The following is a 55,621-nucleotide window of genomic DNA, read 5'->3' as shown; positions in this document are numbered from 1 at the left end:
CAGCTCACGCGCCTTGACGGTCTTGCCCTCGACCACGACCTTCGTCCCGGCCGTGACGTAGAGCCCGGCCTCGACCACCGAGTCGTCGCCGAGTGAGATGCCGACCCCGCCGTTCGCTCCGATCAGGCAGCGCTCGCCCAGCGAGATGACCTCCTTGCCGCCGCCGGACAGCGTGCCCATGATCGACGCGCCGCCGCCGACGTCGGTGCCGTCGCCCACGACCACACCGGCCGAGATGCGGCCCTCGACCATCGACGCGCCGAGCGTGCCCGCGTTGAAGTTGACGAAGCCCTCGTGCATGACGGTGGTGCCGTTGGCCAGGTGCGCGCCGAGGCGCACGCGGTCGGCGTCGCCGATCCGGACGCCGGCGGGCATCACGTAGTCGACCATGCGCGGGAACTTGTCGACGCTGTACACGGTGACCGGGCCGCGCGCCCGCAGCCGCAGCCGGGTCTGCTCGAAGCCCTCGACCGGGCACGGGCCGTGGTTGGTCCACACGACGTTGGCCAGCAGGCCGAAGATGCCGTCCAGGTTCTGCCCGTGCGGCTGCACCAGGCGGTGCGACAGCAGGTGCAGGCGCAGGTAGATGTCGTGCGCGTCGGCCGGGGCCTGCGCGAGCGTGCCGATGGTGGTGCGGACGGCGACCACCTCGACGCCGCGGGCCTCGTCCGGGCCGAGCAGCGCGGCGGCGGCCTCGCCGAGCACCTCGGCGGCCTGCTCGCGGGTCAGCCGCTCGGTTCCGCTGGTGCCGGGCTCGCCCAGCTTGGGCTGCGGGAACCAGGTGTCCAGCACGGTCCCGTCGGTGGTGACGGTGGCCAGGCCGACGCCGTGCGCACCGGTGGTCTCGGGGTTGGGGCTCTGCTCGCTCACGGCCCCAACCGTAACTCAGCCGGTCACGAGCTGGGTGTCCACCAGTTGCTTGACCGACCGGAGGTTGTCGGCGATCGCGGTGAGCGCCGTGGTGCACGCCCCGCCCGGGTCGGCGACGGCGTCGCAGTGGCCGCCGCGGTAGTCGCCGATGGCCTTTTCCAGGCCGTTCGCCGCCGCGACCAGGTCCGGGTGCTTGGGGCCGGCCTGCTCGCGCACCAGCCCCGGCGTGCTGCCCAGTTCGGTGACGTACTTGCCGCAGCCGCGCGGGGTCTGCCCGGCCGGGTCGCGGAAGCAGGTGTCCGCGGTGAGGGCGTTGAGCTTGACCGACAGGGCGTAGGGCGTCTCCGCCTGGCCCGCGCCGCCCTTCGGGGTCGGGCCGGCCTCGTTCGAACAGCCGGCCAGCACGAGTGCCAGCGCACCGAGCGTGATCAGGGCCTTCCACGTGCGCATCCGCCCACCGTACGACACCCCCTAGAGTCGGGACATGACGACTCTCGACCTGCACGCCGACCCCGTCGACCTGACCGCCGCGCTGGTGGACGTCCAGAGCGTGTCCGGGCAGGAGGCGGCGCTGGCCGACGCGGTGCAGGCCGCGTTGCTCGCGCAGGCCGGGCACCTCGAAGTGGTGCGCAACGGCGACGCCGTGCTGGCCAGGACGAACCTCGGCAGGCCGTCCCGCGTGGTGCTGGCCGGGCACCTGGACACGGTGCCGGTCAACGAGAACCTGCCGGTGCGCCGCGAGGGCTCCGGCGACGACGAGGTGCTGCACGGGCTCGGCACGGTCGACATGAAGGGCGGCGACGCGGTGTTCCTGCACCTCGCCGCCACGGTCACCGAGCCACGTCACGACGTCACGTTCGTCTTCTACGACAACGAGGAGGTCGAGGCCGTGCGCAACGGTCTCGGCCGGATCGAGCGGGAGATGCCGGAGTGGCTGGCCGGTGACCTGGCGATCGTCGGGGAGCCGTCGAACGCGGTCATCGAGGCCGGCTGCCAGGGCACCATGCGGGTCGAGTTGCGCCAGACCGGCAAGCGCGCGCACACTGCCCGGGCCTGGATGGGTGTCAACGCGATCCACGCGCTCGGCGAGCCGCTGCGGCGGCTGGAGGCCTACGAGGCGCGGGTGGTCGACATCGACGGCCTGACCTACCGCGAGGGTCTGCAGGCCGTGCGGATCTCCGGCGGGGTGGCCGGCAACGTCGTGCCGGACGAGGCCGTGCTCGCGGTGAACTTCCGGTTCGCCCCGGACCGCAGTCCGGAACAGGCCGAAAAGCACCTGCGCGAGGTGTTCGACGGCTACGAACTGTCCGTTGTGGACCTGTCCCCGGGCGCGCTGCCCGGGCTGACCGCCCCCGCGACGGCCGAGCTGGTCCAAGCCGCCGGCGGCGCGGTGGCGGCGAAGCTGGGGTGGACGGACGTCGCCCGGTTCGCCGCGCTCGGCATGGCCGCGGTGAACTTCGGTCCCGGGAACCCGACCCTCGCGCACACCCGCGAGGAGCACGTCGCGGCGCGGGAGATCCGGCAGGTCACGCGCGTGCTGCGGGACTTCCTGGGCCAGTAAGCTCGGCGGCGTGACAGGGCCAGAAGTGGACGGAACGTCCGAGTATCCCGAGCACCCGCGGGAGAAGCAGCGGGGGCCGGTCGTGCTGCGCCGCGAGCGTCGCATCGAGCCGACCACGACCGATCAGCGCCTCCTCGACTCGCGCGGGCCCAGCGACTGGGTGCACACCGATCCGTGGCGGGTCATGCGCATCCAGGCCGAGTTCGTCGAGGGCTTCGGCGCGCTGGCCGAGGTGCCGCGCGCGGTCACCGTGTTCGGTTCGGCCCGCACGCCCCGCGACCACCCCGAGTACGAGCTGGGCCGCAAGATCGGCGCGGGCCTGGCGAACGCCGGGTTCGCGGTGATCACCGGTGGCGGGCCGGGCGCGATGGAGGCGGTCAACCGCGGCGCGTCCGAGGCGGGCGGGCTGTCCATCGGGCTCGGCATCGAGCTGCCGTTCGAGCAGGGCCTGAACCCGTGGGTCGATCTCGGGGTGAACTTCCGGTATTTCTTCACCCGCAAGACGATGTTCATCAAGTACGCGCAGGCGTTCATCTGCCTGCCCGGTGGGTTCGGCACACTGGACGAGCTGTTCGAGGCGCTCACCCTGGTCCAGACCAAGAAGGTGACGAAGTTCCCGGTGGTCCTGTTCGGACGGTCCTACTGGGGCGGGCTCTACGACTGGGTCCGGGACTCGGTGCACGCCCAGGGCAAGATCAGTGACAAGGACCTGGCGCTGCTGCACCTCACCGACGACGTCGACGAGGCGGTGGCGATGGTCGAGGAGGCCTACAAGGCCTGGGAGGACACCCACTAAGTGAAGCGAATCTGTGTGTTCTGCGGTTCTTCCGGCGGCGGCGACCCGGTGTACGTGGACACCGCCACGGCGCTCGGCAAGCTGCTCGCCGAGCGCGGCATCGGCTTGGTCTACGGCGGCGCGAGCGTCGGCCTGATGGGCGCGGTGGCCGACGGCGCGCTCGCGGCGGGCGGCGAGGTGATCGGCGTGATCCCGGAGCACCTCAAGCGGGTGGAGATCGCCCACGCGGGCCTGACGGAGCTCGTGGTGACCGCCGACATGCACGAACGCAAGGCGAAGATGGCCGAGTACGCCGACGCGTTCCTGGCCCTGCCCGGCGGCGCCGGGACGCTGGAGGAGCTGGCCGAGGTCTGGACCTGGGCCCAGCTGGGCCTGCACGGGAAGCCGATCGGCCTGCTCGACGTGCGCGGGTACTACCGCCCGTTCCAGGAGTTCATCGACCACATGGTCACCGAGAAGTTCCTGCGCCCGGAACACCGGGACCTGGTCTTCGTCGACGAGGACCCCGCCACACTCCTGGACGCCTTCGCGAAATACGAGGCCCCCACCACCGCCAAGTGGCAGTAACACCACCACGAAACCGCCACCCGGCAACGAAACGCACCAACCCCCGAACCAGCCCCCTCCCGCACCCGATCCCCAGCCTTCTTTGGCGGCCGATCAGGCGTGTCAAGGTACTCTTTCCAGCCTTGACACGCCTGCTCGGCCGCTAAAACACTGAAAGATCGGGTTCGGGAGGGCACTTCTCATCCGGGCGTAGCGAAGCGAAGCCGGCGCCCTAACCACCCGCGTAGCGGCTACGCGGCCACACCGCCTAAGCCGCTTCTCCAGGCCGCTTGTGGTACTTGTCCACATACTCCTGTCCCGACAACTCGGCGATCGCGTACATCACCTCATCGGTGACCGCCCGCCGGATCGCCGGCGACGCGTCCAGTCCGTCGTAGCGGGAGAAGTCCAAGGGCTCCCCGAACTCGACGGTGACCTTCGCGAACCGCGGGAACAGCTTGCCGTTGGGCAGCAGCTTCTCCGTCCCGGTCAGCGCCACCGGCACGACCTTCGCCCCGGTCGCCAGCGCCAGCGAGCCGACCCCGGTGTGCCCGCGGTGCAGGCGGCCGTCGAGCGAGCGCGTGCCCTCCGGGTAGATGCCGAACACGCCGCCGTCGTCGAGCACCTTGCGGCCGGACTCCAGCGCCGCCAGCCCGGCCTTCGCGTTGCCGCGCTCGACCGGCACGAACCCCACCGCGTCCAGGAACGCGGCCATCAACCGGCCCTTGAGGCCCTTGCCGGTGAAGTACTCCGCCTTGCCGAGGAACCGCACCCGCCGCGGGCTGACCAGCGCCAGCAGCGTCGTGTCCACGGCCGCCCGGTGGTTGGGCGCGAGGATCACCGGGCCGTACGCGGGAACCCTCTCGACGCCGCGCACCTCCGGCCGGTAGATCAGCTTGACCACCGGTACGGCCAGGAGACGGATCAGCTGGTAAAGCACGGGTTCCTCCAGTTCGTCGTCATTTCCAGCATGGCACGATCGGCGGTCATGGACACCGGCTGGTTCGCCCTGCGCACGTGGCAGGAGCCCGATTTCGACCCCGCTGACCTGGTACGGGCGAAAGCGGGCCGCACCGTGTCGGTCGTGCTGCCCGCCCTCGACGAGGAGAAGACGGTCGGTGACGTGGTCGCGTCGGTGCGGCCGCTGGTCGGCACCCTCGTCGACGAGCTGGTGGTCGTCGACTCCGGCTCCACCGACGCGACGATCGAGGTCGCGGCGGCGGCAGGCGCGCGGGTGGTGCGCCGCGAGGACGTGCTGCCGGACCTCGAACCGCTGCCCGGCAAGGGCGAGGTGCTGTGGCGGTCACTGGCGGCGACGACCGGTGACCTCGTCGTGTTCCTCGACTCCGACCTCGTCGACCCCGACCCCGGGTTCGTGCCCGCGCTGCTCGGCCCGCTGCTGCTGACCGAGGGCGTGCACCTGGTCAAGGGGTTCTACCGGCGGCCGCTGCGGGTCGAGTCCGCCGAGGCCGGGCACGGCGGCGGGCGGGTGACCGAGCTGCTCGCGCGCCCGGTGCTGTCCGCGCTGCGGCCCGCGTTGTCGGCGGTGGTCCAGCCGCTCGGCGGCGAGTACGCGGCCACGCGCGAGTTCCTCGAGTCGGTACCGTTCGCGGCCGGGTACGGGGTGGAGATCGGGCTGCTGCTCGACGCCGAGGCCCGCTACGGCATGGCCGGGCTCGCGCAGGTCAACCTGGGTGTGCGCAAGCACCGGAACCGGTCGCTGCTGCAGCTGGGCGTCATGGCTCGGCAGATCCTCGGCACGGCGCTGGCCCGGTGCGGGGTCGGCGCGGGCGGCTCCGGGACGCTGACTCAGTTCGTGGCCGAGGCCGGGGCGTGGGTCCCGCTGGAGTCGGACGTCCTGGTCGCCGACCGGCCGCCGATGCGCGAGGTGCGCTCGGGGGACGAACCGCGCCCGGGTGTGTCACGATTCTGACGTGACGACCGCCCTGATCTACCTCGTGATCATGCTGCTCGTGGCGGCTGTGGTGTTCCTGCTGGCCGCCGTCGTGTTCGGCCGCGGCGAGGAGCTCGCCCCGCTGCCGCCGGGCAGCTCGCCGACGCGCCTGCCGGTGCGGGACATCACCGGCGAGGACGTGCAGAAGGTGCGCTTCCAGCTCGTGCTGCGCGGGTACAAGATGTCCGAAGTGGACTGGGTGGTGCGGCGGCTGGGCGCCGAGATCGACGAGCTCCGCGCCAGGGTGGCCGAGCTCGAGGCGGAACGGCAGACGTCGGGATGATCGACCTGGTCCTGTCCGTGGACGTGCACGCGAGCGCGGGCACGACGTGGCTCGCGCTGACCGACTGGGAGCGGCAGCACGAGTGGATGCTCGGCACGCACGTCGAGGTCGTCGAGGGCGACGGGCGCAGCGTCGGGTCGAAGCTGAGCGCGTTCACCGGGGTGCGCGGGGTCGGCGTCACCGACCCGATGGTGATCACCAGCTGGGAGCCGCCGGTGCGGTGCACGGTCCGGCACCTGGGCGGCGTCGTCAAGGGCACCGGCGCCTTCCACGTGCACGCGAAGGGCGCGCACCGCTCGACGTTCGTGTGGTCGGAGAGCCTGGTGCCGCCGCTGGGGCCCGCGGGGCAACTGGGCTGGCCGGTCGTGAAGCCCGCGTTCGTGATCGGGCTGCGGTACTCGTTGAAACGGTTCGCGAAGTTCGCGGAGAGCTATTCGGTGGGGCAGGTATGACGGAGTCGATCGGCACCGACGGGGTGTCGCGGTGCCCGTGGGGGAACTCGGCCCCGGACTACGCCGAGTACCACGACACGGAGTGGGGCGTGCCGCTGCGCGGGCAGGACGCGCTGTACGAGCGGCTGTGCCTGGAGGCGTTCCAGTCCGGGCTGTCGTGGATCACGATCCTGCGCAAGCGGGAGGGCTTCCGGAACGCGTTCGCCGGTTTCGTGCCGGAGAAGGTGGCCGAGTTCGGTGACGACGACGTCGAGCGCCTGATGGCGGACACGTCGATCGTGCGGAACCGGGCGAAGATCCTGGCCGCGATCACGAACGCCCGCGCGATCACCACGCTGGACCAGCCGCTGGACGACCTGCTGTGGTCGTTCGCGCCGACGGGGGAGCGGCCCCGCCCGCGCACGATGGCCGATGTTCCGGCGATCACGCCCGAGTCGACAGCGATGGCGAAGGCGCTGAAGAAGCGCGGGTTCGTGTTCGTCGGCCCCACGACGTGCTACGCGCTGATGCAGGCCACGGGCATGGTCGACGACCACCTCGTGACCTGCTTCCGCGCAAATTCATAGTTGGGCACCCTGCGTGGCGGTGCGGGTGGCGGAACCTCATGAATCCCCGCCCGCCGGCCCGACCACCACCCTGGTGGACGCGCTCCGTGCGGCAGTGCCGACCACCACGTCGGCGCTGTCCTCGCGAGGGGCCCCTCCCGCCAGCCCACCACCACCCTCAACCGACGCGCTCCACGCGGCTGAGCCGACTCCGAAACCGCGGCGGCGCCAGCTGCGTGTGTGGTGACAGCGGCTCCGCCGCGGAATGGCCCTACTTCCCCTGGAAGTCGGGCTTGCGCTTGGCGACGAAGGCCTCCACCGCCTCGCGGTGGTCGGCCGTCGAGCCGAGCACCGTCTGCGCCGCGTCCTCGGCGGCCAGCGCGTCCTCCAGCGAGCCCTCCGCGGCCACGGTCAGCACCTGCTTGATCTTCGCGTAGCTGACCGTCGGCCCGGCGGCGAGCTTCGCCGCGAGCGCCTGCGCCCGGCCTGCCAGCTCCTCGTCCGGCACGACCTCGGTGACCAGGCCCAGCGACAGCGCTTCCTCGGCGCCGACCGTGCGCGCGAGCAGCATCAGCTCGGCCGCCCGGCCGTAGCCGACCAGCCGCTGCAGCGTCCACGACGCGCCCGAGTCCGGGCCGAGCCCGACGTTGGCGAAGGCCATCAGGAAGTTCGCCGACGACGCGGCCACCCGCAGGTCGGCGGCGTAGGCGAAAGCCGCCCCGGCGCCGGCCGCGGGCCCGTTCACCGCGGCGATCACCGGCTTCGGCATCTCCACGATGGCCCGGACGATCGGGTTGTAGTGGTCCTGCACGGTCCGCAGCGGCGCCGGGTCGCCCGCCTGCAGCAGCCCGACGTGCTCCTTGAGGTCTTGGCCGGCGCAGAACGCCTTGCCCGCGCCGGTCAGCACGACCGCGCGCACCGCCGGGTCCGCCGAAGCCTCGCGCAACGCGGCCAGCAGGCGCTCCTTCAGCTCGACGGTGAGCGAGTTGTAGGCCTTGGGGCGGTTCAACGTCACGGTGCGCACGCCGTCGGCGTCGGCGGTGAGCAGCACGTCCTCGGTGGTCACCGGAGGGCCTCCTGAAATCTCGGGTGAGGGGCGATACCAGCACCTAAGCAAACACGAAAAGATCGGTCCGCGTTCGCGCGCCCATCCTGATGAGGGAGAATGGGCCTGACCCGGTTGGCTTGAAGAGCGCGACCCGGGCGCGCCGGTTGATACGGAGGGAGCACGCTATGGCGGCCATGAAGCCCCGGACCGGAGATGGTCCCCTCGAGGTGACTAAGGAGGGGCGGGGCCTCGTGATGCGCGTTCCGCTCGAGGGCGGTGGGCGACTTGTCGTCGAGCTGTCGGCCGAAGAGGCCAAGGACCTGGGGGTTGCCCTGCAGGAGGCCACCAGCTGACCCGCTCCCGTTCCGTCGTCACCGGCTGACGTCACGCGCGGCCGCAGTCCCTTGAGTTCCAGGAGGTCGCCAGATGGCGCGGTTCCCCCTGCCGTCCGTTCCCACCCGGCTGATCGACGTCGAGGTCGCCGACGGCCGCCGTCGAGGCGCCGACCTGGCCGTCCTGGTCCCCGCTGGTGCGGACGCGCCGGTCGCCGGTGTCGAGCACGCCGGCAAGGCCGGTGAGGTCCGCCGGCTCCCCGGCGGGGACGTGCGCTGGCTGGTGGGGATCGGCGAGGGCGGGCCCGCGCACTGGCGCGCCGCGGGCGCGGCCCTCGCCAGGGAGGCCGCGGACGTCAAGGCGGTGCAGGTCGAACTGGGTGCCGACGTCACCGGCGAGCAGGTCGCGGAGCTGACCATGGGGGCGCTGCTCGGCGGGTACCGGTTCAAGGTCAGCGGAGACGCGGACCAGCCCGCGCTGCGCACCCTGCGCCTGGTCACGGCCGACGCCGGTCACCAGCGGGTCGTCGAGCGCGCGCGGGTGCTGGCAGGCGCGTCGGCGCTGGCCAGGGACCTGGCGAACACACCGTCCAACATCAAGAATCCGTCGTGGCTGGCCGACACCGCGGCGCGCCTCGCCGACGAGGTGCCCGGTCTGAGCGCCACCGTCCGGGACGAGCAGTGGCTGGCGGCGCAGGGCTTCGGCGGGGTGCTCGCGGTCGGCGGTGGCTCGGCGAGCCCGCCGCGGCTGATCGAGCTGACCTACCGGCCGCGTGGCGCGGCCCGTCACCTGCTGCTGGTCGGCAAGGGCATCACGTTCGACACCGGCGGCCTGTCGATCAAACCGGCCGACGGCATGCACCTGATGCGCACCGACATGGCCGGCGGTGGCGCGGTCATCGCGGCCGCGCTGGCGATCGCCGCGCTGCGGCTGCCGGTGCGGGTCACGGCGCTCGTGCCGGCGGCGGAGAACCACGTGTCCGGCTCGTCGTACCGGCCGGGCGACGTGGTGCGGCACTACGGCGGGCGGACCACCGAGGTGTCCAACACCGACGCGGAGGGCCGCATGGTCCTGGCCGACGCGCTGGCCTACGGGATCCGCCGGTTCAGCCCGGACGCGGTGGTGGACGTGGCGACCCTGACCGGCGCGATGAAGGTCGCGCTCGGCCTGCGGACCGGTGGGCTGTTCGCCACGGACGACAAGCTGGCCGACGAGATCCGCGAGGCGGGCGCGAGCGTCGGGGAGGCGTGGTGGCGGATGCCGCTGCTGGACGCCCACGTCGACGCGGTGCGCGGCGAGCTCGCCGACGTGAAGCAGGCGCCGGGCGGGCCGGGTGGCATCACGGCGGCGCTGTTCCTGCGCGAGTTCACCGAGGGCCTGCCGTGGGCGCACCTGGACATCGCGGGCCCCGCCCGGGCCGAGAAGCCGTACGCGGAGGTCGTCCCGGGGGCGACGGGCTTCGCCGCGCGGACGCTGGTGGCGTTCGCGGAGTCGTTCGGCTCGGACCAGGCGTAGGTAAGGGCGCCCCGGCTGTGGGGGCGCGAGGCGTGTCCGTCGTCAGGTGTAGCGCGTGCCGTTGGTGCGCACGTAGTCGCGGAAGGCGGACACCGCCGGGGTCGGCTCCTCGCCTGCTCGCCACGTCAGCCCGATCGTGCGGCTGACCCGCGGCGACAGCGGCACCTCCACCACCCCGGCCGGCGGCGCGGGCCCGAACCGCGGCAGCAGCGCCACCCCCAGCCCCGCGGCGACCAGGCCCCGCGCGGTGTCCGACTCCTGGCTCTCGAACGCGATCTTCGGCTCGAACCCGGCCGCCGCGCACAGGTCGTCGATGATCTGCCGCAGGCCGTAGCCGTGTTCGAGCGTCACGAACGGCTCGTCGGCCAGCTCCTCGACCCGGATGCGGCGCCGCCGGGCCAGCGGGTGCGCCTCGGGCACCGACAGCAGCAGGTCCTGCTCCGACAACGCGTAGCTGTCCAGCGCCGAGGTGTCCGGCAGCGGAGCCACCAGCGCCAGGTCCAGCTCGCCGTCCGCCAGTCGGTCCAGCACGTGCTGCCGCGAGCCCTGGACCAGCGAAAACCGCACCCCGGGGTGGTCGGCGCGGAAGTCGCGCAGCAGCGAGGGGACCAGCCACCGGCCCAGCAGGTGCAGGAACCCGAGCACGACGTGGCCGCTGTCCGGCGAGATCTCCTCCCGCGTCTGCCGCACGCCCGTCTCGACGGCGGCGAGTGCGCGGGCGGCCGTCGCCGCGAGGATCTCGCCCGCCCGCGTGAGCCGGACGCCGCGTCCGTCCGGCCGGGTCAGCGGCGCGCCGACGACCTCGGACAACCCGGCCAGGCGGCGGCTCACCGTCGGCTGCGGGATGCCGAGCCGCTCCGCCGCGCGGGTGATGTTGCGTGTTTCACGCAGGGCCGCCAGCAGGGCCAGGCTGGGCGCCAGCTCCGCGGCCAGCCGCTGGTCAGAAGCTTCCGCCGGGCTTTCATACGTCACGGTATGAATTGTGCCAGTGCCGCGCATTGGAAGTATTTTTTAGCGCGGCTTACTTTCGAGGCGTGTCAGTCGATGTGCTCGCCCCAGCCCGCCCGGCCACGCGGCGGGTGAAGCTCGCGGTCGCCGCCGCCGGGATTTCGTCGTTCGCCCTGCTCTACGCGCCGCAGCCGGTCCTGCCGCAGCTCGCCGCGCAGTACCAGCTCGACCCCGGTTCGGCGTCGCTGGCGGTGTCGGTGGCGACCGGGGCGCTGGCGATCGCGGTGCTGCCGATCGCGGCGCTGTCGGAGATCGTCGGGCGGCGGCCGATCATCGTCGCGTCGGTGACGTTGTCGGTCGTGCTCGGCCTGCTGATGCCGTTCGCGCCCTCGTACCCGGTGCTGCTCGCGTTGCGGGCGCTGCAGGGGATCGCGATCGCCGGGTTCCCCGGGGTGGCGTCGGCGTACCTGGTGGAGCAGCTCGGCAAGACCGGGGTGGCCGCGGCGGTCGGGGCGATGATCGCGGGCAACACGGTCGGCGGGATGGTCGGCAGGCTGTCCACCGGGTTCAGCGCGGAGGCGCTCGGCTGGCACGGCGCGCTCGCGGTGGTGGCCGGGGTGGCGCTGGTTTGCAGCGCGATCACGGTGTTGTCGTTGCCGGCGGGCGTGCGGCCGAGCGGTTCGGGGTTGCGGTTGCGGGACGTGCTGACCGGAGTCGGGACCGCGTTGCGGCGGCCGGTGCTGCTGGTCCAGTACGGGGTGGCGTTGCTCGCGATGGGCGCATTCGTGGCGATGTACAACGCGGCGGGGTTCCGGCTGACCGGGGAGCTCGGGTTGTCGCCGGCGGTCGCTTCGCTGGTGTTCCTGGCGTACGCGGTGGGCTCGGTGTCGTCGTCGAACGCGGGCAGGATGGTCGCCCGGTTCGGCCGTCCGCGCGCGGTGCTCGGCGGGCTGGCCGTGATGGCGGCCGGGATCCTGCTCACCCTGCCCGATTCGCTGCCGCTGGTGGTGCTCGGTTTCGTGGTGCTCACCGGTGGTTTCTTCGCCGCGCACGCGGTGGCCAACGGCTGGGCCGCGGCGGAGGCCCCGGAGGGGGCGCGGGGCCAGGCGTCCGGGATGTACACGCTGGCCTACTACCTGGGCAGCAGCGTCGGCGGCACGGTCGGGAGCGTGGTCTTCGGGCGGTTCGGCTGGAGCTGGCTGGTCGGGGCCGCCGTGGTGTGGCTGGCACTGGCAGGCGCCGCGGTGGCCGGCCTGCGGGCGCGCACCGCACAGGTGGCTGCGGCCTAGAAGCCGGACGCTGCCGTGGCCAGGCTGCGGCGCACCGCTCGGCGGTTGGTGGCTTCGACTGAGGGCGACCAGCGCGACGCGGGCGGCAGTCCCGTTGGCCGTGGTCGGGCCGCGGGTACGTACCGCGCGGCGGGTGACCTCGGCCTAAGAGCCGGGCGCCGCCGTGATCAGCCTCCGTGCGGCCAGCGCCCGCCGGGCGGCGATCCCGGCCTGACGCACCGCCGGCCCTCAGCCCTCCAGCAGGAAGTACTCGTTGCCGAACGGGTCGGTGAACCACGTCGCCTTCGTGCCCCACGGCATGATCTGCGGTTGCCCCGCGAAGCGCACCCCGCGGGCGGACATCTCGGCGTGCGCGGCGGCCACGTCCGGCGTCATCATCGTGATCCCGGTGCCGCCCGGCACCATCTCCCGCGCGTGGACCTCCGGCTGCCCCAGCACGATCGACGTCACCGCGCCCGGCGGCGCCACGCTCAGGAACCGGTGCACCGCCCCGAACCGCAGGTCCTCCCGCTTCTCCCACCCCAGCGTGCCCACGTAGAAGCGCAGCGCCTCCTCCTGGTCGCCGACCAGGATCGTGGCCGAGTGCAGGTGCGTGATCACCCTCCGGACGCTACGGCGGCGCTCTCACCGGTGTCTTCTCCGTTCTTGCGCATCGGCCGAGGCGAGCGCCGGCAGGGCGATCAGCACCGGCGGCGACCAGTCCTGCCCCAGGTCCAGGTACACGTCCCGGTGGTGCACCGGCGCCTCCGCCGACACCCGCACCGCGCGCGGGCACGCCCCGGCCACGGTGCGGCCCGGGATGAGCTGCGCCGCCGCGCCGCCGCGGCTGGGCAGCGCCGACGACATCACCCAGTACGTGCCCGCGGGGACACCGGTGAGCAGGAAATCACCCGGTTCGGCCAGCAGGGTGCCGCTGACCGGGAACCCGCGCGCGGCGCGCTTGGGGAACAGCCCGACGTACACGGCCGGGTCCGGCCCCAGCGCCACCTTCGCGGCCGGGCTCAGCCGGACCGTGCCCATCACCGTGCCGGCGCCCGCGCCCGGGGACGACGTCGGCCGCGGCGGCGAGTCGGTGAGCACGTCCGGCAGTCGCCGGAACTCGACGGGCGTGGTGCCGACCGCGGCGGTGAACCGGGAGGTGAACGTGCCGACCGCGGAGAAGCCCACCGCGTTGCAGATGTCGATGATCCGCTCGTCGGTCTGCAGGAGCAGCTGTTTGGTCCGCTCGAACCGGCGCGCGGTCAAATACTGGCACGGCGGCATGCCCAGCTCCCGCGTGAACGTGCGGGCCAGGTGGAACGGGCTGTAGCCGACGTGGTCGGCGACGTCCCCCAGCCCCAACGGCTCCTCCGCGTGCGTGGTGATGAACCGCGCGGCGCTCAGGACTGCCTCGCGCATGACAACCCCCTCGTCGATCCGGACGGTTCCCGCGTGAGGAGATCCTGCACCAGGGGTACGACGATTTCGAGGGGCGTCACACCGCGCCAGCGCCCGGCGACACAGCGCTGACCAGCGATGATCACTGCACCGCGGCGACCAGCAACCCTCCGCCGACCGGCAGCAGCGCAGGCACCAGCCGCTCGTCCTCGCGGATCGCCCGCGCCAGTTCGCGCGCCGCGAGCACCCCGGGCTCCCGCCGCTCGCCGCGCGCCGCGTCGGTCACGCCGTGGAACGCGATCACCCCGCCGGGCCGCAGCAGCTGGACGCCGTGCTCGTAGTAGCGCGGGTACTCGGCGCGCGCCGCGTCCACGAAGACCAGGTCGTAGCCGCCGCTGGTGAGGCGCGGCAGCACGTCCAGCGCCCGGCCCATGATCAGCCGGGTGCGGCCGGGCGGGTACCCGGCCTCGCGGAAGGTGCGGCGCGCGGCCTGGTGGTGCTCCGGCTCGATGTCGATCGAGGTGAGGACCCCGTCCGGGGCCATCCCGCGCAGCAGGTAGAGCCCGCTGACCCCGATGCCGGTGCCGATCTCGACCACCGCGCGGGCCCGCAGGCTCGTCGCCAGGAAGCACAGCGCCGCGCCGGTCGCGGGTCCGAGTGCCGCGCAGCCCAGCTCCGCCGAGCGCGCCCGTGCGGTGAGCAGCGCGGCGTCCGCCGGGTGGTCGGGCAGGTAGCCCTCGGCGTGGTCGCCGCCACTCGCCGCGAGCGTCTCGGAGGTCACGCGGCAAAGGTTAGCGCTGGTCGTCGCCAAACCCGTGGAAGACGTGCACACTTCTCTCAGGCGGCTCTCAGTCTCGTCTCACTACCCACATAAGGAGAGGGGCCAAGCTGGGTCTCAACGGGTGCCAGGGGTTCCCGGGAACACAGTGCGGATGGCCCGCGTTGGACAGATCAGTTGGGAGAACAGCCTGATGGAGGTGCCGTCCCCCACGATGCAGAACAGCCTGGAGAACGAGCAGGTCGAGGGCCGCCCGGTCACCGTCGACGAGTCCGCGTGGACTCCGCCGTCGTGGGACGAGGTCGTCCGCGAGCACGGCGACCGCGTCTACCGGCTGGCGTACCGGTTGACCGGCAACACCCACGACGCCGAGGACCTCACCCAGGAGACGTTCATCCGGGTGTTCCGCTCGCTGGCCTCCTACAAGCCGGGCACCTTCGAGGGCTGGCTGCACCGCATCACCACGAACCTGTTCCTGGACATGGCGCGCCGCCGCTCGCGGGTGCGCATGGAGGGGCTGCCCGAGGACACCGACAGAATCGTCGGTGACGACCCGAGCCCCGAGCAGGTCTACAGCGACACGCACCTGGACCCGGACCTGCAGGCCGCGCTCGACGAGCTGCCGCCGGAGTTCCGCGCCGCCGTGGTGCTGTGCGACGTCGAAGGACTTTCCTACGAGGAGATCGGTGCGACGCTCGGCGTGAAGCTGGGCACCGTGCGCAGCCGGATCCACCGCGGCCGGCAGGCGTTGCGTGCCTCGCTCGAACGGCGCCGGGCGGCCAAGGAGGAATCCGTGGGGGTTTCCGCATGAGCGAACTGCGAGGCTGGGGCCTGCCCGAGTCTCACCTGCTTCCCGACGCCGTCGTCGCCTTCGTGGACGGCGAGATGAGCCTGGGCGCCCACGAGCGTGCCGCGTCGCACGTCGCCCGGTGCCCGATCTGCGCGGCCGAGGTGACGTCGCAGCGCCAGGTGCGCGCGGCGGTCCGGCGCGCGGAAGCCCCGTCGATGCCCGCCAGCCTGCTGGCGAGCCTGCGCAACATCCCGCAGGACACCGACCTGCCGACCAGTCCCGACAACCTCGCCGTCACCGAGGACGGCCAGCTGGTCGCCATCCAGCGGCCCGACCGCGTCGCCGGTCTCCGGTCGTCCCCTTTTGGTTCGTCGGCGCCGCTCGGGTCGAGCGCGCCCCTCGGTAGTGGTTCCGCCGTACTGGGCGGGCAGCGTCATCCCTCGGTGCGGCGCCGTGTCGCGCAGGGCGCCGGGGTGGCCGTGTCCGGTCTGGTCCTGAGCGCGCTCGCGCTCGTCGTGACCTCGGCGACCGGCGGCGACCCGACGCAGGCCAACCCGGAGCCGGGCCAGGCGCCCGCGCCCGGCGTGCTGCGTGCCCAGCTCGGTGGCGAGCCGAGCGCGCCCGCCACCACCACGACCACCACGACTCCCGCTCCCGCAGCCGGTCGCTGACGCGCCCTTCACCGTCCGCGGGGGAGAATCGGTGGCGTAGGGTCGCGCCGACAGCACGACGAGCCATCCACCCGGGGAACGATGAGTCAGCCGAACCCACCACAGGACAGCGCAGGCGCGGAACCGCGGCTGGCGCCCCGCCCGCTGGACCGGCCGCCGGTGGATCCCACGGAAGCCGGCGCGTTCGGCCGCCCGCACGGCGTGGACGGCGCCTTCGACAAGCTCTACACCCCCGGCACGCGCAACGGCGACAAGATCGTCGCCGCGCCGCCCGCGCCGGAGTCGCTGGCCGAGGCGTTCGGCCGTCCGCCCGGCGCGGAGGACGTGCAGCTCCAGCGTCCCGCCGGCGACAACGGCAGGCAGCCGGGCGGTGATCCGGAGCCGCCGCTGTGGTCCCGAATGACCGACCCCTGGCGTGACCCGGGTTCGGCCGCGGTGCTGTCCCGCCCGGCGCTCGATCCCGACGACGAAGACGACGAGGACGCGGACCGTCCGCGCAGCGCTCAGCTGTCGTTGCCCGAGCTGCTGTTCGGCCGCCGCGTGAAGCCGGTCGCGCTGGGGCTGCTCGGGGTGGTGTGCCTGCTCATCGGCGCCGTCGGCGGCCTGATCGGCTGGTGGCTCGGCGGCGCGGGCGACTCGCTGACCGGGTCGGCGACCATCTCCGAGGCCGAGGCTGGCAAGGAACGCGCGCCCGGTTCGATCGCCGACATCGCGCAGCGCGTGGCGCCCGCGGTCATCTCGATCGAGGTCAAGTCCGGTCAGTCCGGCAGCGTGGGCTCCGGGGTGATGATCGACCCGCAGGGCTACGCGATCACCAACAACCACGTCATCTCGCTGGCCACCAGCGATCCGCAGGCGAAGATCACCGCGGTGTTCACGGACGGCACCCGCACCGAGGCGCGGGTCGTCGGGACGGATCCGAAGACCGACCTGGCCGTGATCAAGGTGGCGGTGTCGAACCCGACGGTGCTGCAGATCGGCGACCCGGCCGGCCTCGAACCGGGCGATTCGGTGATCGCCGTGGGCTCGCCACTGGGCCTGGAGAACACGGTGACCTCCGGCATCGTGAGCGCGCTGCACCGGCCGGTCACCGCGGCCGGGGAGAACGGCGAGCCGCCGGTCACGTACGACGCGATCCAGACCGACGCGCCCATCAACCGCGGCAACTCGGGTGGCGCGCTGGTCGACTCGACGGGCGCCCTGGTCGGCATCAACTCGTCGATCCGCACGGACGGCGGCGCGGACGGTTCGGGCGGCAGCATCGGCATCGGGTTCGCCATCCCGGCCGACGACGCGATCAAGATCGCCCGCACGCTCATCAGCAGCGGCCAGGTCAAGCACGCCGACATCGGGGTGAACGCGGCGTCGGTCGCGGCGGAGACCTCGGAGGGCGCGCAGGTGCTGAACGTCGCCGACGGCGGTCCGGCAGCGCGGGCGGGCATCGCGGAGGGCGACGTCATCACGAAGCTCGGCGACCGCCTGGTCCGCAATGCGGCGGAGCTGACGGTGGCGGTGCGGCAGCACGAGATCGGCGAGACGGTGCCGGTCCAGCTGGTCCGGCAGGGGCGGACGTTGATGGTCGACGTGACGCTGGGCTCGGACTGACCGCCGGATGGACGAGACGTGAACTCCGCGCGCGGGATCCGAACCGGCCGGTTGGCGGGGTAATCTGAGGTAGCTGGAGCCGTGTGAGGCGGAGGTTCGCGAATGTTCGAAAGCGTTGGCTGGGGCGAGATCCTCGTCCTGATCGTCGCGGGCCTGTTCATCCTCGGCCCGGAGCGCCTTCCCGAGGCGGCGGCCTGGCTGGGCCGGAGCGTGCGGAAGGTGCGCGACTTCGCGACCGGCGCCAGGCAGCAGCTCAAGGAGGAGATGGGCTCGGACTTCGAGCAGTTCCAGAAGCCGCTGGAGGACCTGCGGCAGCTGCGGAACTTCGACCCGCGTCGGGCGGTCACCCAGCACCTCTTCGACGGCGACCCGGACCCGCTCGGGATCAACGGCCTGTCCGGTGGCAGCGTGAAGCCGAACGGCTACCCCGCCACGACGACCACCCCGGCCGCGAAACCGGACCCGGAACCACTCAAACCAGGCGAAAAGCCCCCCACAGACCCAGACGCCACCTGAGAAGAAGGGCCACCCCAGCAGGGGTGGCCCTCTTCTTTTGTCCCTGGCACAACCGCCGCCCGGCAACGAAAAGCAAGCGACTACCCCAACCAGACCTCCCCCGCCCCCGATCCACAGCCGATCTTTAGTCGCCGACCAGGCGTGTCAAGGCACGCTTTCCCGCCTTGACACGCCTGCTCGGCGACTGAAACACACTCAGGGAGAGGGGGCGGGGGTGGTCGGAAGGTGACCATTCGAGCGCCGTGAGGCGCTCCTGCGCGAAGCGCAGGAAAAAGATCAAAAGATAGTCCTCGCCGGACGGGCAGGCTCCGGGATGACCAGGGGTTGGGTGCCTCGGCCCACCTCGGGTGGGTGGTCGCCGGGTGGTCATCCCGTCGCCTTCCGGTTTGTGCATATCACCTTGACCCAGGGCCGCAAGCTTGGCATGTCAACTCACGCGGGCGCGGAGGTTGCGGCCCTGGCTCAAGGTGATCGTCCAGTGTCAGGCGACGGGATGACCACCCAGCTCACCTGTGCATGTGGGCTAGCGGCCGCTGGGGCTTAGGTTCAGCATCTTCCCGGCCAGCCCCCGGGCCCGCACCGACAGCTTCTTCGCCACGTCCCGCAGCACCTCCGACGCGGGCGCGTCGGGTTCGGCGAGGACCAGCGGCGTTCCGGCGTCACCCTGCTCCCGCAGGCGCGGGTCGAGCGGCACCTGGCCCAGCAGCGGCACCTCGGAGCCCACCGACTTCGACAGCGAATCGGCCACGGTCTTGCCGCCGCCGGAGCCGAAGATCTCCATCCGCTCGCCGGAGGGCGTCTCCAGCCACGACATGTTCTCGATGACCCCGGCGACCCGCTGCCGCGTCTGCATCGCGATCGCGCCGGCCCGTTCGGCGACCTCCGCGGCGGCCTGCTGCGGCGTGGTCACCACCAGGATCTCCGCGTTCGGGATCAGCTGGGCGACCGAGATCGCGATGTCACCGGTGCCCGGCGGCAGGTCCAGCAGCAGGATGTCCAGGTCGCCCCAGAACACGTCGGCCAGGAACTGCTGCAGCGCGCGGTGCAGCATCGGGCCGCGCCACACCACCGGCGTGTTGCCCGGGGTGAACATGCCGATGGAAATGACCTTCACGCCGTGCGCCTGCGGCGGCATGATCATCTGCTCGACCTTCGTCGGCTTCTCGCGCGCACCCAGCATGCGCGGCACCGAGTGGCCGTAGATGTCCGCGTCGACCACGCCGACCGACAGCCCGCGCTGGGCCATCGCCACCGCGAGGTTGACCGTGACGCTCGACTTGCCGACCCCGCCCTTGCCGGACGCGACGCAGTACACCCGCGTCATCGAGCCCGGCTGGGCGAACGGGATGACCGGCTCCGCGGCGTCGCCGCGCAGCTGTTTCCGCAGCTCGGTGCGTTGCTCGTCGCTCATCACGTCGAGCTCGACCCGGACTTCGCGCACGCCGGGGAGCTTGCCGACCGCGGCCTTGGTGTCCTTGGTGATGGTGTCCTTGAGCGGACAGCCGGCCACCGTCAGGTACACCGCGACCGAGACGACACCGTCCTCACCGACCGCGACGTCCTTGACCATGCCGAGCTCGGTGATGGGCTTGCGGATCTCGGGGTCGTGAACGTCCTTCAGCGCCGCGCGGACGTCCTCGACACTGGGGATCTGCTGCGTACTGGTCACCCCACCATGCTACGGACCGGTAATGGCCTCTGCCTGGGCCCTATTGCTTTTGCCACGTCGCGGCTTCGTATTGAGGTCCTCACGCAGCTTGTCCAGCTCCCCGCGCAGGTAGTCGCGGGTGGCGACCTCACCGACCGCCAGGCGCAGCGCGGCCAGCTCGCGCGCCAGGTACTCGGTGTCGGCCTTGGTCTGCGCCGCCCGGTGCCGGTCCTCCTCCAGCGACACCCGGTCCCGGTCGTCCTGCCGGTTCTGCGCGAGCAGGATCAGCGGCGCCGCGTACGCCGCCTGCGTGGAGAAGGCCAGGTTGAGCAGGATGAACGGGTACGGGTCCCAGCGCAGCGCGGCCGCGCTCAGGTTGACGATGATCCACACGATGACGATGAGGGTCTGCCAGAACAGGTACTTCCCGGTGCCGAGGAACCGGGCCAGCCGCTCGGACAGGCGTCCGAAGCTGTCCGGGTCGATGCTGACCAGTGGACCCCGTCCGGATCGGGGCTGGTCGAGGCGGCGCCGCGCGGTCAACTCAGGCACTGTCGATCTCCTGTCCCTCGGTGATGTCGTGCAGCCCGGTCTCGCGCCAGCGGTCGGGCAGCAGGTGGTCGAGCAGGTCGTCGACCGTGACGGCGCCCAGCAGGTGGTCCTGGTCGTCCACGACCGGACCGCACGCCAGGTTGTAGGCCGCGAAGTAGCGCGTGATCTCCGGTAGGTCGGCGTCCGGGCCGAGAGCGGGCAGGTCGGTGTCCACGGCGCTGGCGACCAGTTCCGCGGGTGGTTCCCGGAGCAGGCGCTGGAAGTGCACGCACCCCACGTAGCGGCCGGTCGGGGTCTCGGTCGGCGGACGGCACACGAACACGAGGCTGGCCAGCGCGGCCGGCAGGTCGGGGTTGCGGATGTGCGCCAGCGCCTCGGCGATCGTGGCGTCCGGGGCGAGGATGACCGGCTCCGGCGTCATCAGGCCGCCCGCGGTGTCGGACGAGTAGGTGAGCAGGCGCTTCAGCGGCTCGGACTCGTCCGGGTGCATCAGGTCGAGCAGACGGCTCTGCTCGGCCGGGGCCAGCTCGGCGAGCAGGTCGGCCGCGTCGTCCGGGTTCATCGCCTCCAGGATGTCGGCCGCTCGCTCCTCAGCCAGGTGCGCGAGCAGTTCCTTCTGGTCCTCCTCGGGCAGCTCCTCCAGCACGTCGGCGAGCCGCTCGTCGTCCATCGAGTCGACCACCTCGTGCCGCCGCTTGGTCGGCAGGTCGCGCATGGTCGCGGCGATGTCGACGGCCCGCATGGTGTCGAACAGCATCAGCAGCTGCCCGGCGCCCTGCGGCTGCCCGGTGAGGTCGGTCAGGCCCAGCCCGCGCACCTCCGACCAGGGCAGGACCTGCAGCGACGACCGCCGCCTTCCGATACCGAGCCGTCCGGAGCGCTCGCGGACGGCGAGCTTGGCCAGCACCCAGTCGCGGGTGCGGACCGGTTCCATCGCCGCGTCGGCGACCGTGACGCGGGCGTCGGTGGAGGCCAGCCGGGCCTGCGCGTCGATCAGCTGCCCGAGCACGAGGACCTCGTTGGGCCTGCGGTGGAAGCGGCGCATGTTGACCGAGCCGGTCGCGAGCGTGACGGCGTTCGGCTCGATCGCGGTGACCCGGAGCATCGGCACGAACACCCGGCGCCGGGTGGCCAGCTCGACCACGAGCCCCAGCACCCGCGGCGGCTGCTGGTCGAGCCGCAGGCCGGCGACCAGGTCGCGCACCTTGCCGATGGACTCGCCGTCCGGTCCGAAGACCGGAAGGCCGGCCAGCTGGGCGGCGAAGACCCTGTTCACCATACCGCCAACCCTATTCGAGCGCCGCCTGCTCGGCGATCGCACTGAGGATCGCCACGCTGGGGAAACCGCCGTGCTCGGCGGCCCACAACCAGTTGTCCACGGCCCGCACGAGCGTCCAGGCGCGGGCGCGGTCCGGGTCCAGCCCGGCGGCCAGCACCCGCATCCGTTCGTCTATTGTGGACTCTCCGAATCGGTTCCACAGCAGGGGGATCAGGCCGAACTCCGGGTCCCCGGTGATCGGCTGCGGGTCGATCACCAGCCATGGTTCCCGTGTGCCGGCAAGGATGTTCTCGTAGTGCAGGTCCTGATTGACCAGTGACGTCCCGGCCGCCGGCCCGAGGTCCCGGCACACGGCGACCGCGGCGTCGAGCAACCGCTTCGGCACGGGCCCGCCCAGCCGCGCCCAATCGGCGGGCATCTCCTCGGCGAGCCGGGCCGCCTCATCGCGCAGCGTGCGGCCGAGCGGGGGAGCGGGGACGGTCAGCCGGTGCAGGAGGCCGCGCGTGATCTCCAGCGCCTTGTCCAGCGGCTCGGTGAGCAGCGGGCGGGACGCGTCGAGCCGCTCCAGCAGCAGCGCGCCGCGGGCGCTTTCCAGCAGCCGCACGGCTCCCCGGCCATCCCAGGCGGCCAACGCCACCGGCTCGTCGCGGGTGCCGTCGTCCTGCCAGGCGAGCTTCAGCACGAGCGGTTCGCCGTCGCGGCGCACCGGGAACACCAGCGCGGTATACCCGTGCCACGGCGGGCCTTCGATCACCAGACCCCACTGGCGGCAGCACCAGTCCGCCAGTTCCGGCAGCGCGGCCAGCCACGGCCGCACCACGTCGCCCTCGTTGTCGATCAGGCGTTGTGAAAACTCCCCCGGTACCCGCACCTCACCCAGAGTGCCAGTGATCGGGCACTTCCCAACCGGTGTGACGGGGGTAACATCGCGTCAAGGGACACGCACCCCCGGGAGCCGCCATGCTGGCCGAAATCCTCTCCATAGTCGCGGCCGTGGGAGTCACCGGGCTCGCCATGAGCGTTCGCGTCGTGAAGCAGTACGAGCGCGGGCTGATCTACCGCTTCGGCCGGGTCTCCTCGGCCATCCGGGAGCCCGGCCTGACCATGCTGATGCCGATCGCGGACCGGCTGCAGAAGGTGAACATGCAGATCGTCACCCTGCCGGTGCCCGCGCAGGAGGGCATCACGCGGGACAACGTGACGGTCCGGGTCGACGCGGTCGTGTACTTCAAGGTCATCGACCCCGTGGTTGCCGCCGTCAACGTGCAGGACTACCGGTTCGCCGTCGGGCAGGTGGCCCAGACCTCGCTGCGCTCCATCATCGGCAAGAGCGACCTGGACGACCTGCTGTCCAACCGTGAGCGGCTCAACCAGGGGCTCGAGCTGATGATCGACAGCCCGGCCCTGGACTGGGGCGTGCACATCGACCGCGTGGAGATCAAGGACGTCGCGCTGCCCGAGTCGATGAAGCGGTCGATGTCGCGCCAGGCCGAGGCCGAACGCGAGCGCCGGGCGCGGGTCATTTCCGCCGACGGCGAGCTGCAGGCGTCCCACAAGCTGTCCGAGGCGGCGGGCGTCATGGCCGACACCCCGGCGGCGCTGCAGTTGCGCCTGCTGGAGACGGTGGTGCAGGTGGCGGCGGAGAAGAACTCCACCCTGGTGCTGCCGTTCCCCGTGGAGCTGCTCCGTTTTCTCGAACGGAGCACCGCCCAGCCGGGGAACGTGAGCGAGCAGCCCGCGAACGGGCAGGCGCCGATCCCGAGGCAGTCGGAGGAGTCCGCCTCCGGGTGAGGCGCGCCATATGCGGGAAGGCGGGACGGGGACCATACTCGCCGGTAATTCCGCCCGCTGACACAGGAGTCGCCCCATGGCCCGTCTGGCCCAGACCGCCGGTCTCACCGACGTGCAGTCGGAGATCCTGTCCACGGTTCGCTCGTTCGTGGACAAGGAGATCATCCCGCACGCCCAGGAGCTGGAGCACGCGGACGCCTACCCGGCGGACATCGTCGAGGGCATGAAGGAGATGGGCCTGTTCGGGATCACGATCCCGGAGGAGTACGGCGGGCTCGGCGAGTCGCTGCTGACCTACGCGCTCGTGGTCGAGGAGATCGCGCGCGGCTGGATGAGCGTCTCGGGTGTCATCAACACGCACTTCATCGTGGCGCACATGATCTCCCGGCACGGCACGCCGGAGCAGAAGCAGAAGTACCTGCCGAAGATGGCGGCGGGCGAGGTCCGCGGTTCGTTCTCGATGTCCGAGCCCGACCTCGGCTCGGACGTGGCGGCCATCAAGACCCGCGCGCGGCGGGACGGCAATGGGGGTACCCCCGCCAGTGGGGGCGTAGCCGGCGGGGGAGACTACGTCATCGACGGGTCGAAGATGTGGCTGACCAACGGCGGCTCGTCGAACCTGATCGCGTTGCTGGTGCGCACCGACGAAGGCGCGGAGAAGGCCCACCAGAACCTGACGACGTTCCTGGTGGAGAAGCCGGAGGGCTTCGGCGAGGTGGCGCCTGGGCTCACCATCCCGGGCAAGATCGACAAGATGGGCTACAAGGGCGTCGACACCACCGAGGCGGTGTTCGACGGCTTCCGCATCCCCGCCACGCAGGTCCTCGGCGAGGCGCCGGGCAGGGGTTTTGCGTTCATGATGGACGGCATCGAGGTCGGCCGGGTCAACGTGGCGGCGCGGGCGTGCGGCATCGCGATCCGGGCGTTCGAGCTGGCGGTGGAGTACGCGCAGCAGCGCAGGACGTTCGGCAAGCCGATCGCCCAGCACCAGGCCATCGCGTTCAAGCTCGCGGAGATGGCCACCAAGGTCGAGGCGGCGCACCTGATGATGGTCAACGCGGCGCGGCTGAAGGACACCGGCGAGCGCAACGACGTGGCGGCGGGCATGGCCAAGCTCATCGCGTCCGAGTACTGCGCCGAGGTCACCCAGGAGGCCTTCCGCATCCACGGCGGTTACGGCTACAGCAAGGAGTACGAGATCGAGCGCCTGATGCGGGAGGCGCCGTTCCTGCTCATCGGCGAGGGCACCAGCGAGATCCAGAAGACGATCATCAGCCGCGGCTTGCTGCGCGAGTACCAGTCCCGCTCCTGAGGGCACGGCCCGCCCATCGTCGGTGGGCGGGCCGTTATGCCTTCGCGACCATCGACAGCCCGCCCGTCGCGAGGGCGAACACCCGGACGAGCGCCCCGCCGACCGCGGAGTCGAGGTCGAGCCGTTCGAGCGAGGCGAACCGCTCGGGAGTGAGGTCGATCGTGACGATCCCACCGGTCCCAGCGCGATCCGTGGCCGCGAACAGCGCCAGGCACCGGTAGGCCCGCACGCTCCCGCCGCGCTCCTCGCGCATCAGCGACTGCAGGAGCACGGCTCCCGGCCGGACCTGGTCGCGGAGCGCCTCCACCGAGCTCCACCGTGTCGCGAAACCGCGGGACTCCGCCTCCGCCTGTATTTCGAGCAGTGTTCCGAAGCTGATCTCGCACACGCGGAAGTCGGCGTCGGCCGAGTCGATCAAGGGCACCGGTGCATCATCCTCGCCGAAGGCGGTTGGAGTGTCGGGTTCGCGTGGTTTCATAGGGGTTGGCAGGATGAAGTCACTCGATCACTACGACAGCACAGGTGATGACCGTGACCAGCCCGTTCTCCTCCGGCGGCCGTCAAGCACAGGGCCTGCCGCGCTTGCCGACGCCGCCCACGGGATGGCCGATCGGCTCCTACGCCACCTACCAGGAGGCGCAGCGGGCGGTCGACTACCTCGCTGACAACCAGTTCGCGGTCGAGGACGTGACCATCGTCGGCGTGGACCTGATGCTCGTCGAACGGGTGCTGGGCCGCCTGTCGTGGGGCCGCGTCCTCATGACGGGCGCGATCTCCGGCGCCTGGTTCGGCCTGTTCGTGGGTTTCCTGCTGGCCATGTTCGCCTCCGGCGCGGAGGTCACCTACCAGCCGATCCTGGTCGGCCTGGTGTCCGGTGTGCTGTTCGGCCTGGTGTTCGCGGCCATCAGCTACGCCTCCTCGCGCGGCCGTCGCGACTTCGCCTCGGCCAGCCAGCTCGTCGCCGGCCGCTACGACGTCCTGTGCCAGCCGCGCAACGCGGAGCAGGGCCGTGACCTGCTGGCGAAGCTCGCGATGCGGCCATCCGGGTCATCGAGCTGAATCGTGACCTCCACCGCTTGCGGGCGGTGATCGCCGGGCATAGTTTGACTTCCCACCGATCGTGCGACCCGGGTTGACACCCTCGGGTTGCTTGATTGCATGCACGACGGCGTGCGGGGTGGGTCTCCCGCCGGCCGCGTGCCGAGGAGGAGGCCTGATGGGGAACGGTACGAGCCGGGGCAGGCCGCCCGGCCGGATCGCAGCGGCGGTCGGCGCGAGCGTCCTGACCGCCGGTCTGGTGACCGCGTGCGGATCCGAAGAGGGGATCACGCTCAACCTGTACTACGCGCCGGAGGACACGTTCCAGACGGTCGTCGACAACTGCAACGCCAAGGCGGCGGGGCGCTACAACATCGTCTACAACAAACTGCAGCGCGGCGCCGACGACCAGCGGGTGCAGATGGCGCGCCGGCTCGCCGCCGGTGACGACGGCCTGGACATCCTGGGCCTCGACGTCACCTGGGTGCCGGAGTTCGCCGAGGCGGGCTGGGCCGAGGAGTGGACCGGCACCAACCGCGAGCAGGCCGAGGCGGGTGTGCTGCCGGGGCCGCTGGCCACCGCGACCTGGAACGGCAAGCTGTACGCCGCGACGAAGAACACCAACGTCCAGCTGCTCTGGTACGACGACCGCATCACGCCGCAGCCGCCCGCGACCTGGGACGAGATGATCGCCGAGGCCGAGCAGCTCAAGGCGGCGGGCAAGCCGCACAACATCCTGTTCACCGGCGCCCAGTACGAGGGCCTCGTGGTCATCTACAACACGCTCGTCGCGTCCGCGGGCGGGCACATCCTCTCCGACGACGGCAAGTCCGTGGTCATGGACGAGGGCGCGGTGCAGGCCCTGGAGATCCTCAAGCGGGTCACCTCCAGCGGCATCACCGACCCGTCGCTGACGAACATGAAGGAGGACGAGACCCGTCAGGCCTTCCAGCGCGGCAACGGCGCCTTCGAACTGAACTGGCCGTTCGTGTACGCGTCCTACGCGGAGGAGCAGCCGCAGGACCTGCCGCACTTCAAGTGGTCGACCTACCCGGCCGTCGATCCCGGCGTCCCGGCCCGGACCACGATCGGTGGCTACGACCTCGCCGTCAGCTCGACCTCGAAGCACAAGCCCGAGGCGTTCGAGGCGGCGCTGTGCCTGCGCAGCCAGGAGAGCCAGAAGTTCTCCGCGCTCAACGACGGCGTGCCGCCGAGCATCGAGGCGCTCTACACCGACGAGACCCCGCTCGACCCGACCAAGCCGGTCAACGCGGACGACAACCCGAGCATGGCCACCGCGTACCCGATGCGGGACGCGATCTTCGCCGCGCTCAAGGACCCCGCGGTGCGCCCGCTGACCCCGGCGTACCAGAGCCTGTCGACCGTGATCTCCAAGGTGCTGTCGCCGCCGTCGGAGATCGACCCGCAGAAGACCGCCGAAGAGCTGCGCACGAAGCTGACCGACGCGCTGAACTCGAAAGGGGTGATCCCGTGAGCACGGTCGAGGACGTTTCCACGACGCCACAGACCACGGCGAAACCGGGGAAACCGGCCCTGAGCGAAGGGAAGCGGGCGGAGCGGCGGCTGGGCTGGCTGCTGTGCGCTCCCGCGGCCTTCGTGATGGTCGCGGTCACCGGTTATCCGATCGCGTACTCGATCTGGCTGTCCCTGCAGCGGTACGACCTGCGGTTCCCGAACGACACCGAGTTCGTCGGCCTCGCGAACTACGCGGCCGTGCTGTCGGACTCCTACTGGTGGACGGCGTTCGCCACGACCGTGGTGCTCACCGTGGTCTCGGTGGCCATCGAGCTGGTGCTCGGCATGCTGCTGGCGCTGATCATGCACCGCACGCTCGTCGGGCGCGGTCTGGTGCGCACGGTGGCGCTGATCCCGTACGGGATCGTGACCGTGGTCGCCGCGTTCTCCTGGTACTACGCGTGGACCCCGGACACCGGGTACCTGGCGAACATCCTGGCCGGGGATTCGGCGCCGCTGACGCAGTACCTGCCGTCGATGGCGATCATCATCCTGGCCGAGGTGTGGAAGACGACGCCGTTCATGGCGTTGCTGCTGATGGCCGGGCTCGCGCTGGTGCCGGACGACCTGCTCAAGGCCGCCGCGATGGACGGTGCCAACGGGTGGCAGCGGTTCATCAAGGTGATGGTGCCGGTGATGAAGCCGGCGATCCTGGTGGCGCTGCTGTTCCGCACGCTCGACGCGTTCCGCATCTTCGACAACATCTACGTGCTCACCGGCGGCCAGAACGACACGTCGTCGGTGTCCATGCAGACCTACAACAACCTGATCAAGGGGCTGAACCTGGGCATCGGGTCGACGATGTCGGTGCTCATCTTCATCACGGTCGCGATCATCGCGTTCATCTTCATCAAGCTGTTCGGCACCGCGGCGCCGGGCAGTGACCAAGGGGGGAAGCGCTGATGGTGATGGGCGGAGCGGTCACCACCGGCCGCAGGACGAGATGGACCCTCATCGACATCCTGGTGGTGGTCTACGCGCTGGTGCCGGTGCTGTGGATCCTGTCGCTGTCGTTGAAGACCAAGGACACCATCGACGACGGGAAGTTCATCCCGCGGTCGTGGACCCTGCAGAACTACGCGGACATCTTCCAGACCCTGGACTTCGTGCGGGCGCTGATCAACTCGATCGGCATCTCGCTCATCGCGACGCTGATCGCGGTGGTCCTGGGGACGATGGCGGCGTACGCGATCGCGCGGCTGGACTTCCCCGGCAAGCGGCTGCTGGTCGGGATCTCGCTGCTGATCGCGATGTTCCCCCAGGTGTCGCTGGTGAGCCCGCTGTTCAACATCGAACGGACGCTGGGTCTGTTCGACACGTGGGCGGGCCTGATCCTGCCGTACATCACGTTCGCGCTGCCGCTGGCGATCTACACGCTGTCCGCGTTCTTCCGGGAGATCCCGTGGGAGCTGGAGAAGGCGGCCAAGATGGACGGCGCCACGCCGGGGCAGGCGTTCCGCCGGGTCATCGCGCCGCTGGCGGCGCCCGGCGTGTTCACCACCGCGATCCTGGTGTTCATCTTCTGCTGGAACGACTTCCTGTTCGCCATCTCGCTGACCTCGACCAACGCGTCGCGGACGGTGCCGGCGGCGTTGTCGTTCTTCACCGGGGCCTCGCAGTTCGAGGACCCGACCGGGACGATCTGCGCCGCCGCGGTCGTGATCACCATCCCGATCATCCTGTTCGTGTTGTTCTTCCAGCGCCGCATCGTCGCGGGGCTGACCTCCGGTGCGGTGAAGGGGTAGCGCCAATGGCTGAGATCGTGCTGGACAAGGTGAGCAAGCGCTATCCGGACGGTGCGCTCGCCGTGTCCGAAGTGGACCTGCAGGTCGCCGACGGCGAGTTCATCATCCTGGTCGGTCCGTCCGGGTGCGGAAAGTCGACCACGCTGAACATGGTGGCCGGGCTGGAGGACATCTCCTCCGGCGAGCTGCGCATCGACGGCGAGCGGATGAACGAGAAGGCGCCGAAGGACCGGGACATCGCGATGGTGTTCCAGTCCTACGCGCTGTACCCGCACATGAGCGTGCGGGAGAACATGGCCTTCCCGCTGCGGCTGGCCAAGGTGGACGACGCGACGGTCAAGGCGAAGGTCGAGGAGGCCGCCGAGATCCTGGACCTGACGCAGCACCTGGACCGCAAACCGTCCAACCTGTCCGGTGGTCAGCGGCAGCGGGTGGCGATGGGACGCGCGATCGTGCGCAGCCCCAAGGCGTTCCTGATGGACGAGCCGCTGTCCAACCTGGACGCCAAGCTACGCGGGCAGATGCGGACGTCGGTGTCGAAGCTGCAGCGCCAGCTCGGCACCACCACGCTGTACGTCACGCACGACCAGACGGAGGCCATGACGCTGGGCGACCGGGTCGTGGTGCTGCGGGCGGGGTACGTGCAGCAGATCGGTTCGCCGCAGTTCCTCTACGACCACCCGACCAACCTGTTCGTGGCCGGGTTCATCGGTTCGCCGTCGATGAACTTCGTGCCTGCCACGCTGGAGGAGGGGAGTCTGAAGAGCGCGCTGGGCACGGTCCAGCTGCCGGACCGGTTGCGGCGGCTGGCCGAGGAGGCCGGTGCGCCGCGTGAGGTGATCGCCGGCATCCGGCCGGAGCACTTCGAGGACGCCGGGCTCCTGGAGGAGTCCGCCCGCGCCGGCGGTTGCGTGTTCAGCGCCCACGTCGACGTGCTGGAGTCGATGGGCTCCGAGAAGTACGCGTACTTCACGGTCGAGGGCGAGCTGGCCACGACGTCGGAGCTGGCCGAGCTGGCGGCGGACGCCGGAGCGGACGACGTGCCGGGCGGCGGAGCCTCCATGACGGCCCGGTTGTCCCCCGCGTCGGCCGCCCGGGAGGGCGGCACGCTCGACGTGTGGTTCGACGTGCAGAAGGTCCAGCTGTTCGACCCGGCGTCGGGGAAGAACCTGACCTACGAGGGCTGAGGAGTCCGTTCGGGCCGGAGCCCCACTGTCACCCGCGGGTGGTGCTCCGGCCCGTTCTCGGCTTGGCCTGACAGCATCCTTGCTCGCCTCCGCCGGGCCGGCCTGCTGTGGGAACCCGAAACGCCGACCACGCGCCCCGACCCGGCCGCGGTGACCGCCGCGGCCCGCGGCGCGGCCCCGACCGGCCGTTTGGCCGCCGACCTGATCAGCGAAGAGCGCGGCCCGCGGTGAGGGGTTTCGCCGGTGGCCGGGGACGTCTGGCGACTTGGGGGTCCGCCGACGGCGGGGCGGCCCGTGTGGATGATGTCTGCGTCCAGCGGTGTTCGTCCGGCTGCGCGGGCAGGCCGGGTGGCTGGGCGCGCGTGCGCGCGGAGTGGGCATTCGGCGCCGGGGCCGTCGGTCGGGATGTCGGCCGGGGTGGCTGTGCTGCCGGCGGGCTCGGGGCCGCACGGAGCGGGGCTGCCGTGATCGGCGCGCCCGGGCATGGTCGGCCGGCGGGTCGTGCCGCCCGGGCGGACGGAGCACCGGCCGGGCGGACGCACGTCACCCGCGCGAGCGGGCTCCCCTGGAAACGCGGCGCACGATGAGCGTTTTCGTCGGCTCCTCCGCGCTCGTCGAACTCTACGGGGCTGGCCGGGCAGCGAGCAGGTCCGGGATGGTCGTCTCCCAGATCGCGCGCGTCGAGATCCCGGCCGCGCTCTGACGCAAGCACCGCATGGGCGCCATCTTCACGGGGGACGCTCGCCCGCTGGTGTCCGCGTTCGCGGCCGACTACCACGGCACGCCGGACGAGCCACCCCGGTTCGCCGTCGTTCCGTTGACCCCGATCGTCCTCGACGTTGCCGCCAGAGGTCGAGTGCCCTGAAGACTCTCTCAGCCGCGGGCGGGCATTCTCACCTCAACAACGGGAGGTGGCCGATGACCCGCTCGGTGGTGCCGCGATGATCTTCCTCGGGGTGGTCTGCGCGGTCCTCGGGGCGGTCGCCGCCGCGTTCGGGGCCTGGTTGCAGCACCGCGGTGTCACCACGACCGGCCGCACGAACCCGGCCGCCCTCCTGCGCAACCCGGCCTGGCGGCTGGGTGTCCTCGTGCTCACCACCTGCACCGTCCTGCAGGCGCTCGCCCTCGCGTTCGCCCCCGTCACCGTCGTGACCCCGGTCGTCGTGCTGGCGCTGCCGATCCTGACCGTCCTCAACGGACCCCGCGACCACGTCACGCGCGCCGCCGTCGCCGCCGTCACCCTCGCCGTCGCGGTGTTCGTCACCCTGACCGCGCGCGACGCGCGGCCCAGCACGATCCCGCCGGACACCGTCGTCGACGCGGGTCAGCTCGTCGGCGCCCTCGTCATCGCCCTCGTCGCCGTCGCCGCGCTCGCCCAGGGCATCGCCCGGAGCGCGGCCCTCGCCGTCGCCGCCGGGGCCGGCTACGGCCTGGTCGCCGTGCTCACCCGGGACGTCCTGCACTCCGACGGCCTGCCCGTGCTCTCGCTGCTCGCCGCGGTGCTCGCGTTCGCCACCGCCGCCTGGCTCGTCCAGCACGCCTACGCCAGCGGGCCGCCGGACGTCGTCGTCGGGTGCCAGACTGCCGCCAACCCGGTGGTCGCCACCGCGCTCGGCATGACCGTCCTCGGCGAAGCGCCCGAACTCGACCTGCCGGTCCTCGCCGCGTGCGGGGCCACCGCGATCGCCGGCGTCGCGGTGCTCGCGGTCCGGCGCCACCACCTCAACGCCGGGAGTGCCACGCCTTCATCGCGCAGTCCAGCATCTCGTGGTCCAGCGGCGGAACCGGCAGCTCCTGCCGCTCCCCGCCGTCCGCGCGCAGTCCGTCCAGCAGCATGGTCAGGTACCGCTGCCACAGGTCCGGGGCCACGTCGTGCGAGTACTCCACGACCGACGCGACCATCTTGAACAGCACCGGGCAGTCCGTCTCGACGAAGTCCGCGCGCAACGCGCCGCTGTCCTTCGCCCGCTGCACCAGCTCGGTCACCACCGGGATCATCCGGTCCTTGACCCGCGCCACCTCGACCTGGCCGAACGCGTTGCTGAGCAAGGTGTCCCGCATCCCGCGGTCGGCCGCCATCATGGCGACGGCCTCCCACACGAACTTGCGGAAACCCTCCCACGGATCCGGATCGGCCAGCGCCGCGCGGGCGTTCTCTTCGATCTCCTCCACGCGGCGCGCGAACATCGCGTCGATCAGGTGTTCCTTGTTCGGGAACCGCCGGTAGACCGTGCCGACGCCCAGCCCCGCCGCGTGCGCCACGTCGTCCAGCGTCGCGTCGAAACCCCGCTCCCGGAACACGTCCCTGGCCGCCGAGAGGATCCGCAGCCGGTTCCGTTCGGCGTCGCGCCGCAGCGGCCGCGGCGATGCGGCGCGCAGTGTGTCCCGCGTCATGAAACCCATTCTACCAAACCTGAGATAGCTCCTCCGGTTTTTGGGTACGGTGGGAAGCGAAGGGGAGGTCCCCACTCCACATACGTCTGCGAGGACCGGAATGACGCAAACCACCTACGTCGAGCCCGCCGGGGGGAGACCAGCCGGCTCGACGGCCGACCCGCACCACGCGCGGCGCTGGCTGATCCTGGTGATGATCGGGCTGGCCCAGCTGATGGTCGTGCTCGACGCGACCATCGTGAACATCGCGCTGCCCACCGCCCAGCACGAACTGGGCTTCTCCAGCGACGCCCGCCAGTGGGTCGTCACCGCCTACGCGCTCGCCTTCGGCAGCCTGCTGCTGCTCGGCGGCCGCGTCAACGACCTGTTCGGCCGCAAGCGCGCCTTCCTCATCGGCCTCGCCGGCTTCGCGCTCGCCTCGGCGGTCGGCGGCGCCGCGAACGGCATCGAGATGCTGATCGTCGCCCGCGCCGCGCAGGGTGTGTTCGGCGCGTTGCTCGCGCCCGCCGCGCTGTCGCTGCTGACCACCACGTTCACCGACCCGAAGGAACGCGGCCGCGCGTTCGGCATCTTCGGCGCGATCGCAGGCGGGGGTGCCGCGGTCGGACTGCTGCTCGGCGGGGTGCTCACCGAGTACCTCGACTGGCGCTGGTGCATGTTCGTCAACATCGTCTTCGCGGTGATCGCCTTCGCCGGCGGCTCCAGCCTGCTGCGGCACCGGCCGTCGGAGGACCGGCCGAAGCTGGACATCCCGGGCACGGTCGTCTCGACCTTGGGCCTGTTCGCCGTCGTCTACGGCTTCGCCAACGCCGAAACCCACGACTGGTCGTCGCCCCTGGTGTGGGGTTTCCTGGCGGCCGGTGTCGTGCTGCTCGGCGTGTTCGTCCGCATCGAGACCCGGGTGGCGCACCCGCTGCTGCCGATGCGCGTGCTGCTCGACCGCAACCGCGGCGGCGCCTACCTCGCGGTGTTCCTGCTGGGCATCGGGATGTTCGGCATCTTCCTGTTCCTGACCTACTACCTGCAGCAGAACCTCGGGTTCACGCCGATCACGTCCGGCCTGGCGTTCCTGCCGATGGTCGGCACGCTGATGGTGAGCGCGACGCTGTCCACGAGCGTGCTGCTGCCGCGCGTCGGGCCGAAGGTCCTCGTCGGCGCGGGAATGGTGATCGCCGCGGCCGGGCTGTTCTGGCTCAGCGGCATCGACTCGGCCAGCACCTACGCCAGCGGCGTGCTGTTCCCGCTCATGGTGGCCGGCGTCGGCATCGGCCTGTCGATGGCGCCGTCGATGAACGTCGCCATCTCGGGTGTCGACCCGCACGACGCCGGGGTCGCCTCGGCGACGGTCAACACCGGCCAGCAGATCGGCGGCTCGATCGGGACCGCGCTGCTCAGCTCGGTCGCCGCCGACGCCGCGACCTCGTTCGTCGCGGGCAAGACGCCGACGCCGCAGCTGCTGGCGGACGCCGCGATCCACAGCTACACCACGGCGTTCGCCTGGGCGGCGGGCATCTTCCTGCTCGGCGCGGTGATCTGCGGACTGCTGATCAAGCCGGGTGTGCCGGAAGAGGCCGATACGGACATGCCGGTCGTTCACGCGTGACGGAAGCCCGCCGGTGCGTCAGCGCCGGCGGGCTCGCAGCGCTTCGATGACCTCGTCGTCCCAGCGGTGCTGGCGGATCAGGCGGTAGCGCTCCCCGGCGACCCACATGTAGGCCTCGGCCTCGGTGCGGTCGCCGACGAGCTCCGCCTGCCGCATCATCTCCACCACCGGCAGGTACTCCTCCTCGTACCAGCGTCGCGCGATCGTGGCGCGGTCGAGGAACTTCCCCTCGGACTGCATGAGCCGGAAACCCCACGCCTCGACGTGCTCGCCGAGGTGCGCGTAGTCCCACGGGTCGCTCACCACGATCGCCGCCCGCGCCTCGCCGGACAGCGGCACCCGCGACAGGAACAGCCGCCGGTAGTCCTTCACGATCAGGTCGCCCCGGTAGCGGATGCCCTTCGGGTTGAGCTTGGTGTGCACCTCGGTCACCGCGGCCTCGATGGTCTCCAGCCCCAGCGCGTAGGCCACCGACACCCGGTGGTGCCCGTCGATCACGAAGTGCAGGTCGCCGACCCGGTACACCTCGATCGGCGGGATGTGCTCGCCGCGGCGGGCGGCCAGCGCGAGCCGTTCCCACCGTTCCCGCACCCGGCCGGACGTCGGCCGGAACCGCCGGTCGAAGTCGCGGCCCCGGTCGACGCTGCCGACGATCGAGTTCAGCGGGATCACCCGCAACCCGATCCGCCGCTCGCTCACGTACCCGAGCGCGTCCACGACCTCGTCGAACGGCAGCATGATGTTGACGTCGTCGGGCTCCCGGCGCAGCCAGTTCGCCAGCCGGGACAGCACCTGCCGCCGCCGGGCGCGCAGGAAGTCGTGCTCGGCGTCGGCGCGGGGGAAACCGGTGTCCCGTGCCGCGTTCACGCGCGCACCTCGTGCGGGGTGAACGCGATGAGGTGCCTGCCGACGACGTTGCGGACGCGCGTGTCGCCCATCCGGTGCTCCCTGGGGTGTTCGCCGTAGGGGTGGATGTGCCCGTGCAGCAACCAGTCCGGCCGCATCTTCTCGACCGTCCGGTGCAGGCAGTCGAAGCCCTGGTGCGCCGGGTCTTCGCGGTCGCCGACGCCGCGCGGCGGGGCGTGTGTGAGCAGGACGTCGACACCGCGCCCGTCCCGTCGGTGCCTGCGCGCCGCCTGCCGCACCAGCCGCCGGGCGCGCCGGGCCTGCTGCGCCTGCGTCCACTGGTTGGGGCCCTCGTTGTAGCGGACCGAGCCGCCGAGGCCGGCGATGCGCAGGCCGCAGACGTCGACGACCCGGCCGTCGGCGTTGATCGCGCCGGCCGGCCCCGGCCAGGCCTGCGGGAAACCGGCGCGCATGAACAGGCCGCCGTGACGGGTGAACCCGGACAGGTCCGGGTCGTGGTTGCCGGGAACGAACACGCACGGCACGCCGCCCAGCGAGTCGGTCAGGAACTCCAGGTAGTCGAACGGCAGGTCACCGGCGGCCAGGACGAGGCCGACCTCGCAGCCGGGGCCGACACCGGCCCACAGCTGCTCGTCGACCTCGTCGGAGACCACCAGCGCGCGCATGCCTCCACGATAGGTACTCGTCAGTGGGCCTGCGCGAGTTCCGGGTGATCGGCGATCAGCACCGCCACCACCGCGATCCACACCACGGTCAGGGCGAGGGCCCAGAACTTGAGGCTCGTGAGCAGTCTGGTCATCGGAGAACTCCTTCCAGCGAACAGGTCAGGAAAGGGTCAGAGCCACTTGTTCTTCCTGAATATTCGATAGAGAAGCAGGCAGATCCCGAGAATCAGCACGAGAACCGCCGGATACCCGAACTTCCAGCGCAACTCCGGCATGTAGTCGAAATTCATGCCGTAAATACCCGCGATCATCGTGGGAACGGTGATCATGGCCGCCCACGAGGTGATCTTGCGCATGTCGGTGTTCTGCTGGAGCGTGATCTTGGCGACCGTGGCGTTGACCAGGGTCGTCAGCAGCTCGTCGAAGTTCCCCACCCGCTCCGACACGGTGGTCAGGTGGTCGTCGACGTCACGGAAGTACGACCGGACCTCGTCGGGGACCAGCCGGGTGAAGCCCTCCGCGAGCCTGCGCACCGGCGTGACCAGCGGCATCACCGCGCGGCGCAGCTCCAGCACCTCGCGTTTCATGAGGTAGATCTGCTCCGCGCTGACCGACGAGCGGGGCGCGAACACCCGCGCCTCCATCTCGTCGATGTCCTCCTCGATCGAGGAGGTGACGTCGAGGTACTGGTCGACGATGAGGTCGGTGATGGCGTGCAGCACCGCGGCCGGGCCGTTCGTCAGCCGCTCCGGGTCCTCGTCGAGGTCGCGGCGCAGCCGGGCCAGCCCGGAGTGTGCGCCGTGCCGGACGGTGATGATGAAGTCCAGCCCGAGGAACGCCATCAGCTCGCCGGTCTCCACGATCTCGTTGGCCGTGGTCGGCGACTCGTGCTCGACGTAGCGGACCGTCTTGAGCACCATGAACAGCGTGTCGTCGTAGCGCTCCAGCTTGGGCCGCTGGTGCGCCTGGACGGCGTCCTCCACGGCCAGCTCGTGCAGGCCGTAGACCTCCGCGATGCCCTGGATCTGCTGCTGGTCCGGCTCGTGCAGGCCGATCCAGACGAACCCGTCGCGCCGGCGCCGGACCTCCTTGATGGCCTCGGCGTGCGTCCAGCGCCCAGGCAGCCGCTCGCCGTCGACGTACACGGCGCAGTCGACGATGTAGGCCGACACGGGCACCGGCACGGGCGGCTCGACCCGGCCGGCTCGGCCGTTGCCCCGGCCGCGCAGGCCACCGAGGGAGGGAATCGCAGGCATGGGATCTCCTGGCTTTCGCAGTGCGTACCACGACCGCCGGGCGGGCAGGAATGCGTCCGCTCGGCTCTACCAGCGTTTCCCGGGCGAAATGCGCCTAACGCGCGGAAATGGTTCCGGCCACGTGGAGGGAAACGCTGGGTTTACTAGGGAGCGGACTATCGCCACTACTCATCTTGCGTTCCTCACCTCCTCCAGCCGGACCGGCAACGTGGCGGCTGTCGCGTTGACGCACCGCCGCCATTGGTCGAGGGTACTCCTCAACATCAGTTGACGTCGCTCCAGGTCGGTGTGGCGTTACCCGCAGGGAGGTCGACCAGTGCAGTTCGGGCGGTACTTCGAGGAGTTCGAGGTGGGTGCGGTGTACAAGCACTGGCCAGGCAAGACGGTGACCGAGTACGACGACCACCTGTTCTGCCTGCTCACCATGAACCACCACCCGCTGCACATGGACGCGCACTACGCGGCGGAGACCACCGACTTCGGCAAGAACGTCGTGGTGGGCAACTACATCTACTCGCTGCTGCTGGGCATGTCGGTGCCGGACGTGTCGGGCAAGGCGATCGCGAACCTGGAGATCGAGTCGCTGCGGCACGTCAAGCCGACCTTCCACGGTGACACCATCTACGGTGAGACCGAGGTGCTGGACAAGACCCCGTCGAAGTCGAAGGACGACCGGGGCGTGGTGTACGTGGAGACCCGGGGCTACAAGCAGGACGGCACGATCGTGTGCATCTTCCGCCGCAAGGTCCTGGTGCCGAAGCAGAACTACGGTGAGGCGCGTGGGGGCGAGCAGCCGGGCCGTCCCGTTCCGCACGAGTGAGGGAGAGCGCGTGACGATCGGGTTGGCCGAAGCCAAGCGTCGGCTGGACGAGTTCGCGGGGAGCGCGGCGGGCGAGTCGCCGCTGTACGAGCACCTCGCGTCCAAGGCTGCCGAGGACGACGAGGTGGCCGGCCTGCTGGCCGCCGCGCCCGAGGAGGCGAGCCCCGCGCTGTTGTTCGCGGTCGCCCACCGGCTGGTCCAGGCCGACCCGATCCACCCGCTGTACCGGTACTACCCCGCGCTGGGCGGGTCCTACGGCGTGGACGACGAGACGTGGCCGCTGTTCCGCGAGTTCCTGCTCGCGCACGCCGGCGAGGCGGCGGGCATGCTCGAGTCGCGGTCGCTGGCGAACAACGAGGTGCGGCGGGCCGCGTCGGTGTTCCCGGCGGTCGCGATGGCGGCCAAGCAGGCAGGCGGCAAGATCGCGCTGCTCGAGGTCGGCACCGCGGGCGGGCTGCTGCTCGGGATGGACAAGTTCGCCTACCGGTACCAGTGCGACGGCGGCGAGCAGCTGGTCGCCGGGCCCGCCAAGGCGGCGGTCGGGCTGCACTGCGCGCTCGACCTGGCGCCCGGCGCGGTGCTGCCGAAACTGCCGAAGAAGCTGACCGTCGTGGCGCGCGCCGGGCTCGACCCCCGGCCGCTGGATCTGTCCGATGAGGACGAGCTGGCGTGGCTGGAGGCCTGCGTGTGGGGCGACCAGCCGGACCGGGTGCGGCTGCTGCGGGCGGCCGCGCTGGCGCAACGCAAGTCGCCGCCGCAGATCGTCGCCGGGGACGCGGTCGGCGCGTTCGACGAGGCTCTCGCCCTGCTGCCCGCGGACGTGCCGCTGGTGGTGCTCACCTGCCGGACGATGGGGCACATGCCGGATGCCGACCGCGGCGAGTTCCTGTCGCGGCTGGCCGCGCTGGGCGAGTCGCGTCCACTGTGGTGGGTCATGGACGAGACGTACGAGCACGGGTTGTCCGCCGTGCTGCCGGGGCGGGACGAGCTGGCCTTCGCCAACGACGGCCAGACGACGCTCGGCCTGGCGCGGCGCACGTCCGGCGGCTGGGACGCGGTCGCGCTGGCCCGCACCACGCGCTACGGCGCCCGGATGACCTGGCTGGCCGCCTAGCTGTTGTGTGCCGGCGGCCACTGCGGTGAGGATGTGGTCATGGCTGACACGTGGTTCACCCCGCTGACCCCGCTGGCCTTCCTGGAGCGCTCCGCCGAGGTCTTCCCGGACAAGGAAGCGATCGTCTACCGCGATCGCCGCGTGACCTACCGCGAGTTCGCCGCGGAGGCCACCCGCGTGGCGCACGCGCTGCGGGCGAGCGGCGTCGAGCCGGGGGACCGCGTGGCCTACCTGCTGCCGAACATCCCGGAGATGCTGGTCGCGCACTTCGCGGTGCCGCTCGCGGGCGCGGTGCTGGTGGCGATCAACACCCGGCTCGCGCCCGCCGAGATCCGCTACATCCTGGCGCACTCGGGGGCGAAAGTGCTGGTCGTCGACGCCGCGCTGCACCCCTCGGTGCCGCCGGACACGGGCGTGGACGTCGTGACGGTGGTGGACGGCGCGGAGCCCGACCCGGCCGTCGGCGGCATCACCTACGACGAGCTGCTGGCGCGGGGCAGCGACGAGCCGCTGCCGTGGAGCGTCGCGGACGAGCGGTCGACGATCTCGATCAACTACACGTCCGGGACCACCGGCAGGCCGAAGGGCGTCCAGTACCACCACCGCGGCGCGTACCTGAACTCACTCGCCGAGATCATCCACTCGGGGCACACACCGGAGTCGAAGTACCTGTGGACGTTGCCGATGTTCCACTGCAACGGCTGGTGCACGACGTGGGCGGTCACCGCGATCGGCGGCACCCACGTGTGCTTGCGGGCGGTCGACGCGGCCGAGATCTGGCGGCTGCTGGACGGCGAGGGGATCACGCACCTCAACGGCGCGCCGACGGTGCTGAACACGATCGCCGGGTACTCCGGTGCGCACCCGCTGCCGCGGGAGGTCGTGGTGACCACGGCGGGGGCGCCGCCGTCGCCGACCGTGATCCGGCGGATGACGGACCTGGGCGCGCGGCTGGTGCACGTGTACGGGCTGACCGAGACGTACGGGCCGTACACGGTGTGCGAGGCGCAGGAGGGGTGGGTCAAACTCGACATCGCCGAGCGGAGCCGGCTGATGGCGCGGCAGGGCGTCGGGATGCTGGTGACCGACGGGATCCGGGTGGTGGACGAGCAGATGCGCGACGTGCCCCGCGATGGTGTCACGATGGGCGAGGTCGTGATGCGTGGGAACAACGTGATGTCCGGTTACTTCGCCGACCCCGAGGCGACGGAGAAAGCGTTTCGCGGCGGCTGGTTCCACTCCGGTGACCTGGGCGTGTGGCACCCGGACGGCTACATCCAGCTGCGCGACCGGGCGAAGGACATCATCGTCTCCGGTGGCGAGAACATCTCCACGATCGAGGTGGAGGCGGCACTGGACTCGCACGAGGCCGTCGCGGAGGTCGCGGTGGTCGGCGTGCCGGACGAGAAGTGGGGCGAGCGGCCGAAGGCGTACGTCGTGCTGCGGCCGGGCGCGTCGGCCACGGCGGACGAGCTGCGGGCGCACGTGCGGGAACAGATCGCGCGGTTCAAGGTGCCGGACCAGGTCGAGTTCGTGGAGGCGCTGCCCAAGACGTCGACGGGGAAGATCCAGAAGTTCCAGCTCCGCGACCGCGAGTGGGGTGGTTCGGAGGCCCGCATCCAGGGCTGACGACGGCCTCGCCCAGCCGACCCGCCGCGACGGGCCCGCGGCACTGCCGCGGCGGGCCGTGCCGTGCCGCATGGGGCTGCGGCACTGCCGCGGCGGGCGGCGCACTGCCGCATCGGGTCGTCCCACTGCCACGTCGCGCCGCCCCACTGCCGCGACGGGCTGCGCCACTGCGGCATCGAGCCGCGACACCTCCGCATCGGGCCGCGCCACTGCGGCGACGGGCCGCGCCACTGCCGCGACCGGCTGCCCCATCGCCGCGTCGGGCCAGGCCACTGCCGCAACGAGCGACGTCACCGCAGCGACGGGCCGCGCGCCGCATCGGGCCGCCCCACTGCCACGTCGCGCCGCCCCACCGCCGCGACGGGCTGCGCCACTGCGGCATCGAGCCGCGCCACCTCCGCATCGGGCCGCGCCACTGCGGCGACGGGCGCGCCACTGCCGCGACCGGCTGCCCCATCGCCGCGTCGGGCCAGGCCACTGCCGCAACGAGCGACGTCACCGCCGCGACGGGCCGCGCGCCGCATCGGGCTGCCCCGTTGCCGCACCGCCCCACCGCCACATCGGGCCGGGCCACCGCCGCGACCGGCCAACCCTTCCGCACCGGGCGGCACGGCGCCGGGCCGTGGCTACTCCGGGCAGCGTGCCGGCGGTTCCGGGCGGCGAGTTGGCCGTTCGAGCAGCGGCGCGCCGGACATGCCGCCCCCTGGCGCCGGACACGCCGCCACCGCCCGGCGGAAAGCGCCCTCAGCAGCGCGGCAGCATCTCCCAGCCACGCAGCGTGTCGGCCAGTCCGTCCGTCAACGCGAGCGCCGCGAACGTCGCTTCGTCGACCCAGCGCACCTCGGCCGCGTCGTCGCCCGCCTGCAGGGAACCGCCTTCGACCTCGCAGGTGTAGTCGTGGATCTCGTAGCGGCCGCGGACCACGTGGCCCACCAGTGCGCCGGGGCGGACGACGAGCCCGGTCTCCTCGCGCATCTCCCGGACCAGGGCCACGCTGTCCGTTTCGCCTGGTTCCACGCGTCCACCCGGGATCGACCACAGTCCGCGTCCGGGGTCGTTGGCGCGCCGGACGAGCAGCAGGCGGCCCGCCTGATCGTGCAGGATCCCGCCTACGCACCGCACGGGGACCGGGCCGATCGCGCTCATGAGGGCAGCCTAACCCGGGTCTGGCGGACGCGGAGAGTAACCAACCGATTAGATCACAGCCGGACACTGACCCAAGCGCGGGACTTACCTCCCGTAACCCTGCGGAGTGCGGTACAACGTTACTGGTGAGCTTGCCAGTCCGATGCCGGAGTAAGAGACGGGATTGATCGTTGTGAACGCGAAGAAGATTGCCGGGCTCGTGGGTATCGCGTTGGTGCTGTTCTTCGTGATCGCCCAGCCGGGCAACGCGGCCAACCTGGTCAGCAACATCGTCGACTTCCTGCGTGAATCGGCCGAGGCCGTCATCACCTTCGTCAGCAACGTGTTCACTTCGTAGGCGGCCGGATAGGCTGGCTTGATGTTCGCCCCACGGGATCCCGACGAGTACCTGCTCGACACCGAGCGGCGCGTGGTGCGGGTCCGCAGGCACTGGGCATTCCTGGCCTGGGACACCTTCGAGACGATCGCCCTGCTCGCGATCTGCGTGATGGTGTCCTACCTGCTGCCACCGTCCCTGTGGGTCGTCCAGAACATCCTCTGGTACGCGGCGCTGCTCGTGGTCGTCGTGTACGCGTTCAAGGTCATCGAGTGGTGGGTCGAGCGCCTGGTGGTCACGGACAAACGGTTCGTGCTCACCAGCGGCGTCATCACCACCAAGGTCGCGATGATGCCGATCTCGAAGGTCACCGACCTGACCTACGAGCGCTCCGCGTGGGGCCGGATGTTCGGCTACGGCACGGTCGTCGTCGAGTCGGCAGGTCAGATCCAGGCGCTGAACCGGATCGAGTTCCTGCCGAGCCCGGAGGATTTCTACGACACCATCTCCGAACTCGTCTTCGGCGACAAGCACAAGCAGAGCGAGCGCTTCTCCATGATCAAGGCCCAGCGCCTCGCGCGCGGCAAGAAGATCGTCGGTTGACACGTCGTTGTGCCTGGTCGGCCGTGTGCCGACCGGGTAGGCGACAATGATTCCGATGCGCATCGACCTGCACACCCATTCCACCGTGTCGGACGGCACGGACACGCCCGCCGAACTCGTGGCGACGGCCGCCGCCGCGGGGCTCGACGTGGTCGCGCTGACCGACCACGACACCACGGCGGGCTGGGCCGCCGCGGCCGCGGCGCTCCCGGCGGGCCTCACGCTCGTGCCCGGCGCCGAGCTGTCGTGCGTGAGCGACCTCGGCATCAGCATCCACCTGCTGGCCTACCTGTTCGACCCGGCGTCCCCGGCGATCGTCGAAGAGCAGACGCGGCTGCGGCAGGAGCGCCGCACCCGGCTGCGGGCGATGGCGGTGCGGATGGCCGCCGACGGTCTGCCGATCGACGCCGACGAGCTCCTCGACTCCCTCGGCCCGGACTCCCCGGCGGGCCGGCCGCATCTCGCGCAGGCCCTGGTGCGCGCCGGGCTGGTGGCGAGCGTGGACCAGGCGTTCGCCGAGTACCTCGGCGCCGGCCGCGGCTACTACCTGCCGCGGCAGGACACGCCGGTGGAGACGGCGATCGAGATGATCGCCGAAGCAGGCGGCGTCACCGTGTTCGCGCACCCGTTCGCGCGCAGCCGCGGGCGGATCGTGTCCGCCGACTACATCGCCGAGCTGGCGGAGATCGGGCTGACCGGGCTCGAGGTCGACCACCCCAACCACGACGAGGCGACCCGCGGCGAGCTGCGCGGGCTGGCCGATGAGCTGGGGCTGGTGCAGACGGGGTCGAGCGACTACCACGGCACGAACAAGACGATCCCGATCGGCGCGGAGAACACCGATCCCGAGCAGTTCGAGGCGCTCATCGACAAGGCGTCCGGCGCGCAGATCGTGGTGGGCTGACCTTGGCGGTCGCCGACCTCTTCGACGCGAAGCTGTTCCTGGAGGCGTCGATCACGCTGGTCGTGATCATGGACCCGCCGGGGACCGTGCCGGTGTTCCTCAGCCTGGTGGGCCGGAAGCCGCCTGCGGTGCGGGCGCGGGCGGCGCGGCAGGCGGTGCTGGTGTCACTGCTGGTGATCTCGCTGTTCGCGATCGCGGGGCAGGCGATCCTGGCGTACCTGGGGATCGGGGTGCCCGCGCTGCAGGGCGCCGGCGGGCTGCTCCTGCTGCTCATCGCGCTGGACCTGCTCACCGGCCGCGGCGCGACGAGCGAGCCGAACGTGGTGGAGGACGTGAACGTCGCCCTGGTGCCGCTGGGCACCCCGCTGCTGGCCGGACCGGGCGCCATCGCCGCGACGATCGTCTTCGTGCGGCAGGCGTCCGGGCACGTCGGCGCGTACGTCGCGCTGGCCTGTGCGATCGTCGCCGTGCACATCGTCATCTACGCGTGCATGCGGTTCTCTGGCGTGGTCATCCGGCTGATCAAGGAAAGCGGTATCACGCTGCTCGCGAAGATCGCGGGCCTGCTGCTGGCGGCGATCGCCGTGGAGCTGGTCGCGAACTCCGTACGAGGCTTCATCGAGGGCGGCTGACGTTCCGGGCGGGTGTTGCTTCCCAACTTCGGTCGTCAGCCGCCGCACCGACCCCGTCAGCCGCCGATCACCGGTGGGCTGATGCGGTTCCCGTTCTCGTCCGTGCCGCCCTCGTGACCGAAGATGCTGTCCGGGTCGTCCTCGAGCAGGTACGCGGGCCGCTCGTGGTCCTTGTCCTCGTCCTTCTTCGAGTTGCCCGCCGGCCCGGCCAGGTGCGACCCGGACGCGCCCGCCTTGCCCGCCGCTCCGGCGCGTCCGCTGTTCGCGCTCTCCGCCGCCGCCCTGGCGCCCGGCTCCCCGATCCCGGCCCTGCGGCCGGCCGCCTCCTGGCCCGCGCCGAGACGGCCCGCGGCGCCACCCCCGGCTGCCCGGCCGCCGACCCCGGCCCGCGGCGCGGCACCGGCCCGGCCACCCGTACCCGACCCCGGGCGCGGCGACGTGCGCGTCTGGTCACCCTGGCCCGGCGCGACCGGCATCATGCCCGCACCGCCCGACAGCCCGGAGCTGCCGGGCACCGTCGCGGCGGGGGAGCGGCCCCAGCCACCGGCGTGGTCGGTGAACCCGGGGGTCGGCGAGGCGCCCGTGGCCGTGCCGATCCCGGGTAGCGGCGTCGTCGGCGGTGCGATGCTCCCGGTGGTCCGCACCCCGCCCGGCGCGCCACCCATCGGGCCGACACCGCCCGAGCTGGATGCCGTCGTGTTGTCGTTGGCGGCGAACGTCGGGCTGGTGGCGGCGCCGGTGTCGGGCTGCGTGGTCGGCGTGGCGTAGACGGGCTGGGTCGAACCGCCGGCGTGCAGCATCACGTCTCGCTGAGCCAGCACCGCCGCGGCCTCCTGCTGGGCCTGGTGTTGCAGCGCGGCCTGGTTCTGCATGTCGTTCATGGTGGCGCTGGCGGCCTCCCAGTCACCGCTCGCGAGTTGCTGCCGGGCGGCGGCGATCGACTGGTCGACCGACTTGCCTGCGGGCTCCGGCATGCTGTTGCGTGCCTGGGACAACGCCGCGGAGGTCTGCGAATAGCGGTTCGCCGACAGGAACGCCGCGTCCTTCGAGCTGTCCGCCCACGTCGCGAGCGTGTTGAAGTAGCCGAAGGCGGTGTTCGCGCCGTCGCCCTGCCAGCCTGCCTGCTCCTTGGCGACGCCCTGCCGCAGCGCGGAGGCCATCTCGCCGAAGGCGTTGCCGAGGTCGTTGACGATGATGCCCTGCTCGTCGACCTCCTCGGGGGAGACGCCCTCGGTGACCATGGTCTTCAGCTTTTCGTGCGGCACGCTCTCGTACAGACGGTCCGACGGCGCCAGGCCGTCGCGGTACCCGCCGCCCTCGGCCTGCAGCTTCCGCGTGTAGACCTGACCGGACTTGACCGAGTAGTCGCCCGCGACCTGCTCGGCGTCCGGGCCGAAGAACTTGCCCGCGGACTTGCCCGCGGTTTCGGCGTAGACCTCCGACTCGTACCGGCGCCGCGAGTACCCGTTGTCGGGCTGCGTCATGACTTCCTCCCCTGGTGTCAACGATTCGCCGCGGTCAGGTGCTGGTTGACGTGGTCACGCACCCACTGGCCGATGCGGGCCCGGTCGGCGGGCGTGAACGTGTGCCGCTGCGCGCCGTCGGGCAGGTGCTCCACCGTGGTGAAGAACCGGCCGTCCGGGGTGTCGAACCAGGTCAGGCGGCCCGCGTCCACCCCGCGGACCGAGCACGAGACCACGCCGGCGCGCAGGGGTGGCGCCGCGAAGTACCGATCCGCCACGCGCTTCTCCCGGGGCGGCTCGCCGCCGAACAGATCGCCCCCGCCGCGCGCCTGCGACACGTAGGTCACCGGCGCCATGCGCACCGGCGGCACCTCCGGCAGCGGTTCGAGCAGTTGCGGGAGCACCTGACCAGCGCGCAGCTCGGCGAACCTGACGTTGTCACCGCTCTGGCGGCTCAGCACACCGCGCTCGCCGGTCCAGCCGCCGCGCGACAGGACCTTCTCGTCGCGCGTCAGCTCGGCCACGACCTGGGTGACGAGGACGCCCGGCCGCGCCCACAGCCGCAGCAGGTCCTCGAACTCACCGCGCAGCCGGTCGCGCGTCATGCGCCCGAGGCGGTGCCAGTGGTCGAACACGCGCTGCCGCTGCTCGGCGCGCTCGGACCGGGTCCCGCTGACGAACGGGATCCGGTGCGGGTAGACGAACCTCCCGAGGCCCAGCTCCTCGTCGAGGATGTCCAGTTCGGCCGGCGCCGTTTCGAACGTCAACACGCATTGCCCCCTGCTCCGAATGCCAACCGCCCAGATCATATGCGCCGCGGGCCGTGGGCGGAGCCGAAAGTGTCGGGGGTGGTGCGTACGGTAGTGGGCGTGGAGCAACTGGGGTTCGAGTTCGCGGTCCAGCCGCGGCGGTTGACGAAGGTGAGCCCGGCGCGGCTGGCCACCTTCGCGGACTGCCCGCGCCGGTACCGGCTGGCCTACCTCGACCGGCCGACCCCGCAGCGCACCGGCCCGTGGGCGCACAGCACGCTCGGCGCGGTCGTGCACAACGCGCTGCGTGCGTTGTTCGACGTGCCGCCCGCGCGCCGCACGCCGGAGCGTGCCGCGGCGCTGCTGTCGGAGCACTGGCAGGACGCCGGGTTCGCCGACGCCGGCCAGGCCGCGACGTACCGCGCCCGTGCCAAGGAGTGGGTCGCCGAGTACGTCGAGCACCACGACGTGACCAGCGATCCGGTCGGCATCGAGCGGTGGGTGTCCGCGCCGGTGAACCCGGAGCCCGGCCGTCCCGCGTCGATGATCATCGAGGGGCGCGCGGACCGTATCGACCAGCGCGGCGGTGAGCTGGTGATCGTCGACTACAAGACCGGCCGCCGCGCGCCGGACGAGTACGAGGCCCGCAGCTCCCAGGCGCTGGCGATGTACGCGGTCGCGGCCGAGCGCACCCTGCGGCGGCCGTGCCGCAAGGTCGAGCTGCACCACCTGCCGAGCGGCACGGTCGCGGAGGCGACGCACACGCCGGAGAGCCTGCAGCGGCACCTGCGCCGAGCCGAGGAGACCGCCGAGGACGTCCGGCTGGCCACGGACACCCTCGAAGCCGGCGGCGACGCCGACGTGTTGTTCCCCGCGCGCCCCGACCGACGCTGCGCCTGGTGCGACTTCCGGCCCAGCTGCGAGGCGGGGCAGCAGGCCGCACCGGCGGCGAAGTCCTGGGAGCTCCTGGCGCCGTAGGGGCGGTTCGCCCTGCTGCTGCGAGTGTGGGGGTGGAGTGCCGGGGGCTGGCGCGGTGGGGTTGCGGTGGTGGCGGGTGCTGTGCGAGTGGCCGAGTGCCGGGGTGCTGGCCTGGTAGGGCTGTGCTGGTGGCGAGGTCGTGGGGTTGCCGGCGCCGTTGGGGCTGTATCGGGGGCTGAGGCTGGCGTCGTGGGGGGCTGTTGGTGGTGAGGTCCTGGAGGGTCCTGCTGCGGGTGTGGGGGTGGAGTGCCGGGGGCTGGTGCGGTAGGGCTGCGGTGGTGGCGGGTGCTGCGTGGTGGAGCTGCGCTGGTGGCTGAGTGCCGGGGTGGTTGGGCTGTGCTGGTGGCGAGGTCGTGGGGTTGCCGGCGCCGTTGGGGCTGTATCGGGGGCTGAGGCTGGCGTCGTGGGGGCTGTTGGTGGTGAGGTCCTGGAGGGTCCTGCTGCCGGTGGCTGGTGGTGGAGTGCCGGGGGCTGGCGCGGTAGGGCTGCGGTGGTGGCGGGTGCGGGGTGGCGGAGCTGCGCTCGTGGCTGAGTGCCGGGGTGGTCGGGCTGTGCTGGTGGCGAGGTCTTGGGGTTGTCGGCGCGGTAGGGCTGCATCGGGGGCTGAGGCTGGCGTCATGGGGCTCTTCGCAGTGCTGCTGCGGGCGTGGTGGCTGGCCGGAACCCGTGGTTCGCGGTCGGTGATTTGTGACGGTGCGGGCCCCGGCGGCCGGGAGTAACCCTGCGCCACCAGGGGCCGGCTTCGCCGGCGGAGCTCTGCTGGTGCGTGCCCCGCGCGCGTCAGCGCTGGTCGAACGGCACGCCGGGCGCGATGTGGCAGCCGGAATCCCCGCCGCGGGTGGGTATCCTTCTGCCCGTCGCCGTCGTGGTGGAATTCTCGGTGCTGGAGCCTGGCCGAGGAGTGGGAACAAGGTGAGCGACGACATGACGGACACCGAGGAGCTGGCGCTCGCCCCGGTGCGCGCCCGGAGCCGGCCGGCTCGCTGGTGGCGCGCGTTCACCGGCTCACTCGCGGCAGGGCTCGTCGCGCTCGCTGTGCTCGTGCTGGGAGCCGGGCTGCTGTGCGCCTTCCTCGACGTACCCGGCCCGGGTGCCACGCCGATGGTCGCCCACCCGGTCGCCGCCGTGCTCGCCCTCCTCGTGCAGCGCCTCGCGGACCGGAAGAACGGCCCGGTTGCCGGAGTCGCCGGGCTGGTGGTGCTCGCGATCGTCGCCACCGCGCTGTGGACCTTCTGGTGGGCCTAGCCGCTCACCCTCAAGGGTGCATTCTCCCCGATCTTCGCGAACTCGCTCCACGGCCGGCCCAGGACCCTTATCGTTCGGCGAAACAGCGTTCAACGTAAAGGGGTACTGGGGTGATCGTGGCGATCGTGATCTTGGTCGTCGTGCTGCTGGCGCTCGCCATCGGGACGATCGGGGTCTACAACGGGCTGGTCAAGCGGCGTAACGCGTACCAGAACGCCTTCGCGCAGATCGACGTACAGCTGACCCGCCGGCACGACCTGATCCCGAACCTGGTCGAAACAGCGAAGGGTTACCTCCGGCACGAGCGGCAGACGCTCGAGGCCGTGATCGCGGCCCGCGGCGGCGCGGTCAACGCGCAGCAGGTTGCGCGCGGCAACCCGGGCGACCCCGCTGCCATGAACCAGCTCGCGGGCGCCGAGCAGGTGCTGACGCAGACGCTGGGCCGGCTCCTCGCGCTGTCCGAGTCCTACCCGGACCTCAAGGCCAACCAGAACATGATGCAGCTGTCCGAGGAACTGACCTCCACCGAGAACCGCGTGGCCTTCGCGCGCCAGGGCTACAACGACTCGGTCATGGCCTACAACACCAAGCGCGAAGTGTTTCCCGGCAACGTGATCGCGGGGGCGTTCGGGTTCACCCCGGCCGCGCTCCTGGAGATCGACTCGCCCGAACAGCGCGAGGTTCCGCGGATCTCCTTCTGACACCGATGAACTTCTTCGAACGACAACTGGAAGTGCGCCGGGCCTCGGCGCGGCTGGTGTGGCTGTTCGCACTCGCCGTCGTGGTGATCGTCGCGCTCGTCGACTTCGCGGTCTGGGCCGGTTTCCGGCTGTGGGAGCGGCAGGCCGGCTCCGCCGTGCGGATCCTGGTCGTCGCCGGGGTGCTGACCGTGCTCGTCATCGGTCTCACCTCGTGGATCCGGACCCTGCTGCTGCGCCGGGGCGGCGGCGGGAAGGTGGCCACGAGCCTCGGCGGGGTGCCGGTCTCGCCGGACACCCCTGACCCGAACCTGCGCCGGTTGCGCAACGTGGTCGAGGAGATCGCGATCGCCTCCGGCATGCCGGTTCCGCAGCTGTACGTGCTGCCGAACGAGCCGGGCATCAACGCCTTCGCCGCAGGCTGGACACCGGGGGACGCTGCCATCGCGGTCACCCAGGGTGCTCTCGACCGGCTCAGCCGCGACGAACTGCAGGGCGTCATCGCCCACGAGTTCAGCCACGTCGTCAACGGCGACATGCGCCTGAACATCCGGCTGATGGGTGTGCTCACCGGAATCCTCGGGCTTGCGCTCCTCGGCAGGATCCTGCTGCCCAGGGGAGGCGGCAGGCGCCAAGCCGGCAGCCTGGGCCCGCTGGTCCTCCCAGCCCTGGTCGCGGTCATCGCCGGATACGTCGGCGTTGTCATCGGCAGGCTCATCAAGGCGGGCGTGTCCCGGCAACGGGAATTCCTCGCCGACGCATCGGCCGTACAGTTCACCCGGCAGACCGAGGGGCTCGCGGGCGCGCTGAAGAAGATCGCCGGCCTGCCCGCAGGCTCGCGGCTGCACACCGCGAAGGCCGAGGACGTGAGCCACATGCTTTTCTGGGAGAGCCGCAAGTTCTCGTCCCTGTTCGCCACCCACCCGCCACTGGTGCGGCGCATCCAGCTGCTCGATCCTGCCTTCGATCCGCGGGAGCTGGACCAGCTGAGCTCGCGGTGGGCGGCGGCACCGCCGTCCGGGATGGACGAAGACCGCGCGCTGGGCCTCGCCACGGCCGCGGCACCAGCGCCCGGCCCGGTCCGCGCACCAGCGGACGCGGTCGTCGCGTCCATCGGCAATCCGGCGGCTGGTTCCTTCGGTCATGCCGGTGGCCTGCTCCGCTGCATCCCAGAGGACGTGCAGGCGCGGGCTCGGCGAGCCGACTCCGTTGTGCCCGTGATCCTCGGGTTGCTGCTGTCGGGGCACCCGCAGATCCGGACCGGGCAGCACCAGCTGCTCACGGCCCGGCTGGGCAGGCCGCTCGCCGACGCGGCCTGGCGCGAGGGTGACGCCCTCCGGGGGCTCGACCCCGCTGCGCGCCTGCCGCTCACGGAACTGGCCTTCCCCGCGCTGCGCCAGCGGCCGCAGCAGGAGCTCCAGGCCGTTGCCGCCGTGCTGCACGAACTCGTCCGCATCGACGGGAAGGTGGACGTCTTCGAGTACTGCCTGTCCGCTCTGCTCGTCCGCGACCTGTCCGAGGCGGCGCACCACCGGCCGCCGTGGCCGGTCAGGCGGACGTCGCTGCGGCAGGCCGCGCCCTCGGTAGCCGCGCTGTTCGCCGTGGTGGCCGCGGTGGGACACCGCGACCCGGCGGCGGCCGCGGCCGCGTTCCGAGCAGGTCTGGCACGGGTGTTGCCCGGCGCGCCGATCCCCTTCCAGCCGCCGGGTCAGGCCTGGCAGGCGTTGGACGCAGCATGGCCCGTGCTCGACGGCCTGCCCGGTCCGGACAAGGCGCTGCTGGTGGACGGGCTCACCACCGTGATCACGAACGACGGGGTGCTGGGCGTCGCCGAAAGCGAGCTCCTCCGGACGGTGTGCGCCATGGTGCACTGCCCGCTGCCGCCACTCGCGACGGTGGGACTAGGCCAGCCACTCCCGCCACGCGGCCAACAGCACCCGCAGCAAAGCAGCGGGGTTTTCGGTGTTCGGTGAGTGCGCGGCGCCCGGGATGACCTCGAACGGAGCGCCCAGCCGGGCCGCCATCTCGCGCTGGCACGGCACGCTCCACGCATCGTCGAGTTCGCCCGCCACCACCAGGGTCGGCACGCCCGACGCGGCCAGTTCGTCCACCCGGTCCGGTTCGGTGCGCAAGCCCCGCGCCATTCCGAGCAACCCGGCCGGGCTCGAGGCCAGGAAACGCAGTCGCAGGAAGTCCTTCAGGTCCGCGGGCACCGTGGCCCACAGCGGCGACCGCGCGCTCACCTGCTCCCGCACCTGGTACACCTCGTCCAGCCCGGCCTGCCGCAACACCGGCTCACCCGCGCCCAACGCCTGCCGCCGGGCGCCCGCCGGCAACTCGCCCGGTCCGCTGTCCAGCAACGTCAACCCCGCGACCGGCGCGCCCGCCAGCACCGCCGCCCGCGCCACCAAACCGCCGAACGAATGGCCCAGTAGCACCACCGGCCCGTCGATGTCCGAGATCAGCCCCGCCACCACGGCACCCAGCGCGGACGGCAGGTAAGCCTCCTCGTCCGGCGGGCCCGGCGACTCGAACTGGCCCGGCAGGTCGATCGCGACCGCGCGGAAACCGCCCTCCGCCAAGCCATCCAGCAACGGCGCGAAGTCCTCTTTGGACCCGGTGTACCCGGGCACCAGTACGGCGGTGGCTTTCGCCGGGGCGGTCGTGCGCAGCGCGGCCAGGCCCCGCAGGCGCACCTTCTCCGCCCCGTGCGGCGTCAGCTGGGCCGTCACGACAACGCGACCAGCATGTTCCCGCGCTGTTCGAGCAGCACCGGCCCCAGGGCGGCCAGACGCACCGGCCCGGTGTAACCGTGCCGGTCCACCGCGATCGTGCGGATCGTCGACCCGTCCGACTCGTTCAGCACCGCCAGTCCACCCTGGATGGGCACCACCAGCTGGTGCGCGAAGGTGATCCCGGGACCCAGCGCGCTGTTCAGCGTCCACAGTGGAGTCAGGTTGTCCCGGGACAGCGCCATCATCTTCGAACCGGTGAACCAGTACACGTTCGCCGACGTCGTCGACGTGACCGGCGCCAGCCCGGCCGGGTCCTGCGCCAGGTCGGACGCGGGCAGGTCCAGCGGGTAGGCCGCGGTCTGCTCGCCGTCGGCGTCGTACAGCACCAGCAGCCTCTGGTCCGGCAACGCGACCGCCGTGTGATCACCGGACATCGCGACCAGCTTCGCGTTGTGCCCGGCCACAATGGTGCTGAACGACACCTGCGGTTCGTCCGACTCCTTGGGCACGGACTTCATCACCGTCAGCCGGTCGCCAGGGTCGCCGGGGCAGCGCTCGATCACGCCGAGCCGGCCCGACGCCATCGCGACCGACCCGTACGTGCAGCCCGTTCGCGGCTGCTTGTTCGGGTTCACCAGCGCGGGAACCTTGCCGTACTCGTTGGTCTCGACGAGGTCGTCCCGCCAGGTCACGAGCAGCTCCGGCCCGGTCGCGGTGACCTGGCTGCCGTCGGTCACCAGCCGCGTGCCCAGCGGCGCGCTGCCGGTGCGCTGCGCCTTGCGCAGGCCCGTGTCGATGCCGAGCCCGATCACCTCGGAGCAGCCGGACTCGCCGTTCACGCCGTCCTTGCGGTACACGGCCAGCACCCGGCCCCAGGCCTCGGCGGCGGTGCACAACGTCAGGTCGCGGGCGTAGCGCCAGCGCACCTCGCCGGTGAGCGGGTCGCGCCCGGCGATCTCGCCGCCGTTCGCGGTGGCCACGGCCGTGCCCTCGGCGATCGGGACCGGGGCCGAGTCGCTGGGCGCCTGCCACAGCTCGCGCAGCGTCGCAGGCACGGTCGCCGGCGCGGGCGGCAGGGGAGTGCCCGGCGCGGACGTCTCCTGGATCGTCGCCCGGCTCGCGCTGCCCGCCCAGATCACGACACCGGTGACGACCACCAGGACGACGATCAGGACCGCGACGACCCGGTCACGAGGCCGGTTCCACGGGGACGGCCGCTCGCGTCGCGGGCGTTCCGGAGCCGGCGCCGGGGCGGGAGCGCCGGCCAGCACGTCCTCCGCGCCGATCGGCCCGGCGACTTCGCCGCCGTCGGGACGGCGGTGCCGTCCACCCGCCTCGGGCTCGCTCACGTTCCTGCTCCCGGTGTTCGCCGGCGCCCCCGCGGCGCCGGTCGGCCTCAGTCTGCCGAACCCGGTGTATCAGACGTGTTCGCCGTCGCGCTGGCCGAGCCCGAACGGCGACGGCGGCGGCGACGGGCGGGACGCTCCGCGGCCTCGCCGCCTTCACGCTCGGTCGGGCCCTTCTCCGCCGGGCCCGAGGTGTCGCCGAGCGCCTTGCCACCGCGGGTGCGGCGGCGCGGACGGCGCTCCTCACCCGACGGCTCGCCGGTCGCCTCGGCCTGCTCGCCTTCGCCGGCCTTCGCGGCGCCGCGGGTGCGGCGGCGGTTGCGGGTGGTCGCGCCGCCGCTCCGGCGACGGCCGCCCATCTGCTCCTCCGGCTCGGCGGCAAGGCCGGCGCGGGTGCGCTTGGACAGCGGCAGCCGCCCGGTGGCGTCCTCCGGGATGTCCAGGTCGCTGAACAGGTGCTTCGACGTCGAGTACGTCTCGACCGGCTCGGCCATGTCGAGCTTGAGCGCGTCGTTGATGGCCTGCCAGCGGTGCATGTCGTCCCAGTCGACCAGCGTGATCGCGACACCGGTCTTGCCCGCGCGGCCGGTGCGGCCGATGCGGTGCACGTACGTGCTCTCGTCCTCGGGTGTCTGGTAGTTGATCACGTGCGTCACGTCGGTGACGTCGATGCCGCGGGCGGCCACGTCGGTGGCGACCAGCACGTCGACCTTGCCGGAGCGGAACGCGCGCAGCGCCTGCTCGCGAGCGCCCTGGCCGAGGTCGCCGTGCACCGCCGCGGCGGCGAACCCGCGCTCGGCGAGGTCGTCGGCCACCTTCTGCGCGGTGCGCTTGGTGCGGGTAAAGATCATCGTCAGCCCGCGGTCCTTGGCCTGCAGCACGCGGGCGATCAGCTCGGGCTTGTCGAGCGAGTGCGCCCGGTAGGCGAACTGCGTGGTGCGCTCGTGCACCGCGCTGGAGTCGTTCTCCTCGGCCCGCACGTGCGTCGGGCGGTTGAGGAAGGTGCGGGCCAGCTTGATGATCGGGTCCGGCATCGTGGCCGAGAACAGCATGGTCTGCCGCTGGTCGGGCACCATGCCGAGGATGCGCTCGATGTCGGGCAGGAAGCCCAGGTCGAGCATCTCGTCGGCCTCGTCCAGCACCAGCGCGCGGACCTTGCCGAGGACCAGCGCCTTCTGCTCGGCCAGGTCCAGCAGGCGGCCGGGGGTGCCGACGACCACGTCGACGCCCTTGCGCAGGGCGCTGATCTGCTGCTCGTAGGGGCGGCCGCCGTAGATCGCCAGGGTGCGCACGTTCAGGTGCTTGCCGGCGTCGGTGAGGTCCCGGGTGACCTGCAGGCAGAGCTCACGGGTCGGGACGACCACCAGGGCCTGCGGGGTGCCGTCGCCGGGGGAGACCACGCGCTGCAGCAGCGGGACGCCGAAGCCCAGCGTCTTGCCCATGCCGGTGCGGGCCTGGCCGATCAGGTCGTCGCCGGCCAGCGCGAGCGGCAGCGTGAGGGCCTGGATGGCGAAGGTGTGCTCGATGCCGGCCTCGGCGAGCGCGCGCACGATCTCGGGGCGGACGCCCAGCTCGGCGAAGGTCGGGGTGGCCGGTTCGACGTGGTCGGCCTGCAGCGGGTGGGAGGTGTCGGTGTCCGGGACGCCCGTCTCGCTGTGCTCGAGGGCCACCGGGTCGATCTCGTTGTTGTCGGAAATGTTCGCGGTCAGTGTGATCGCCTCTCTCTACCAGCGCGCACGGCCTGGTCGAGATTCGGCACTCAACCGGCGGGAAGGTCCACCGGGAATGCCTGGACGGCGTGCACGCGCATTACCTGCCGCTCGCAGTGGCGCCCGGGGTCTGCTCGTCCTCCGGCGAGTCGAGGCGGGGGTGCCTCGGGTGGGACGCGCTACTGCGGATGCGGTAGCTTTCCCGTCCAATTGTAACCGGTACGGCCCCGGCCTCGGCATTTCGGCCCGGTGTGTCCACGTTAGATTCGTCTCCTCGTAACGGCGGTACGCTCACGGCCGTGACACGAGAGATCAGCGAAGGCGTCGTCGACCTGCTCGGGGTCATCGCCTACGGCGAATTGTCCGCGTTCGACCGGATGGCGGAGGACGCGCGGAAGGCGCCCACCCTGTCCGGGCGCGCCGCGCTGTCGGCGATGGCGGCCGCCGAGATCGGGCACTACGAAATGCTGGCGAAGTTCCTCGCCGAGCACGGCAGGCGTGTCGAGGACGCGATGGCGCCGTTCGTGGCCCGGTTCGACGCCTGGCACGCGTCCACCGCGCCCAGGTCGTGGCTGGAATCGCTGGTCAAGGCCTACGTCGGGGACGGGCTGGCGGCGGACCTCTACCGCGAGGTGGGCAGCTGGCTGGACCCGGAGACCAAGGACCTGGTGGTCACGGTGCTCGCCGACACCGGGCACTCGGCGTTCGCCGAGCGGGAGGTCGCCGCGGGCATCGAGGCCGACCCCAAGACGCGCGACAAGCTGGCGCTGTGGGGGCGGCGGCT

58 protein-coding genes (2 of these 58 only partly in view) are annotated in these 55,621 nt (G+C 71.7%); 35 read left to right on the top strand and 23 right to left on the bottom strand.

The features are described from left to right. Positions 1–870 carry the 5' portion of a 2,3,4,5-tetrahydropyridine-2,6-dicarboxylate N-succinyltransferase gene (gene dapD / locus AMYTH_RS0123830; protein WP_027932411.1) on the bottom strand. Its footprint begins 111 nt before the window's first position, so only the first 870 of its 981 coding nucleotides appear in the window; it begins with the start codon at positions 868–870; its stop codon lies off the left edge, out of view. Positions 871–885: 15 nt separating this feature from the next. Next, entirely contained in the window at positions 886–1,320 is a 435-nt protein-coding gene (locus AMYTH_RS0123825; RefSeq protein ID WP_027932410.1) for a hypothetical protein, read from the bottom strand. 34 nt (positions 1,321–1,354) lie between these two features. Between AMYTH_RS0123825 and dapE the strand changes: the two genes are divergently transcribed. From dapE to AMYTH_RS0123810, 3 genes are read left to right on the top strand one after another with little or no spacing between them, the layout of a single operon-like run. Next, positions 1,355–2,431, top strand: coding sequence for a succinyl-diaminopimelate desuccinylase (dapE, locus tag AMYTH_RS0123820; RefSeq protein WP_027932409.1), 1,077 nt, complete (start codon positions 1,355–1,357; stop codon positions 2,429–2,431). A gap of 25 nt (positions 2,432–2,456) precedes the next feature. Further along, positions 2,457–3,227 carry an LOG family protein gene (locus AMYTH_RS0123815; RefSeq protein ID WP_017986898.1) on the top strand — a complete coding sequence of 257 codons (771 nt, stop codon included), beginning with the start codon at positions 2,457–2,459 and terminating at the stop codon, positions 3,225–3,227. Further along, positions 3,228–3,794 carry an LOG family protein gene (locus AMYTH_RS0123810; protein ID WP_027932408.1) on the top strand — a complete coding sequence of 189 codons (567 nt, stop codon included), beginning with the start codon at positions 3,228–3,230 and terminating at the stop codon, positions 3,792–3,794. 247 nt (positions 3,795–4,041) lie between these two features. On the opposite strand, the gene AMYTH_RS0123805 is transcribed toward AMYTH_RS0123810, so the two are convergent. Next, entirely contained in the window at positions 4,042–4,713 is a 672-nt protein-coding gene (locus AMYTH_RS0123805) for a lysophospholipid acyltransferase family protein (RefSeq protein WP_027932407.1), read from the bottom strand. A gap of 48 nt (positions 4,714–4,761) precedes the next feature. Here AMYTH_RS0123805 and AMYTH_RS0123800 point away from each other — a divergent pair, with 48 nt between their 5' ends. The 4 genes from AMYTH_RS0123800 to AMYTH_RS0123785 are packed head-to-tail and all read left to right on the top strand — an operon-like array spanning position 4,762 to position 7,028. Beyond that, complete coding sequence (locus AMYTH_RS0123800; RefSeq protein WP_027932406.1) at positions 4,762–5,706, top strand: glucosyl-3-phosphoglycerate synthase; 945 nt, start codon at positions 4,762–4,764, stop codon at positions 5,704–5,706. Position 5,707: 1 nt separating this feature from the next. Then, positions 5,708–6,010 (top strand): DivIVA domain-containing protein, encoded by a 303-nt coding sequence (locus AMYTH_RS0123795; protein WP_017986902.1) that lies wholly within the window; start codon positions 5,708–5,710, stop codon positions 6,008–6,010. Continuing rightward, a complete protein-coding gene (locus AMYTH_RS0123790) occupies positions 6,007–6,462 on the top strand; it encodes an SRPBCC family protein (protein ID WP_027932405.1) in 456 nt (151 codons plus the stop codon). The genes AMYTH_RS0123795 and AMYTH_RS0123790 overlap by 4 nt, the downstream gene beginning before the upstream one ends. Beyond that, the gene (locus AMYTH_RS0123785) at positions 6,459–7,028 is read left to right on the top strand and encodes a DNA-3-methyladenine glycosylase I (protein WP_027932404.1); all 570 of its coding nucleotides are present in this window, start codon (positions 6,459–6,461) and stop codon (positions 7,026–7,028) included. Before AMYTH_RS0123790 ends, AMYTH_RS0123785 begins: the two co-directional genes overlap by 4 nt. Before the next feature lie 250 nt (positions 7,029–7,278). Here AMYTH_RS0123785 and AMYTH_RS0123780 read toward each other — a convergent pair whose 3' ends face one another. Next, positions 7,279–8,073, bottom strand: a complete 795-nt coding sequence (locus AMYTH_RS0123780; protein ID WP_027932403.1) for an enoyl-CoA hydratase-related protein — start codon at positions 8,071–8,073, stop codon at positions 7,279–7,281. A 167-nt stretch (positions 8,074–8,240) separates the two neighbouring features. Here AMYTH_RS0123780 and AMYTH_RS45635 point away from each other — a divergent pair, with 167 nt between their 5' ends. Then, positions 8,241–8,408, top strand: a complete 168-nt coding sequence (locus AMYTH_RS45635; RefSeq protein ID WP_081617745.1) for a DUF3117 domain-containing protein — start codon at positions 8,241–8,243, stop codon at positions 8,406–8,408. 73 nt (positions 8,409–8,481) lie between these two features. Beyond that, positions 8,482–9,903, top strand: coding sequence for a leucyl aminopeptidase family protein (locus tag AMYTH_RS0123770; RefSeq protein ID WP_027932402.1), 1,422 nt, complete (start codon positions 8,482–8,484; stop codon positions 9,901–9,903). 42 nt (positions 9,904–9,945) lie between these two features. On the opposite strand, the gene AMYTH_RS0123765 is transcribed toward AMYTH_RS0123770, so the two are convergent. Further along, positions 9,946–10,875 carry a LysR family transcriptional regulator gene (locus AMYTH_RS0123765; RefSeq protein WP_037322654.1) on the bottom strand — a complete coding sequence of 310 codons (930 nt, stop codon included), beginning with the start codon at positions 10,873–10,875 and terminating at the stop codon, positions 9,946–9,948. Positions 10,876–10,982: 107 nt separating this feature from the next. Between AMYTH_RS0123765 and AMYTH_RS0123760 the strand changes: the two genes are divergently transcribed. Then, positions 10,983–12,140, top strand: a complete 1,158-nt coding sequence (locus AMYTH_RS0123760; RefSeq protein ID WP_027932400.1) for an MFS transporter — start codon at positions 10,983–10,985, stop codon at positions 12,138–12,140. 228 nt (positions 12,141–12,368) lie between these two features. Here the strand turns inward: AMYTH_RS0123760 and AMYTH_RS0123755 are convergent, their stop codons facing one another. The 3 genes from AMYTH_RS0123755 to AMYTH_RS0123745 all read right to left on the bottom strand — a co-directional run bounded on the left by AMYTH_RS0123755 (position 12,369) and on the right by AMYTH_RS0123745 (position 14,298). Further along, on the bottom strand, positions 12,369–12,740 hold the full coding sequence (locus AMYTH_RS0123755; protein WP_027932399.1) for a VOC family protein: 372 nt from the start codon (positions 12,738–12,740) through the stop codon (positions 12,369–12,371). A 24-nt stretch (positions 12,741–12,764) separates the two neighbouring features. Further along, on the bottom strand, positions 12,765–13,538 hold the full coding sequence (locus tag AMYTH_RS0123750) for a helix-turn-helix transcriptional regulator (RefSeq protein ID WP_027932398.1): 774 nt from the start codon (positions 13,536–13,538) through the stop codon (positions 12,765–12,767). Positions 13,539–13,659: 121 nt separating this feature from the next. Next, positions 13,660–14,298 (bottom strand): O-methyltransferase, encoded by a 639-nt coding sequence (locus AMYTH_RS0123745; protein WP_017986912.1) that lies wholly within the window; start codon positions 14,296–14,298, stop codon positions 13,660–13,662. 190 nt (positions 14,299–14,488) lie between these two features. Here AMYTH_RS0123745 and sigE point away from each other — a divergent pair, with 190 nt between their 5' ends. From sigE to tatB, 4 genes are all read left to right on the top strand, one after another. Further along, positions 14,489–15,106, top strand: coding sequence for an RNA polymerase sigma factor SigE (gene sigE / locus AMYTH_RS0123740; RefSeq protein ID WP_017986913.1), 618 nt, complete (start codon positions 14,489–14,491; stop codon positions 15,104–15,106). After that, positions 15,103–15,756, top strand: coding sequence for an anti-sigma factor family protein (locus AMYTH_RS0123735; protein WP_027932397.1), 654 nt, complete (start codon positions 15,103–15,105; stop codon positions 15,754–15,756). Before sigE ends, AMYTH_RS0123735 begins: the two co-directional genes overlap by 4 nt. A gap of 81 nt (positions 15,757–15,837) precedes the next feature. After that, a complete protein-coding gene (locus AMYTH_RS0123730) occupies positions 15,838–17,361 on the top strand; it encodes a S1C family serine protease (protein ID WP_027932396.1) in 1,524 nt (507 codons plus the stop codon). A gap of 102 nt (positions 17,362–17,463) precedes the next feature. Beyond that, positions 17,464–17,877 (top strand): Sec-independent protein translocase protein TatB, encoded by a 414-nt coding sequence (gene tatB / locus AMYTH_RS0123725; RefSeq protein ID WP_027932395.1) that lies wholly within the window; start codon positions 17,464–17,466, stop codon positions 17,875–17,877. A 523-nt stretch (positions 17,878–18,400) separates the two neighbouring features. Here the strand turns inward: tatB and AMYTH_RS0123720 are convergent. From AMYTH_RS0123720 to AMYTH_RS45630, 4 genes are read right to left on the bottom strand one after another with little or no spacing between them, the layout of a single operon-like run. Continuing rightward, positions 18,401–19,546 carry an Mrp/NBP35 family ATP-binding protein gene (locus AMYTH_RS0123720; RefSeq protein ID WP_027932394.1) on the bottom strand — a complete coding sequence of 382 codons (1,146 nt, stop codon included), beginning with the start codon at positions 19,544–19,546 and terminating at the stop codon, positions 18,401–18,403. Between the two features lie 9 nt (positions 19,547–19,555). After that, complete coding sequence (locus AMYTH_RS0123715) at positions 19,556–20,077, bottom strand: DUF1003 domain-containing protein (RefSeq protein WP_027932393.1); 522 nt, start codon at positions 20,075–20,077, stop codon at positions 19,556–19,558. Beyond that, the gene (locus AMYTH_RS0123710; RefSeq protein WP_037322653.1) at positions 20,070–21,356 is read right to left on the bottom strand and encodes a magnesium transporter MgtE N-terminal domain-containing protein; all 1,287 of its coding nucleotides are present in this window, start codon (positions 21,354–21,356) and stop codon (positions 20,070–20,072) included. The genes AMYTH_RS0123715 and AMYTH_RS0123710 overlap by 8 nt, the downstream gene beginning before the upstream one ends. A gap of 10 nt (positions 21,357–21,366) precedes the next feature. Then, positions 21,367–22,227: an aminoglycoside phosphotransferase family protein gene (locus AMYTH_RS45630; RefSeq protein WP_323807238.1), complete on the bottom strand. Its 861-nt coding sequence runs from the start codon at positions 22,225–22,227 to the stop codon at positions 21,367–21,369. A gap of 89 nt (positions 22,228–22,316) precedes the next feature. On the opposite strand from AMYTH_RS45630, the gene AMYTH_RS0123700 reads away from it, so the two are divergent. Both AMYTH_RS0123700 and AMYTH_RS0123695 read left to right on the top strand, forming a co-directional pair. Beyond that, on the top strand, positions 22,317–23,147 hold the full coding sequence (locus tag AMYTH_RS0123700) for a slipin family protein (protein ID WP_027932391.1): 831 nt from the start codon (positions 22,317–22,319) through the stop codon (positions 23,145–23,147). A gap of 76 nt (positions 23,148–23,223) precedes the next feature. Then, on the top strand, positions 23,224–24,459 hold the full coding sequence (locus tag AMYTH_RS0123695) for an acyl-CoA dehydrogenase family protein (protein ID WP_027932390.1): 1,236 nt from the start codon (positions 23,224–23,226) through the stop codon (positions 24,457–24,459). A 34-nt stretch (positions 24,460–24,493) separates the two neighbouring features. Here the strand turns inward: AMYTH_RS0123695 and AMYTH_RS0123690 are convergent, their stop codons facing one another. Beyond that, a complete protein-coding gene (locus tag AMYTH_RS0123690) occupies positions 24,494–24,883 on the bottom strand; it encodes a hypothetical protein (protein WP_027932389.1) in 390 nt (129 codons plus the stop codon). Between the two features lie 101 nt (positions 24,884–24,984). On the opposite strand from AMYTH_RS0123690, the gene AMYTH_RS0123685 reads away from it, so the two are divergent. From AMYTH_RS0123685 to AMYTH_RS50520, 6 genes are all read left to right on the top strand, one after another. Beyond that, on the top strand, positions 24,985–25,518 hold the full coding sequence (locus tag AMYTH_RS0123685; protein ID WP_017986924.1) for a general stress protein: 534 nt from the start codon (positions 24,985–24,987) through the stop codon (positions 25,516–25,518). 157 nt (positions 25,519–25,675) lie between these two features. Next, positions 25,676–26,992 carry an ABC transporter substrate-binding protein gene (locus tag AMYTH_RS0123680; RefSeq protein WP_027932388.1) on the top strand — a complete coding sequence of 439 codons (1,317 nt, stop codon included), beginning with the start codon at positions 25,676–25,678 and terminating at the stop codon, positions 26,990–26,992. Next, positions 26,989–27,936, top strand: coding sequence for a carbohydrate ABC transporter permease (locus tag AMYTH_RS0123675; RefSeq protein ID WP_017986926.1), 948 nt, complete (start codon positions 26,989–26,991; stop codon positions 27,934–27,936). Before AMYTH_RS0123680 ends, AMYTH_RS0123675 begins: the two co-directional genes overlap by 4 nt. Beyond that, on the top strand, positions 27,936–28,778 hold the full coding sequence (locus AMYTH_RS0123670; protein ID WP_027932387.1) for a carbohydrate ABC transporter permease: 843 nt from the start codon (positions 27,936–27,938) through the stop codon (positions 28,776–28,778). The genes AMYTH_RS0123675 and AMYTH_RS0123670 overlap by 1 nt, the downstream gene beginning before the upstream one ends. Before the next feature lie 5 nt (positions 28,779–28,783). Continuing rightward, positions 28,784–29,965, top strand: a complete 1,182-nt coding sequence (locus AMYTH_RS0123665) for an ABC transporter ATP-binding protein (protein ID WP_027932386.1) — start codon at positions 28,784–28,786, stop codon at positions 29,963–29,965. Positions 29,966–30,680: 715 nt separating this feature from the next. Further along, positions 30,681–30,830, top strand: a complete 150-nt coding sequence (locus AMYTH_RS50520; protein ID WP_228684936.1) for a signal recognition particle subunit SRP68 — start codon at positions 30,681–30,683, stop codon at positions 30,828–30,830. 857 nt (positions 30,831–31,687) lie between these two features. Here the strand turns inward: AMYTH_RS50520 and AMYTH_RS0123640 are convergent. Next, positions 31,688–32,368, bottom strand: coding sequence for a TetR/AcrR family transcriptional regulator (locus AMYTH_RS0123640; RefSeq protein WP_084022663.1), 681 nt, complete (start codon positions 32,366–32,368; stop codon positions 31,688–31,690). A gap of 91 nt (positions 32,369–32,459) precedes the next feature. Between AMYTH_RS0123640 and AMYTH_RS0123635 the strand changes: the two genes are divergently transcribed. Continuing rightward, entirely contained in the window at positions 32,460–33,962 is a 1,503-nt protein-coding gene (locus AMYTH_RS0123635) for an MFS transporter (protein WP_027932383.1), read from the top strand. 18 nt (positions 33,963–33,980) lie between these two features. On the opposite strand, the gene AMYTH_RS0123630 is transcribed toward AMYTH_RS0123635, so the two are convergent. The 3 genes from AMYTH_RS0123630 to AMYTH_RS0123615 form a co-directional block, all read right to left on the bottom strand. Continuing rightward, complete coding sequence (locus AMYTH_RS0123630; protein WP_027932382.1) at positions 33,981–34,829, bottom strand: ParB N-terminal domain-containing protein; 849 nt, start codon at positions 34,827–34,829, stop codon at positions 33,981–33,983. Beyond that, positions 34,826–35,494 carry a metallophosphoesterase family protein gene (locus AMYTH_RS0123625; protein ID WP_027932381.1) on the bottom strand — a complete coding sequence of 223 codons (669 nt, stop codon included), beginning with the start codon at positions 35,492–35,494 and terminating at the stop codon, positions 34,826–34,828. Before AMYTH_RS0123625 ends, AMYTH_RS0123630 begins: the two co-directional genes overlap by 4 nt. Positions 35,495–35,664: 170 nt before the next feature. Further along, positions 35,665–36,750, bottom strand: a complete 1,086-nt coding sequence (locus AMYTH_RS0123615; protein ID WP_027932380.1) for a magnesium and cobalt transport protein CorA — start codon at positions 36,748–36,750, stop codon at positions 35,665–35,667. Between the two features lie 316 nt (positions 36,751–37,066). Here AMYTH_RS0123615 and AMYTH_RS0123610 point away from each other — a divergent pair, with 316 nt between their 5' ends. From AMYTH_RS0123610 to AMYTH_RS0123600, 3 genes are read left to right on the top strand one after another with little or no spacing between them, the layout of a single operon-like run. Beyond that, a complete protein-coding gene (locus tag AMYTH_RS0123610; protein WP_020420921.1) occupies positions 37,067–37,570 on the top strand; it encodes a MaoC family dehydratase in 504 nt (167 codons plus the stop codon). 10 nt (positions 37,571–37,580) lie between these two features. Then, positions 37,581–38,684: a DUF2332 domain-containing protein gene (locus AMYTH_RS0123605; protein WP_027932379.1), complete on the top strand. Its 1,104-nt coding sequence runs from the start codon at positions 37,581–37,583 to the stop codon at positions 38,682–38,684. A 39-nt stretch (positions 38,685–38,723) separates the two neighbouring features. Further along, the gene (locus AMYTH_RS0123600) at positions 38,724–40,313 is read left to right on the top strand and encodes an acyl--CoA ligase family protein (RefSeq protein WP_027932378.1); all 1,590 of its coding nucleotides are present in this window, start codon (positions 38,724–38,726) and stop codon (positions 40,311–40,313) included. Positions 40,314–41,057: 744 nt separating this feature from the next. Here AMYTH_RS0123600 and AMYTH_RS0123595 read toward each other — a convergent pair. After that, positions 41,058–41,459, bottom strand: a complete 402-nt coding sequence (locus AMYTH_RS0123595; protein ID WP_027932377.1) for an NUDIX hydrolase — start codon at positions 41,457–41,459, stop codon at positions 41,058–41,060. Positions 41,460–41,631: 172 nt separating this feature from the next. Between AMYTH_RS0123595 and AMYTH_RS49010 the strand changes: the two genes are divergently transcribed. Genes AMYTH_RS49010 through AMYTH_RS0123575 form a run of 4 tightly spaced genes read left to right on the top strand, consistent with a single transcriptional unit; the run spans position 41,632 to position 43,914 of the window. After that, a complete protein-coding gene (locus AMYTH_RS49010; protein WP_017986942.1) occupies positions 41,632–41,796 on the top strand; it encodes a hypothetical protein in 165 nt (54 codons plus the stop codon). 21 nt (positions 41,797–41,817) lie between these two features. Beyond that, a complete protein-coding gene (locus AMYTH_RS0123585; RefSeq protein WP_020420917.1) occupies positions 41,818–42,378 on the top strand; it encodes a PH domain-containing protein in 561 nt (186 codons plus the stop codon). A 46-nt stretch (positions 42,379–42,424) separates the two neighbouring features. Next, the gene (locus AMYTH_RS0123580) at positions 42,425–43,282 is read left to right on the top strand and encodes a PHP domain-containing protein (protein ID WP_027932376.1); all 858 of its coding nucleotides are present in this window, start codon (positions 42,425–42,427) and stop codon (positions 43,280–43,282) included. Between the two features lie 2 nt (positions 43,283–43,284). Then, positions 43,285–43,914: a MarC family protein gene (locus AMYTH_RS0123575; protein ID WP_017986945.1), complete on the top strand. Its 630-nt coding sequence runs from the start codon at positions 43,285–43,287 to the stop codon at positions 43,912–43,914. 56 nt (positions 43,915–43,970) lie between these two features. Here the strand turns inward: AMYTH_RS0123575 and AMYTH_RS0123570 are convergent, their stop codons facing one another. Both AMYTH_RS0123570 and AMYTH_RS0123565 read right to left on the bottom strand, forming a co-directional pair. Further along, the gene (locus tag AMYTH_RS0123570) at positions 43,971–45,398 is read right to left on the bottom strand and encodes a hypothetical protein (RefSeq protein ID WP_027932375.1); all 1,428 of its coding nucleotides are present in this window, start codon (positions 45,396–45,398) and stop codon (positions 43,971–43,973) included. A 17-nt stretch (positions 45,399–45,415) separates the two neighbouring features. Then, positions 45,416–46,147, bottom strand: coding sequence for an ESX secretion-associated protein EspG (locus tag AMYTH_RS0123565; RefSeq protein WP_027932374.1), 732 nt, complete (start codon positions 46,145–46,147; stop codon positions 45,416–45,418). Positions 46,148–46,246: 99 nt separating this feature from the next. Between AMYTH_RS0123565 and AMYTH_RS0123560 the strand changes: the two genes are divergently transcribed. The 4 genes from AMYTH_RS0123560 (at position 46,247) to AMYTH_RS45615 (ending at position 51,020) form a co-directional block, all read left to right on the top strand. Further along, complete coding sequence (locus AMYTH_RS0123560) at positions 46,247–47,104, top strand: RecB family exonuclease (RefSeq protein WP_027932373.1); 858 nt, start codon at positions 46,247–46,249, stop codon at positions 47,102–47,104. Positions 47,105–48,028: 924 nt separating this feature from the next. Next, positions 48,029–48,349, top strand: coding sequence for a hypothetical protein (locus AMYTH_RS0123555; protein WP_037324036.1), 321 nt, complete (start codon positions 48,029–48,031; stop codon positions 48,347–48,349). A gap of 125 nt (positions 48,350–48,474) precedes the next feature. Then, complete coding sequence (locus tag AMYTH_RS0123550) at positions 48,475–49,050, top strand: LemA family protein (protein WP_228684934.1); 576 nt, start codon at positions 48,475–48,477, stop codon at positions 49,048–49,050. A 5-nt stretch (positions 49,051–49,055) separates the two neighbouring features. Further along, complete coding sequence (locus AMYTH_RS45615) at positions 49,056–51,020, top strand: M48 family metallopeptidase (RefSeq protein WP_063630406.1); 1,965 nt, start codon at positions 49,056–49,058, stop codon at positions 51,018–51,020. On the opposite strand, the gene AMYTH_RS0123540 is transcribed toward AMYTH_RS45615, so the two are convergent. Genes AMYTH_RS0123540 through AMYTH_RS0123530 form a run of 3 tightly spaced genes read right to left on the bottom strand, consistent with a single transcriptional unit; the run spans position 50,949 to position 54,798 of the window. Further along, the gene (locus tag AMYTH_RS0123540) at positions 50,949–51,779 is read right to left on the bottom strand and encodes an alpha/beta fold hydrolase (RefSeq protein ID WP_027932370.1); all 831 of its coding nucleotides are present in this window, start codon (positions 51,777–51,779) and stop codon (positions 50,949–50,951) included. The two genes, AMYTH_RS45615 and AMYTH_RS0123540, sit on opposite strands and share 72 nt — an antisense overlap. Beyond that, positions 51,776–53,131: an Rv3212 family protein gene (locus AMYTH_RS0123535; RefSeq protein ID WP_027932369.1), complete on the bottom strand. Its 1,356-nt coding sequence runs from the start codon at positions 53,129–53,131 to the stop codon at positions 51,776–51,778. The genes AMYTH_RS0123540 and AMYTH_RS0123535 overlap by 4 nt, the downstream gene beginning before the upstream one ends. Positions 53,132–53,178: 47 nt before the next feature. Continuing rightward, on the bottom strand, positions 53,179–54,798 hold the full coding sequence (locus AMYTH_RS0123530; protein WP_027932368.1) for a DEAD/DEAH box helicase: 1,620 nt from the start codon (positions 54,796–54,798) through the stop codon (positions 53,179–53,181). A gap of 338 nt (positions 54,799–55,136) precedes the next feature. Between AMYTH_RS0123530 and AMYTH_RS0123525 the strand changes: the two genes are divergently transcribed. Next, positions 55,137–55,621, top strand: partial view of a ferritin-like fold-containing protein gene (locus AMYTH_RS0123525; protein ID WP_027932367.1) — the 5' portion only. 163 nt of this gene lie beyond the right edge of the window; the window shows 485 of its 648 coding nt (coding positions 1–485); its start codon is at positions 55,137–55,139; its stop codon lies beyond the right edge, outside the window.

Source organism: Amycolatopsis thermoflava N1165 (assembly GCF_000473265.1).
Lineage (GTDB): Bacteria > Actinomycetota > Actinomycetes > Mycobacteriales > Pseudonocardiaceae > Amycolatopsis_E > Amycolatopsis_E thermoflava.
Note: the sequence above shows the minus strand (reverse complement) of the source record. Positions and strands in the feature narration are given on the sequence as shown.

Bases quoted from the DNA above. Each gene is read 5' to 3' on its own strand.
- AMYTH_RS0123825 (WP_027932410.1), bottom strand. From the start codon at position 1,320: ATGCGCACGTGGAAGGCCCTGATCACGCTCGGTGCGCTGGCACTCGTG.
- dapE (WP_027932409.1), top strand. From the start codon at position 1,355: ATGACGACTCTCGACCTGCACGCCGACCCCGTCGACCTGACCGCCGCG.
- AMYTH_RS0123800 (WP_027932406.1), top strand. From the start codon at position 4,762: ATGGACACCGGCTGGTTCGCCCTGCGCACGTGGCAGGAGCCCGATTTC.
- AMYTH_RS0123790 (WP_027932405.1), top strand. From the start codon at position 6,007: ATGATCGACCTGGTCCTGTCCGTGGACGTGCACGCGAGCGCGGGCACG.
- AMYTH_RS0123785 (WP_027932404.1), top strand. From the start codon at position 6,459: ATGACGGAGTCGATCGGCACCGACGGGGTGTCGCGGTGCCCGTGGGGG.
- AMYTH_RS45635 (WP_081617745.1), top strand. From the start codon at position 8,241: ATGGCGGCCATGAAGCCCCGGACCGGAGATGGTCCCCTCGAGGTGACT.
- AMYTH_RS0123770 (WP_027932402.1), top strand. From the start codon at position 8,482: ATGGCGCGGTTCCCCCTGCCGTCCGTTCCCACCCGGCTGATCGACGTC.
- AMYTH_RS0123750 (WP_027932398.1), bottom strand. From the start codon at position 13,538: ATGCGCGAGGCAGTCCTGAGCGCCGCGCGGTTCATCACCACGCACGCG.
- sigE (WP_017986913.1), top strand. From the start codon at position 14,489: ATGGAGGTGCCGTCCCCCACGATGCAGAACAGCCTGGAGAACGAGCAG.
- AMYTH_RS0123735 (WP_027932397.1), top strand. From the start codon at position 15,103: ATGAGCGAACTGCGAGGCTGGGGCCTGCCCGAGTCTCACCTGCTTCCC.
- AMYTH_RS0123730 (WP_027932396.1), top strand. From the start codon at position 15,838: ATGAGTCAGCCGAACCCACCACAGGACAGCGCAGGCGCGGAACCGCGG.
- tatB (WP_027932395.1), top strand. From the start codon at position 17,464: ATGTTCGAAAGCGTTGGCTGGGGCGAGATCCTCGTCCTGATCGTCGCG.
- AMYTH_RS0123710 (WP_037322653.1), bottom strand. From the start codon at position 21,356: ATGGTGAACAGGGTCTTCGCCGCCCAGCTGGCCGGCCTTCCGGTCTTC.
- AMYTH_RS0123700 (WP_027932391.1), top strand. From the start codon at position 22,317: ATGCTGGCCGAAATCCTCTCCATAGTCGCGGCCGTGGGAGTCACCGGG.
- AMYTH_RS0123695 (WP_027932390.1), top strand. From the start codon at position 23,224: ATGGCCCGTCTGGCCCAGACCGCCGGTCTCACCGACGTGCAGTCGGAG.
- AMYTH_RS0123685 (WP_017986924.1), top strand. From the start codon at position 24,985: ATGACCGTGACCAGCCCGTTCTCCTCCGGCGGCCGTCAAGCACAGGGC.
- AMYTH_RS0123680 (WP_027932388.1), top strand. From the start codon at position 25,676: ATGGGGAACGGTACGAGCCGGGGCAGGCCGCCCGGCCGGATCGCAGCG.
- AMYTH_RS0123670 (WP_027932387.1), top strand. From the start codon at position 27,936: ATGGTGATGGGCGGAGCGGTCACCACCGGCCGCAGGACGAGATGGACC.
- AMYTH_RS0123665 (WP_027932386.1), top strand. From the start codon at position 28,784: ATGGCTGAGATCGTGCTGGACAAGGTGAGCAAGCGCTATCCGGACGGT.
- AMYTH_RS50520 (WP_228684936.1), top strand. From the start codon at position 30,681: ATGGGCGCCATCTTCACGGGGGACGCTCGCCCGCTGGTGTCCGCGTTC.
- AMYTH_RS0123640 (WP_084022663.1), bottom strand. From the start codon at position 32,368: ATGGGTTTCATGACGCGGGACACACTGCGCGCCGCATCGCCGCGGCCG.
- AMYTH_RS0123635 (WP_027932383.1), top strand. From the start codon at position 32,460: ATGACGCAAACCACCTACGTCGAGCCCGCCGGGGGGAGACCAGCCGGC.
- AMYTH_RS0123625 (WP_027932381.1), bottom strand. From the start codon at position 35,494: ATGCGCGCGCTGGTGGTCTCCGACGAGGTCGACGAGCAGCTGTGGGCC.
- AMYTH_RS0123615 (WP_027932380.1), bottom strand. From the start codon at position 36,750: ATGCCTGCGATTCCCTCCCTCGGTGGCCTGCGCGGCCGGGGCAACGGC.
- AMYTH_RS0123600 (WP_027932378.1), top strand. From the start codon at position 38,724: ATGGCTGACACGTGGTTCACCCCGCTGACCCCGCTGGCCTTCCTGGAG.
- AMYTH_RS0123595 (WP_027932377.1), bottom strand. From the start codon at position 41,459: ATGAGCGCGATCGGCCCGGTCCCCGTGCGGTGCGTAGGCGGGATCCTG.
- AMYTH_RS0123585 (WP_020420917.1), top strand. From the start codon at position 41,818: ATGTTCGCCCCACGGGATCCCGACGAGTACCTGCTCGACACCGAGCGG.
- AMYTH_RS0123580 (WP_027932376.1), top strand. From the start codon at position 42,425: ATGATTCCGATGCGCATCGACCTGCACACCCATTCCACCGTGTCGGAC.
- AMYTH_RS0123570 (WP_027932375.1), bottom strand. From the start codon at position 45,398: ATGACGCAGCCCGACAACGGGTACTCGCGGCGCCGGTACGAGTCGGAG.
- AMYTH_RS0123555 (WP_037324036.1), top strand. From the start codon at position 48,029: ATGACGGACACCGAGGAGCTGGCGCTCGCCCCGGTGCGCGCCCGGAGC.
- AMYTH_RS45615 (WP_063630406.1), top strand. From the start codon at position 49,056: ATGAACTTCTTCGAACGACAACTGGAAGTGCGCCGGGCCTCGGCGCGG.